This window comes from Enterococcus sp. DIV1639a, assembly GCF_050530445.1.
In the GTDB taxonomy this organism is placed as follows: domain Bacteria; phylum Bacillota; class Bacilli; order Lactobacillales; family Enterococcaceae; genus Enterococcus_B; species Enterococcus_B hirae.
Window position 1 is genome coordinate 1,125,515 of sequence record NZ_CP172886.1, and the last position, 57,671, is coordinate 1,183,185.

A 57,671-nucleotide genomic window follows, 5' to 3' on the forward strand; every position below is an offset into this window, starting at 1 on the left:
AAAAATTCTACTAAATAGTGTGGAAGCAAGAAAACGAATTGAACAGTTGTTGGGTAAAGGATTCAGCGAAGTACCAACTGTTGATTGGCAAGAACTACAAGCATTTAAGCGCAGTTTTACAGATCCAGTTTCAAAGAATCGTCAAAAAGAATTAGCAGCAGCTGACATTGATTATCTAGCTGGAACAGCACGCTTTATCAATGAAAATACGATCATGGTAGGAGAAGAAAAAATTTCAGCTGAACATTTCATTCTTGCTACTGGTCAACGACCATCGATTTTACCTATTTATGGGAATGAATTTTTACAAACAAGTACTGACTTTTTATCATTAAGTGAATTGCCTCAGGACATTATTTTTATTGGTGCAGGCTATATTGCATTTGAATTAGCGATGATCGCTCATGCTTCAGGAAGCAATGTCACGATCGTTCACCATAATCAACGACCATTAAAAGCATTTGACGAACAATTGGTCAAACAATTAGTTAAACAAATGGAAGCAGCCGGGATTCGATTTGTTTTTGATTTTGAGTCACAGCGAATCATTCAAGAAGGAACGCACTATTCCTTGCAGTCAAACGATCAAGAACTACAAGCAGATGCGATTTTTTGTGCCACTGGAAGACAGCCAAATGTTGAGCGACTAGACCTGGAAAAGGCGAAGGTAGAAACAACGAAACATGGTGTTGTTGTAAATGACTATCTTCAAACGAGTAATCCAATGATTTTTGCTTGCGGGGATATCATCTCACGGACAGAGCCAAAATTAACGCCAGTTGCTACCTTTGAAGGAAATTATGTTGCAAACTATGTATTAGGAAATACTAAAGAAAAAATTAGTTACCCTTCCATCCCTACGATCGTTTTTACTAGTCCGAAATTGGCTCAGTTCGGGGTAACAAAAAAACAACTCACTGGACAAGAAGAAGTAGTAGAAATTGATATGACCAATTGGTTTACCTATCATCGTGTGAATGAACCACTTGCTAAATCCCAAATGATCTATGACAAAGCTGGGTATTTGATTGGTGCCAGTGTCCTTAGTGAACAGGCAGATGATTTAATCAATGATTTGAATTTATTAATCAGTCAACATACAAAAAAAGAAGAATTAGAGCAATGGATCATGGGTTATCCAACGGTAGCGAGTGATTTATCCTATTTATTGAAATAAAAAATACAGTGTATTGATTATGTAAAAAAACGATTAAATATAAAAAAATAAACGCTTAAATCTGTGGCTGAAAATGTCCTCGAATTTAGGCGTTTTTTCTATTGTAGTGAAAATGATAAAAAGATTATTTTAGTGAAAGGCTCTTTATGGAGTTCTCTAAAAGATCCGGTAGTAAATATTTTAATAATAGATATCTTGAGTGTTATTTTTATTAAAATATTACCTCGCAGAAAAGCACGAATCTTATAGGTTGATCACTACTTTTTTAATATTATTATACTTATATTTTAATGAAATGGTAGACATACTTATTTTCGTACATTAAAATTAATAATAGAGGAGAATAGAGAAAACAAAGCGTTTGTAAATTTTGAGGGATTAGGAGGGGAAAATGAAGCAATTACTAACGAAACAAAGTTTAAGACAGCTAGCACTCTTAGAGTTACTCTGGAGCAACGAATGGCTGACGATTGCAGAGATCGTCAAAAAAATAGGTGGGGTTGAAAAAACGATACGAACAGACATCAAACAACTGAATGAAATAATTGAACCTTTAAAAATAGAGACTTCGGTAAAATATGGCGTTTTTTTAAGTAAAGACTTAGGTGTTTCAAAATCATATGTTTATTCGCTTTTTTTACAAAAAAGTGTCGAATGTCAAATGTTGGAAATGATATTCATCAATCCCATGATGAAAAGAGGGGAACTATGCGATCAACTCTTTATTTCAGAAACACAACTCAATCGATTACATAATAAAATGAATATTTTAATGAAAAAATACGAAATAAAAATCACAAATGATTTGAAATTGATCGGTCACGAAAAAAATATCCGTAAACTTTTCTCTAGTTTGTTCTATGAAAAATACCTTTCACCCGATTTACTTTTTAAAACAGAAGAATTTCAACTGATTGATACAGTACTTGATATTTTTTATAAACAAAATAAAGAGAAGATGGTTATGGATGATCAACATCATTTTTTATTGAATAAAATGCGAATGAGATTATGGGTGGCTGCCTATCGTTGTAAATCTAGCTCATTCTTTAAACAAGAGGAAGATTATTTTAATTATTCTATGATTACTGGAGATCGAGAATTAAACAAAAGGTGGCAAGCTGTGTTTGGTATCGAACTATCAGAAGAAGTTTTGTTTAACCTGTTTGAGTATTTTCATGCTCCATTCAAATTAAATGAAAGATGCTTACAACTAGGGACTAGTCAATCGATCTTACAAACAAGACTGGAAAATCTGATTTTGGAAGTTAGCTATGAATTTAAGATTAATTGCCAGAACAAAACAGCTCTACTTCAGGCCGTTATGTGGCGGATATTTCGTACGATCGGTCCAACGCATATTTTAAATAACGTTGAAGAAGATTTTGTCTGCGAATTAATGAATGATCGACAAGATATCGTTTTAAATTTGAAAGCTAAATTCAGTGAAATATATGACGATCTAACCGTTCATTCTCTAGATAAAAAAAATATGATTTATCAATCCATTTATACTTTAGTTTCACAATGGTCTGAATTTCGTTCGGAAATACGTAAGCCAACGATTAAAATCCACGCTGCATTGCTATTAGATGCACCAGCCGGGCATTTAAAAATGCTAAAAGAAGAAATCGAATATCATTTTAGAAATACATATGAAGTTGATATTTTATTGCCAATAGCACAAAATTCTGTGAATCAGCTAAAACACTATGATTGTGTCCTAACCAATGGCTTTAATACTGGCGATCTAGGAGATGTGAAAATTATTGGCGTCCCTAATTATTTTGGAGAAGAATTTGTCAAAAAACTACATCATTTTTTGATCAACAAAAAGGAAGAATTACACGTTTTTAGAAAGAATATACTCATCTAAAAGCAAAACAAGTTGAATATACATATTGAGAAAGAGGCTGAACGATACAGTAACAATCATAGTAGTATTTCCGAATGAACATCCAAAGAGCAGTTATCGTTACATTAACTATAAAAAAAGTGAGCGTGCTATTTAGTGAAAACGATTCTGTTTGTTGCATAGATCTACCTAGTAAAGGGACCCGAGATGAATGATTGTCTTTGGTCTCCTATTTTTTTACTTTGCATCACGAACAACTCAATGGATCGTTGGAAAAAATAAAAGATTATGAAAGATATTTTACCAAGGGCTCGGTATATTAAGGTTATTTTTAAAGATTGGGATATGCTAAAAATAAAACAAGGAGTATTTATCTGTTAGGAGAGGAGAGATGTAATAGAAATGAGAGAAATATTAGACGGGCGTTTGAGACGCCAATTGAATATTTTAGAAATCCTTTGGAATACGGAATGGATTACGACTGCGGAATTAGCTGAAAAAATTGATAGTTCAGAAAAAACCATTCGAAATGATCTATCTCAAGTCAACGAAATGATTGAGCCTCTATCAATTGAAACTTCTTTTAGAGCAGGAATCATTTTAAAGAAAGATATCACAACGCCTAAGTCATTTATCTATTCAAAAATTCTTGAAAAGAGTCTAGAATACACATTACTGGAAACGATTTTCCTAGGAAAAGTTACTTCTAAAGAAGAGCTTAGTGATTTGCTTTATATTTCAGAAACTCAGGTATCAAGGGTAATTAATCGAATCAATCAAGAAATCCGGTTTTTCGATTTTCAAATTACCAATCAAATCAAAATTATCGGAAACGAAGGGAATATCAGAGACTTCTTTTCAGTATATTTTTCTGAGAAATATCATTTGCCCGAAAAATTGATACAAAAAGAAGAAAGAAATTTGATTTCAGAGATCATTGATATATTCATCAAAGAAAATACGATATGGGCAATTGTGAACAATGACCATCATTTATTTTTGGGAAATTTAAAATTTCAATTGTATGTCTGTTTTACACGATTGAAGCAAGGCTATCAATTAGAAGTTAACGAGATACCTTTTCATTTTACACATCTAATGAACGAAAAAAAACTAGTAGAAAAAATACATAATGTCTTTGGCATCAAAAGTGTAAAAGAAAATCTTCAGCAATTATTTTATGAATTCCATCAGCCAATTAATCCAATCGCTCGCTTTCATTCAGAAGGAGTTGAAATCGATTCGGTCTCAATAAAGAAACAGATCGGCTATGTGATTACTTTGCTGGAAGAACGTTTTGGATTACTTTGCGAGAATCGAGATAAGTTGATTCATGATATTTATTGGACGACCATGAGTTCGGTGCGACCTACTTATATTTTATACAATAAAAAAACGGATTTTTTTGAAAATACGTTGAAGGTAAGTCCTGAGTTAGTTACCGCATTAAGAGATGAATTTTTTGATATTTACTTTTCTCTTGGTAATCCATTTTTATCTTACTTAGATGAAATGATCCAGCAATCCATCTTCAAATTATTAACTTCTTGGTCTGAACTATGGGTACGCGTGAGAGAAAGTAAAGCAAGTATCAATGTAGCACTTTTATTGGATAGCTCTTACGATCATATGCGGATGCTCAAAGAGGAAATTCAATTTTATTTTAGACATAATATCAAAATTGAGATACTCGATCCTACTACTCAAATACAAAAGGGCTATTTACAAAAGTTCGATTGCCTTTTAACAGATGTATATTCGCCTGACCATTTCGGTATTCCAACGATTGGGATGTCTAGTTATTTTGATGAAGATATCATTAATAAATTAGTTGATTATTACCATATAAAAGTTAATTCCAGTATGGATAGTTAGTTTGCACTATGACTATAAATTTCGGAAAAGTTACCGCTTATCAACTGATATGGCTAAAAATTAAGTATTATTTTTTAGATGTTCTAAGCTAATCATCTTTTTGTTACATAACAATTACTAATGGAAAAGGTATTTACCAATCTATCGGTAAAACTTGGTTTTCATTCTATTTTATTTTTACGGATAATATTATTGTGGAGGTTGCGTCGTTAAAGTATTGGAGGTGAAGAGCGAAATAAAAAGAGTGATGTATTATTTGATAGGTGTTTTAATGGTTAGTCTTTTCATTACAACAAACTGTCATGCACAAACCACAAATGAACAAACGATTCAAGTTGAAGCAATAATAGGAGTATGGGATGCGGACGCAGATGCCAGTACAATTGATAACGTAAGTGACGCAGGAACCAAAGAAAAAGCAACTATAACGATCACACCATCTGATTCAGGTTCTTCAAAAAAAGTGAGACTTCCACAAACTGGTGAACAATTGAGCGTTTATATGATGTTACTTGGAACAATTGTATCCCTTTTCTCAACGGTTATGTTGATTGAGCTCAATCGAGAAAAAAACTATATCATGTAATTTTATTTTTATGGAAATGTTGTGAGACGTTTTCAGCGAGGAGAGAGACAGAATAATGAAGAAGTTGACAAATGTGTTACTAGTATCATCTATTTTATTAGGTGGATTTGGAATTGGAACAATGAATGCAAGTGCAGAAACAGTTAAAGATAATGAATTAGGCTGGATTCCTGGATTAAGTGACCCTGAGGATGACAGCGCAACTATTCAAGGAAAAGATAATGCACAAATTGGAGTGGATGGCTGGATTGGTCCATGGGATCCGGTCGGACCGGAAGATGTATCTTATGTTGACATCACTGTACCTACAAAAGTACGTTATGCAAATGCGGTAACAGATGATGGCCAGCCACTTCCTAATATCTTATCACCTATTTATACCGTAACAAATAATTCTAGTGCACGTAGAGTCAAGATTGAAATATCAAAATTTGAAGAAAAAAGTCAATCGGGTGTAAGACAAGATTTATACTTTACGCCAACAAATGAAGCGGGCGTCCGTTTACAAAGTGTTGCGGGTCAATTTCTTAATAGCCCTACTTATTTAACAGAATTAGATAAATCTTCATCTAAAACGTTAAAATTCGAAGGAAAAATCGCTGAAGGATTTAAAGAAAATCAAGTGGTTAGACCAAGTTACGAAATAACGTTTAATTTCACTGCTTTAAAAGATACTGAATCATAAAAAAGCATGATTTGTTTCATTTATATCATATATTATTGGAATTCCCAGCAGAATAAACAGGGAATTTCGCACATAGTAACAATGACATGATTGTCTTAGAATACCATTTAGCAGGATTCCAAATAGTTGGAGTTCTGCTAATCATTGAAAGTATAAACTGTTGGAACGAAAGAAACTAGTTGATCAACAAAAAAACTTGTGGATTGTTTGAAAAAAATAAAAGTAAATGCTTAACGAATGATTTTTTTATCCATCTGGTTGAGACGATTTGTTTTTGATTTTATCAGAAAGGGAGATTTTTAAATGGCACATAAAGCAAAACAAAGAAAAAAAAGCACATATATCCTGATAACCTTCTCTGTAGTACTTTTGATATTGGGGATCAGTGGATACTTCTATTTTAATCAATCTCCCCCTCAAGTCGTTACAGGATTGCCAGATTTTGATGAGAACATCACTCAGTTGAATAATGGCGAATTATTAAAAAAGATGCAGGAAGAAGTCGATAAAGACAATGTTCGGATTGTATTGAAGCATGAAATCGAATTAAATAAAGAGGGAAAAGCCCACGTGGATGTACGTAATGTGGGTGTCAACTCCTATAATATACAAGTAGAATACTATTTAGCATCTAATCAAAAAAAATTATATGTTTCAGGATTGATTCCACCCAACAATGGGATTGAATCGGTTGCTTTCAAGAATATGCCTTCCTCGGGTACGCATGGCATAAAGATATATTATAAAGTATATGATGAAAAAGAACTAATCAATACAACAACCATTGATGGAACACTCCGTATTGATTAACGAATCATAGCTAGCATAATAAAAAATAGTTATTTAGAGGCGGGCCAAAGCTTGCTTTATTATCTTAGTTCACTCGAAAATTCACGAAGTAGGTTTTGTTTTAACTGGTTTACTTGGGATCCTTTAAAGAGGGTCCTTTTTTATTTCACTAAAAGTACATAATTACCAAGAAATAGGAATTTTTCGGTTTGTTTTTTCGGATAGAATTAACTAAACTTTAGATGAAAACGTTGTTTATTTACTTGTTTGAAAGATTCACATAGTAAGAAGAAAGTAAGGAGGCAGAACTATTAAATCAATCAAATTAGAAAAAACGGATTATCGATTTTATGAATTAGAACAAGTCCAAAGACATAATCAAAGAGAAATAGTTGAATCAAGTATTGTACAACCAGATAAAACATCTTTAAATTATGATGTTTTAAATAAGAAATTTATTGACTATAAAAAGATCATTAGAAAATATTTGACCCATTTATCTTCAACAAAATCGATTCATTCTAATTGGACAATATTAATTGAATGGCGAATCATCTTTAAAGAATCGGCATTAAAAAAATTATCAGTAAGAGAAACAAAACTATTTTTTTTACAAATTGTTCAAACCTTTCAAAAACTATACGGTCTATCGAATATCATTTATGCACATGTTCATTTTGATGAAGAGAAACCACACTTACATATTGGCCTAATACCCATGAAAGAAGGACGTCTCAATTCTGCTTATATTATGTCCAAATATAAAAACTGTGAAATAGAAACAGAATTACTCAAAAAGTTAGAAGCAGTTCTTCAACAAAATAAGACATCCATCTATCGAAAAAAATCGACAAATGATCATAGGAAAGAACAATTGAATGCTGAGTATCAGGAATACAAAGAACTGTATACTAAATTACTTCACCACTCGTTGTTGCCTTCTGAGGTGGGGATGAAGAAACCAGGAAGAGAAACAGACAACTACTCAAATCATATGACAGACGAAAAGAGTAAAACAATAGACGAATTACATAAAGAAAACAATTATTTGAATTCATTAGTGAAACGATTGAAAGCAGAGAACAACTATTTATTGAACGTCATGAAAGAAACAAAAAATAATTTTGAGCAGTTAGATAAACACAACTGTTCAAGAAAAACGATGAACGAACCACCATTTGCCAAACTGGAATTAGAAAATCGAAATTACCAAAAAAATTGACAGAAAGGATACCATTTCTGCCAATTTTTTTCATTTACGCTTTGCTTAGTAAAAAAAACGAAGATCCTAAAGAGGGACCTTCGCTTTTTAAACAAGCTATTTTATATTAGTACCAACCGTTTGCTTCCCAGAAAGATTTAGCTGCTTCCCATGAGCCGTAACGAGAAGATACGTATTGTTCAGCAACTCGTTCTTGGTTTGCTGCTGAATAGTCACCATTTAAGTAAGAAGAATCTAATTGGTAACGTCCGATGTAACGACCGTTTGTTGCTGTATAAGAACCGCTAGATTCTTTTTGAGCGATCCATTCTTTCGCTGAGCTTGTGTTTGTTGTTGTTGGTGTTGCTTGTGCCGCTGTTTGCGTTGCTTGAGCAACTGGTTGGGCAGGTGCTGCTTGTTGAACTGGTTCTTGCTTCACTGGTTGTTCAGCCACTGTTTTTGTTTGAGCAGGCGCTTGGTAAGCTGTTTGTGTTGTTGCTGCTTGTTCGCCTGTTGGGATTGTTAATTGTTGACCTGAATAAATCAAGTTGATGTTTGAGATTGAATTTTTTTCTGCAATAGTTTGGATCAAGGAGTTATCACCAACGTATTTTTGAGAAATCGTTGATAGCGTATCACCTGATTGAACGGTATAAGCTTCGTCCGCATGTGCAGATGTTCCCATAAAGAATAGTGCGCCGGCAGTCAAAGTTGTTCCTAATAGTAATGTTTTAAGTGATTTCATGTAAAAGCTCCTTCGTAAATTTAAAAATAGTTTTGTTGTGACCAACGAGGAATACTTTACCACGGGGATATATTTCATAGGTAATAGCTTTATGACAAATCTACCTTTTTTGTAATATTTGAAGTAACATATGTAATCGAAAGCGATTTCTTTGTCGTAAAATCAAGCATAATGTCTCTGAAAAGAGTAGCTCTCTAGTTATTAAGAAAAGGTTAATCTCACGTTTTTCTGTAGAAAAAATCTCTCTTTTGTCTTGAATAACGCTTACATGAATATAAATAAAAACAGTCATGAGCATACAAACTAACGCTCATGACTGCTTTATTTATATTAGGAACAGAGGATAATTAAAAAATTATCGTTCTACTCTATTTGTAATAAGTGGAAAGAATTTCAAACAATAAATAGCACAAATTCCTACGATAATATAGATCGCTTTAGCTAGAATTGTCGTAGATCCACCTGCAATAGTAGCAACTAAATCAAATTCTAATAAACCAACCAATAACCAATTTAATCCACCAACGATCAATAATGTTAAAGCAATAATGTCTAAAGTTTTCATTTGTTATTTCTCCTCTCCATATTTGACATACTCTAATTATAAACTAATTTTTATATTAGTACTAAAATACTGCTTAAGCTTATAAAATAAGGTTATAAGCTGGTAATGTCATCTTTATTTATAAGAATACGAGTTTGATGATGAGAAAAAAATGAAATATATAGGTCAAGAAAGAGAAATGTCCAATGAAAAGCAAAAGGATTCAAGAACTGTAAACAAGCGTTACACTATTTAAAAGAATCGATTGAATAAGCGTTCAATTATGGTTCCTAATATTCATCGTTCTCATAATTCTTTTACAGTATAGGTCATAGGTTGTAAGTATAAAAAATGATCAAGATGGGCAAAATAGAAGGCATGCAGATAAAACAATACTGATTTCATTGCTTAATCGTAATAAGGAGAAATAATCAAAAAAGCTATCTTATGAAACATAAGAAGGAACTGTCCATGGTAATCATTAGCAGTAAATTAACAGGAAGAGTAAAATAGAAAGAAGAATTAATGCGTAAAATTATCAGAAGTCAGGTCGTTTAGTATAACGAACAGTAAGTTTATTAATAAGACGTGAATAAGAAAACAAAAAAACGTAGAGCACGGAATGCTCTACGACTAGTCATTGATGCAGACGATGGGATTTGAACCCACACGAGCGTACGCTCACAAGACCCTCAATCTTGCATGTCTGCCGTTCCATCACGTCTGCGTATAATAACAATAAATTAATGATAGCGAGTATTTCCGCAGATGTCAAGATGAAAAGGGAGAGAAAAAGTGGAAAAATATGATGGGGAGTTTTCTATCTTAGGAATGAGTGTGGGGCTAATTCTTGGTATTGTATTGAAAGATTTGTCTGCCGGAATTTTTTTGGGTGTTATTTGCGGAATTGCTATGGACTGGGGCGCGAATTTATTCAATGAATATCGACGGAAATGAGTTTGAAAACTAACTAAAATTTCTTATGGTTTTACTTAAAATTGTGGTAAATTTTAGAGGGATAGAGTATGATATTGAAAATAAGTAAAAAATAAAAAATCAGAAATTTCTGTTTATTTTGAAATGAGGGATTGGATAGCGTTATGAGAGAATTTGAAAAATCCAATAAACTAGAAGGCGTAAGCTACGACGTACGTGGACCTGTGTTAGAAGAAGCCGAACGTATGCAAGAAGAAGGGATCAGTATTTTAAAGTTAAATACTGGAAATCCTGCCCCCTTTGGATTTGAAGCGCCAAATGAAGTGATACGTGATTTGATTATGAATGCACGAGATTCAGAAGGCTATTCTGATTCTAAAGGCATTTTTTCAGCAAGAAAAGCGATTGAACAATATTGTCAAATCAAAAAGTTCCCCAATGTGACGATCAACGACATTTATACAGGGAATGGAGTCAGCGAACTGATCACAATGTGTATGCAAGGTCTACTTGATAATGGGGATGAGGTTTTAGTTCCGATGCCTGATTATCCATTATGGACGGCTTCAGTATCACTGGCTGGTGGAAAACCTGTTCATTATATATGTGACGAACAAGCAGAATGGTATCCTGATATTGATGACATTAAATCAAAAATAACGAGTAGAACAAAAGCAATCGTGATCATCAACCCAAATAATCCAACTGGAGCATTGTATCCAAAAGAGATTTTAGAGCAAATCGTGGAGATTGCTCGTCAAAATCAATTGATTATTTATTCTGATGAAATTTATGATCGTTTAGTCATGGATGGTTTAGAACATATTCCAATCGCTACCTTGGCACCAGATTTATTTGTCGTGACGTTGAATGGTTTATCTAAATCCCATCGTGTTGCAGGATTTCGTGTTGGTTGGATGGTGTTGAGTGGAGATAAATCACATGTTAAAGGCTATATTGAAGGATTGAACATGCTTTCTTCGATGCGTCTTTGTTCCAATGTATTGTCTCAGCAAATCATTCAGACGGCATTAGGTGGTTATCAAAGTGTGGATGAATTATTATTACCTGGTGGGCGTATTTATGAGCAACGAGAATTTATTTACAATGCCATTAATGACATTCCCGGCCTTTCTGCAGTAAAACCTAAAGCAGCGTTTTACATTTTTCCTAAGATTGATACGAAGCGTTTCAATATTTTAGATGACGAAAAGTTTGTTTTAGATTTCCTACATGAACATCATATCTTGCTGGTTCATGGTGGGGGATTTAATTGGCATCAACCGGATCATTTTAGAATCGTTTATTTACCAAAGATGGATGATCTGAAAACGACTGCTGTCAAAATGCGTGAATTTTTATCGACTTACCGACAAGAATAGCCTGTCATGGATGTTTTTACTCAAAAGAGCCGAACTCAAGTTTTGGCTCTTTTTGGTGTGAGAGATGAAATAATCACTAGCTAAATCAAAAATAAGGAAGGAAAAAAGTCGGACAAGTTTTTGATAGGACTTTTCTTGATGTTTCTTCTTCCGTAAAGTAAAATATTGGTATAATGCGAATACGCATATTTTGAAGGAGGATGCTTATGGAAACGTTGGTCGCTTCCTTTGGTACAATCATAAAAGAAATTCGAAAAGAACAGAAGATGACACAAAAAATGCTTTCGCAAGATATTTGTTCACAGAGTGTTTTAAGCAGAATTGAAAATAATGAAGAGCTACCAAATGTTGTTGTAATGGCACAAATTTGCCAACGTTTAGGCGTAACGATCGATCATGTCATGCGTTTATCTCATGGGAAAATTCGAGCGGTCTTAAAGAATTTTGAGTTAACAGACTTGTATTTTCAGCAACGAGATTATCGCAAGCTGGAACAAGTGTTAAAATCGCCAGAAGTTACAGAAAATTTGTACGAAGCTGCGGATTTTCAAAAATATTATTATTATTTAGGCGTCTGTGAATTTACATTACGAAAAAATATTGCTCAAGCACTTAGTTATTTAAAAGAAGCGCTCTCCTATTCGACATTAAAAGATCGAACACAAGTGACAGATGTTGAGATCCAGCTAGTCAGTTGTATTGGCAAAATCTATGGCGTAGCTGGCAAAACTGCGGAAGCGAGGTACTATTTAAGTCGTAGTATCCAACTCTTCCAAGAGACGATCCAAGATCGAACCAAAAGTGAGTTTACTCAAATTTTTTATAACTATGGAAGCTTTTTGTTGCACCAAGGAGAAATTGAACTATCTTTAGAACAAGTAAATCAAGGAATACGGTGGGCGCAAGATAAAAATAGTTATTATTACCTTAACGATTTATTTATTTTAAAGAGTTTGATTTATAAAAAGAAAGGTGAAATCAATAAAGCTCTCTTTTATGAAGAATTGGCACAATCAGTTAAAAAAATAGCAAAAAGTCTCTAAATGGTGTAGACCATTCTTGACTTATCTCCAAAATAAGAGTACCTTTAGGATAGAAAATCAAAGGAGAGAGAAGAATGAGAACTTTTATCTACGCAGACAAATTCTTTTTGTCATCCGGTGTCAAAAATGCAGGTTATCTTGAAATCACTGATGGTCTTTTTGGGGAGTATACCCAAAACACACCTGAAGGAGAAGTCAATATCATTGATCAAAGCGGAAAATGGATCGCTCCTGGTCTAGTTGATACGCATATTCATGGCTATATGAACCATGATGTGATGGATAATGATGCAGAAGGTGTGAAAGCAATGTCAGAAGGATTGCTTTCTTGTGGAGTAACATCGTTTTTACCAACTACTTTAACATCAAGTAAAGAACGTTTAAAAGATGTAGCTGAAACAATTGGAAAAATGTACCAAGAAGCTCCTGGAGCAAAAATTAAAGGAATCTATTTTGAAGGACCATTCTTTACGGAAGAACATAAAGGGGCGCAAAATCCAAGTTATTTTGGAGACCCTGATCTTGATACTTTCCATGAATGGCAAGAAGCTTCTGGCGGACTGATCAAAAAAATTGCCCTAGCCCCAGAACGAAAAGGCGTTGAAGAGTTTGTCAAACAAGTGACAGATGAAGGCGTGGTTGTTTCATTGGGTCATAGTAATGCGACGATCGATGAAGCACAAAAGGCAGTAGAAGCAGGTGCCAGTGTCTTTGTCCATGCGTATAATGGCATGCGTGGATTAAATCATCGTGAACCTGGAATGGTTGGTGCGCTACTATCGCTAGAACATGTTTTTTCAGAATTGATTTGTGATGGGCATCATGTTCATCCAAATGCTGCTCAAATTTTAATGGAAAAAGCAGGTCATGACCATGTGGCATTGATCACTGATTGCATGATGGCTGGTGGAATGCCTGATGGCAATTATAATTTAGGAGAATTTCCAGTGGTCGTGAAAGATGGAACTGCTCGCTTAGAATCAGGTAATTTAGCAGGAAGTATCTTGAAATTAAAAGAAGCAATCAAAAATGTAGTAGACTGGGGATTAGCTACACCTGAACAAGCTGTGATGATGGGAAGCTTAGTACCAGCAATCAGCTGCAAGATCGATGATACTTGTGGCAAGATCGTAAAAGGACGGGACGCTGATTTTATCGTATTGAATCCAGATATGACTTTAGAAGCAACATACCTAGATGGTGTAGAACGTTATCACGCTTAATAAAAAGACTGTTATTAAGTAAGCAAGAGCGAACCATCGCTGAAAGGCTGGTTTGAAGAGCTTTGACTTAATGGATCAGGTCATTTTGTTTGAACATCATTTGTAAATAAGCAAAAGCCGATGTGGCTGGGACAGAATCTTGTTCCATTCACACCGGCTTTTTTTTTAACTGATTTGGATGACTTTCACCCCAACATTGTTGATTTCAGCGATTACTTTTTCAGAACAAAACTGGTCAGTAATCAAATAATCAAAAACAGAAATATCTGCAATTTTAAATTTTGATGTTAAACCAATTTTGCGATGATCAGCAACTAGAATTTTACATTTAAACGTTTGACGAATCATCATTTCATTGATCGTTGATTCATTGAGAATTTTAGTTGTTACGCCATTATCGATCGACACACCACTGCAACCAATGATACAGACATCAGCATTCATTGAAGAAATGGTATTTAATGCGATATCACCCACTAATGCTTCTTTTGGAAAACGCATCTCACCTCCAGTCAAGATATAATTGCAGTTTTCTTTATGAGGGGAGTAAGTGATTTTTACGTTATTTGTGACAATTGTCAGGTGATTGGCACGTACATATTCAACCACTTTAAGTGCAGTAGAACTAGAATTAATGAATACGGTATCATAATCATTGATGTATTTACAAGCTTCACGAGCGATTGATTGTTTTAGTCGTTCTGGTCCAGATTGATCAAAGTCTGTACGATTATCATAATTATAAGAACAGAACCCGTAATGACGAATGATCTCATTTTTTTCTTCTAATAAATTTAAGTCTCTGCGTATTGTACTAATAGAGACTTTTAAAGATTCAGCTAACTCATATGTTGTCATTTGCTCTTTTTGTTGTAATCGCTCCAAAATATCCTTTTGACGCTTCTCAATATTGACAATGGAATTTTTCATTATTTACCCTCCTATTTGTTGCCTATGTATATGATTTTTATTGCTTCAAAGATTCATATAAAGTTTATTAACTATATATATCATACTAAAAAAATCAATTAACTTACAAAAACGATCATATAAATAACAAACAGTCATATAAAAGGGTTTTCATGTTTGTCATTGCATATTATGATTTAGATGTCAACAAAAGAAAGTTCTTGAGAGGAGAATTACAATGAGCAAACATGTCAATGATGTCACAAAAGAAAATTGGGTTTTAGAAACATTTCCTGAATGGGGTATCTACTTGAATGAAGAGATCGAAACAGAAGAAGTAAAAGAAGGAACGGTTGCGATGTGGTGGTTAGGTTGTACCGGGATTTGGTTAAAGACGCATAAAGGGACAAATATTTTGTGTGATTTATGGTGTGGAACAGGTAAACGTAGTCATGGAAATGGGATGATGAAAAAAGGGCATCAGATGATGCGAATGAGTGGGGTTCAAAAAATGCAACCGAACTTGCGGACGCAACCTTTTGTGATTGACCCTTTTGAAATGAAAAGTGTAAACGCTTTAGTTGTCACGCATATCCATTCGGATCATTTGGATATCAATACAGCAGCTGCTGTTCATCAAAATTGTCCGAATGCAAAATTCATTGGTCCTCAAGAAGTAGTAAATACTTGGTTGAACTGGGGAATTCCAAAAGAGAAAACGATAATCGTCAAACCAGGAGATGAAGTCAAAATTGAGGATGTAACTATCGTTGCTTTAGAAGCATTTGACCGTACAGCATTAGTCACTTGTGAAGATCCAGAGGAAACTTTAAAAGGGAAAATACCTCAAGAAATGGATGAGATCGCTGTGAATTATCTATTTGAAACATCGGGTGGAAATATTTATCATGCTGGAGACTCTCATTATTCTAATATGTTTGCGAAACATGGGAACGAACATACTATTGATGTTTGCCTAGGTGCATATGGTGAAAATCCACGAGGTATCACGGATAAAGTGACTTCTGTCGATATGTTGCGAATGGCTGAGTCATTAAAGGCTAAAGTAGTCATCCCTGTTCATTATGATATCTGGGCAAATTTTATGGCTGATCCAAAAGAAATTACCGAAATATGGAAGTTTAAAAAGGATCGCTTGAAGTACGATTTTAAACCATATATCTGGCAGGTAGGAGGCAAGTTTACCTATCCAACGAACAAAGACGACCTGGAATTTAATTTCTACCGTGGTTTTGAGGATGTATTTTCTGTAGAAAACGATACACCATTCCCGTCATTCTTATAGAAAAGAGGCTAACAACATGTTGAAATATTTTTTGGATCAAGGCTTGGTGAAATATTCCGATAAAGAAATTACTGATTGGAAGGAAGCTGTTGCTGAAAGCTGTCAACTATTATTAGATAAAAAGTTGATTGATCAAAGTTACGTAGATGAAATCATCCAATGTGTAGAAGAACATGGTCCTTATATCGTGATTGTTCCCAAAGTGGCAATGCCACATTCTTCAGCAGATAGTGAAGGAGTTTATGGAACAGCTATATCATTCACTAAAATGAAAAGACCCATTCAATTCGACCAAGAAGAAAAATCAGCAAGTTTATTCTTTACTTTAGCAGCCAAAAATGTAGATCAGCATATGGAAAATATTCAAAAATTGTCTGAGTTGTTGATGATAGATGGGCTAATTGATCGTTTGGCAGATACCGATTCGATTGAAGACTATCGAGTGGTGATGCAAGAGTATAACTTATAGGAGGAAAAAAGAATGGCTGATTTTTTATTGAGCATTTGGACTTATTTCGCTACAAACATCTTAACTCAACCAGCTTATCTGATTGGTTTTATTGTACTGCTAGGGTACATTCTCTTGAAACGTCCATTTTATGAGTGTATTGCTGGTTTCTTGAAAGCAACAGTCGGTTACTTCATTTTGACGGTTGGTTCAGGAGGATTAGTAAACAACTTCCGCCCCATTTTAGTAGGTTTAAAAGAACGGTTTAATCTGGATGCGATGGTCACCGATCCATATTTTGGACAAAATGCCGTTGACTCTGGATTAGAGGAAACATTTGGTCGTACATTTGGGGATGTCATGATTTTACTTTTGATTGCTTTTGTTATGAATATCTTACTCGTTCGTTTTCAAAAATATACAAAATTACGTTCGGTTTTTACAACTGGAAATGTTCAGATTCAACAATCTGCAACTGCTTTTTGGATATTATTATTTTGTTTTCCCTCTTTAGGAAGAATTCAAGTTCTGATTTTTATGGGACTGATTTTAGGCTGTTATTGGGCAGTAGCTTCTAATTTAACAGTTGGTATCACCCAGGAGTTAACCGAGGGCGCGGGTTTTTCTGTGGCACATCAGCAAATGTTTGGTATCTATATATTTGCGAAGTTAGCCGAGTTTTTAAAGAAACGTGATCAAAAAAAAGAACACTCTAAAAAAGTGGATAAAAAATTGGAAGATATTGAATTACCAGGTTTTTTATCTATATTTAATGAAAATATGGTAGCAACTTCTTTATTAATGCTTTTATTTTTTGGAATTATTTTGTTAGTGCTAGGAAAAGATTATTTGATTCAAGCACAGTTTATGCAAGAAGGACAAAGTTTCTTGTTCTATATTATGACAACATCATTGAATTTTGCTGTCTACCTAGCCATTTTACAATTAGGAGTCCGTACTTTCGTGGATGAGCTAACACAATCTTTTCAAGGGATCTCAAATACAATCCTACCAGGTGCGGTTCCTGGGATTGACGTAGCTGCTACTTTTGGTTTTGGTTCACCTAACGCCGTAACCATTGGCTTCTTGTTTGGTGCCTTAGGTCAATTTTTGATGATTGCCTTACTCATTTTGTTCAAATCACCAACCATCGTGATTGCTGGTTTTATTCCACTGTTCTTTGACAATGCAGTTATCGCAGTTTTTGCCAACAATCGAGGTGGTTTCAAAGCCGCCTGTCTGTTCCCATTTCTTTCTGGAATCATTCAAGTTGGTGGATCGGCCGTTTTTGCAACTTGGATCGGCATGTCAAAATATGGTGGCTATCTCGGTATGTTTGACTGGGCCACTGCTTGGCCATTATTTACTGTAATGATGAAGTTTTTGGGGTATGTTGGTATCGCATTAGTCGTGGTTGGGCTATTGATTATTCCACAATTACAATACCGTAAAAATCCAGACGGGTACTTTTTGATCGTCGATGATTATGAGCAATATGCAGAAAAATATCACAACGAGAATTAAATACAACAATAAAATTAAAATGAACACATAGGAGGAAAACATAATGAGAATTTTAGTATCTTGCGCAAACGGGTCGGGAACAAGTTTGATGATGATGAGAAGCGTCGAAAAGGCAATGAAAGAACTAGGTGTGTCAATTACCAAAATCCATCATTGTGCAATTTCTGAAGGAAAAAGTTCTGCGACTCAGTATGATGTCGTTTTTACACCAGTCAATTTTTTGAATATGTTTATCCAAGCAGAGAAAAAAGGAATTACAGTGATTGGCATTAAAAATGTCATGTCAGCCAAAGAAATTGGTGAATCAGCGTTGTATCAAAAATCTAAATAAAAGAGGAAGACAAAATGAGCAGACCAAAATTACAGATTGCTTTGGATCATAATGATTTAGAACAAGCATTAGCAGATGTATTTCAAGTAGGGGATATTGTCGATATTATTGAAATTGGAACCATTTTATGTCTGCAAGAGGGGCGCAAAGCCATCAGCTGTATTCGTAGCATGTTTCCAAGGAAAACAATTGTTGCTGATACAAAATGTGCGGATGCCGGGGGAACGGTAGCCAAAAATGTAACTGATGCCGGTGCGGATTTTATGACTGTTATCTGCTGTGCTACTCTGCCAACCATGGAAGCAGCTCAAAAAGAAGTGAAGGCATTGCAAGTCGAACTGTATGGGGATTGGACCTATGAACAAGCAGCTGAATGGAGGAGGATCGGTATCCAACAGGTGATCTATCATCAAAGTCGAGATGCATTACTTTCTGGTGAAACTTGGGGAGAACGGGATCTGACAAAAGTAAAGAAATTGATAGAAATGGGCTTTGCAGTTTCTGTGACAGGTGGATTAAACGTGGAAACATTGAAATTATTCGCAGGGATTGAAGTGGAAACTTTTATAGCTGGAAGAGGGATTTCTAGTGCGGACGATCCTGCAAAAGCAGCCAATGATTTTAAACAAGAAATGATTCGCATTTGGGGGGAATAGACTTGGCTCAAATCGGAATTTATGAGAAGGCACTACCAAAAGATATCTCTTGGAAAGAGCGCTTTTTATTAGCAAAGGAACTTGGTTTTTCCTTTATTGAGATGTCGATTGACGAGACAGATGAACGCCTAGCTCGACTCAATTGGTCTGACGAGATGATCAATCAAATACGCAAAGACATGAAAGAGACGGGCATACAGATCAATTCCATTTGTCTGAGTGGTCATCGCAGGTTTCCTTTTGGCTCTTCAAATGAAGCGTATCGGATAAAAGCCAAAGAATTGATGGTCAAAGCGATCCGACTTGCTCAGCGCTTAAGTATCAAAATTATCCAAGTAGCCGGATACGATGTCTATTATGAAAAAAAAACAAGGCTATCACGAAAATTATTTATTGAAGGACTTGAAGAAAGCGTCAAAATAGCTTCTGAATATGGAATAATCTTGTCAATTGAAATTATGGATGATCCATTTATGAATTCAATCACTAAATTTTTAGAAATCAAACGCCAGATTGATTCACCATATCTTCAAGTTTATCCAGATCTTGGTAACCTTTCGGCTTGGCAAGAAAACGATCCAGAACGTGAACTAGAAAAAGGGATCAATTGGATTTCTTCAATCCACTTAAAGGATACCTATCCAGTAACAACTGAATCATCAGGTCAATTTCGTGATGTTCCTTTTGGCGCAGGCTGTGTTGACTTTGAGGGTTTGTTAAAGAAACTCAAACAGATGAATTATAATGGGTCATTTTTAATTGAAATGTGGAGTGAAAAAAATCCGGATTTTAAAAAAGAAATCGCAGCAGCAAAAAGCTATCTTTATCCGAAGCTAAAGGAGGCAGGTTATGAGTTTGCGTAATCCGATCATTAAAGAAATGAAACAACGTGTTTATGAAGCAAATTTGGCACTACCTCAATATGGACTAGTTAAGTTGACTTGGGGCAATGTCAGTGAGATTGATCGAGTGCTTGGGGTGATCGTGATCAAGCCTAGTGGTGTAAAGTATGAACAGATGGCTCCCGAACAAATGGTAGTGACTGATCTAGCTGGAAATCCGCTAGAAGAAGATGGGATGAAGCCCTCTTCTGATTTATCGACTCATGTGATTTTGTATCAAGCTTTTGAAAAAATCAATGCTATCGTCCACACGCACTCCACACATTCAGTCATGTGGGCGCAAGCTGGTCGAGACTTGCCTGCCTATGGAACAACTCATGCGGATGCTTTTTATGGAACGATTCCTTGCACACGGCAATTAACTGAAGAAGAAGTTAAAAGTGCTTATGAAAGAAACACTGGTCATGTGATTGTTGAAACGTTTCAAGAGAGACAATTAGCTCCCACTGAAGTTCCTGGTGTATTCGTTTATGGACATGGCCCATTTACTTGGGGTGAAACCCCTGCAAAGGCGGTAGAGAATAGCTTGATCTTAGACGAAATATGCTTAATGGCTAAAGAAAATGAAAAAATTAATCCTGCTATGCAATCTATTCCACAATATCTTTTAGATAAGCACTACTATCGAAAACATGGGATGCATGCATATTACGGTCAAAAATGACGAAGCTTGCGGGGGCTTACTTGAAGTCTTCACATTTATTGATTCGTAGCACTTAGTAGCAAATTTTTATTCTTGATTTATAAAAGAGTTACTACGTCTGAGTTTGATATTTGATGTCAAATGAGACGTAGTTTTTTTGTATAAATATTTAGTTATCCCAAGCTACGATTCAACTAAAATTTCTAAACGCGTCACATATTCTTCTGGCTTATTCGTTTCGTGAAAATCAATCAGATAAGATTCATAAAATGGACTGGCTCTATGAAGCGAATGGGTAGTCAGGTAGTTCATGATGGTAGCAATTCCTTTCTTCCTTTGTTCATAGTCACCTTTAAAACTATAACTAAGATAATTTCCAGCAGGGAGTATCTCAGCATCTTCATTTTTAATCGTAAGGTCAGGACAAAAATAAAATACTTGATAGGTAAAAGGATCTTCTTCTAAATGGATGATACTACCAAAAAGATTTTGATTATTAGTGCTTAATAAAGGTTCGTATTTTTTATGAAGTTCTTTTAACGAAAAGTCGATTTGTTCATCCGTTGCAACCGTAGAAGCTTTAAGAATCAGTCTTTTCGGTTGCTGCACTAATAGCACTTCTTGATAGTCTATGCTTTCTGCTTCTTCAATTAACTGAACACGTTCGATTAATAGTTCGATTTTTTTTTGTGAGTCACTGATGAGTTGATGAAGTGCCTCGATTTCAAAAGCTAATAATTCTTTTGTCTTGCTGATTTCTTTTTGCTTCAAATAATCGGCGATCTCAGTAATGGAGACGTCAAAATAACGTAGGTCACGGATGGTATTCAGTTGTTCAATGTGTTCGTAAGAATAATTTCGATAGCCATTTTCATCATAATCCGGTGTAATCAAACCTAATTTTTCATAATAGCGTAAAGTATGGGCTGTAATATCATAGAGCTTTGCTAATTCATTGATTTTCAAATCATCACTTCCATTGATCAGTCATTTTAAGTAAGGTTATTTTACTACGAAACGTGGGGGAAATGTGAATGGAATTGATTTTTTTATTCTACATAGATAGATTTGCTTAAATTTTTCTTGACCTTAGAGTCACTCTAACCTTTATGATTTGATCAGTAAGAATTATTGGAGGAAAAAAATGAAAGAATGGTACACCTTATCAATCATAGAAATCAAAGAAAAATTAATGGTAAAAAAAGCAATGAACGAACAAGAAAGGAACGAACGACAACTTAAGTATGGAAGAAACGTCTTAGAAAATGGTATTAAAGTTCCAGAATGGAAAAAATTTCTTTCTTACTTTCATGATGCACTGATGTACATTTTACTAGGAGCTGCGATCGTTAAGCTTTTTACAGGCGCATATATTGAAGGCAGTATGATTTTTTTAGTTGTTTTCTTAAATGCGCTGATCGGCTATTTACAAGAACGAAAGGCAGCTTCATCTTTAGACAGCATTGCGGAATTACTTAGTGAAAAAGCAGTCATCATCGAAAAGGGACAGCAAAAAGAGATTGCACCAGCTGATTTAGTGGTGGGGGATCAAATCGTATTAGCTGCTGGAGATATCGTTTCTGCAGATGTTCGTTTGAGTGAAACGTTCAACTTACAAATTGATGAAGCAATTCTTACTGGAGAAACCCATGCGATCCAAAAGACGACCGAACCGTTACCGCTAGAGACTCCTTTAGCGGAACAAACGAATATGGCTTTTTCTGGGACTAAAGTGGAATCAGGCAGAGGAGTAGGTATCGTAGTCGCGGTCGGAACTGCTACAGAAATCGGGAAAATCAGCACTTCATTAGGGTCGATCACAGAACAAGAAACACCGTTATTGAAGAAAATCAAAGAAATGAATACTAGTATATTTAAAGGAATCGCTGCGTTGATTTTATTGTTAGCTACCGTATCCTACTTTTATTATGGCATGACTTGGGGCTATATAGCGACAGCTGTCATTGCCTTGATCGTGTCTTCTATCCCAGAAGGACTTCCTTCGATCTTAACGATTATTTTATCTTCGGGTGTCAATCGAATGGCAAAGAAACAAGCAATCGTCAAAAATCTACCCACAGTTGAAACGTTAGGGGCAATGACAGTAATTTGTTCAGATAAAACAGGAACACTGACTAAAAATGAAATGACATTGGTTAGCTTAGCGACTAGAGAAGCGAACCATGGGGTGGAAATGCTTGAAGAAAAAAACTGGACCAAAAATGAGACTTGGCTTGTTGAAGCGATGCATAATTGTCAAGAAACCCAACTAACTCAAGGAGTATGTCCAACTTCAGGTAATGCCACGGAATTAGCTTTATTAAAATGGACCAATCAACAACCGATCGAACTTTATCCAGTCGTTGATAAAATTCCTTTCGACTCAGCTTACAAGTATATGGCCACCGTCCATGAGATTGCAGGAAAAAGGATCTTATTTGTGAAAGGTGCGCCAGATGTTTTACTGAATAAAGTGCAATATGAACTGGGATCAGATGGAAGACAACAACAGATAGATCATGCTATGTGGTTACAAAAAAACGAACAATTAGCGCAAACAGGCCAACGTGTCTTAGCGTTTGCAATGAAAGAGTTAAAGGATCGTGAATTGTCACATGAAGAATTAACGAATGAGCTGGTGATGATTGGGCTTAGTGGCATCATTGATCCGCCAAAGGAATCAGCTATTGCTTCAGTCAAGGAAATGCAACAAGCAGGGATCAGAGTAAAAATGATCACTGGCGATCATCAAGCAACAGCAAAAGCGATTGCTGAGGAATTAGGTTTAAAAAATGCTAAAACGGCGATTACGGGAACGGAACTAGATCAATTGACAGAAGAAGAATGGAAGATCGCTGTCCGTGAGAATGATGTTTTTGCCAGGACGACACCTGAACATAAATTGGCTATTGTGACCTATCTCCAAGAACAAGATGAAATTGTTGGAATGACTGGGGACGGCGTTAATGATGCGCCAGCTTTGAAAAAAGCCGATGTCGGGATCGCTATGGGAATCAAAGGGAGCGATGTTAGCAAACAGGCAGCAGACATGGTGTTGGTAGATGATAATTTTGAGACCATTGCAAAAGCCGTGAAAGAAGGACGAAGAATTTTTGATAATTTGAAAAAGACGATTCTCTTTTATTTGCCAACTTGTTTAGCCCAAGGATTACTATTGCTCTTTTCATTGGTAGGAAATTTCCCATTACCTTTAACTACTGTACAAATCTTGTGGTTAAATCTAGTCGCTTCGATCACCCTTTCATACGCGTTGGGTTTTGAAAAAGCAGATCAAGATGTTATGAATCGTCCACCGAGACCAATTGACGAAAAAATCCTATCAAAATATGCACTTTTGCGTATTTTATATGTTGGGATCATCATGACTATTTTAGGGTTCGTTGCAATGGATTTTGTTCCTGCTGAAGCGAAACAAACCGTTCTGATCAATGCGATGGTTTTTGGACAAGCCTTCTACATGGTTAATTGTCGAAGAGTGACTGAATTTAGTCTGACAAAAGATCTTTTTGAAAATCGGGCATTACTCTATTCGATTGGAGCGATGATCCTCTTACAAGGATTGATGTTAGTGTTCCCACCATTAAAAATTGCGATTGGGACAGTTTCGTTGACTGTCCAAGAAGTAAGCATCAGTTTACTACCTGGATTGGTTTTATTCCTTCTTGTTGAATTAGAGAAAGCTTTTGTAGGGATGACGGTAAAATCAACTCACAAACTAGATGCATAAGCCATTTTCTTTTTAAAGAAAAGAAGCGAACAAAAATAATAAACGATCGCATCAAAGTTCTTTTGTTACCGGTGGGGTGTCCGCCCCACTGGCTAAATCGTCATTGGGAAATTGGTAAAACAAAATTATCGATCAAACTATACAGAAAGTTATTCTATTGGTATGATAGAACAAAACAGAGGAGGAGGCGATTACATGATTGGAGGGGTGGCATTAGAGACGATTTATTGGTATACACTTTTAACTTGTGCGGGGATTGCAGTTTTTCTGCTAGTCTTTGGAGATATTTTTGATTTCGATGGTCCAATTGACCCGATACTCATTGTCCCTTGGCTAACTTTTACCAGCCTGTTTGGGTATTTAGGAGAGCGCTTAACAGAATTAGATTCGCTGTTTCTATTGATTTCAAGTGGGGCGATTGCAACTGTTTTAGTGTTTTTGCTCAATTTTTATGTCCGAATGCCGATGAAAAATGCTGAAAGTACGTTGTCTGCATCAGAAAAAACTCTTGAAGGACAGATGGCGATCGTAGTTACACCCATACCATTAAAAGGGATGGGAGAGATCCAATTAAAAAGTGTGACTGGTTCGATTACGCGACCTGCATGCTTTTATGCCCCACAAAGTTCACCAGCTAAGCAAGGGGAACAGGTCTTGATCATTGAAGTAAAAGAAAGAGTTTGTTATGTAACGCCTTATGAAGGCATGCTAAAAATATGAAGGAGTGTATAAGAAATGGAAATATCAGGGGTTTATATCGCAATTGCTATTGCAGTCTTGATCATTTTAATGTTACTGATCGTCTTTGTAGCAAAATATCAAACTGCCAAACCAGATGAAGCATTAATTATTAGCGGGAGTTATTTAGGCAGTAAAAATGTCCACGCAGATGAAAGTAATAATAAAATCAAAATCGTTCGTGGTGGCGGAGCATTTGTTTTACCAGTTTTTCAACGCTCGAATCGAATCAGTCTCTTGTCAAGCAAGTTAGATGTTTCGACGCCAGAAGTCTATACCGAACAAGGGGTACCAGTGATGTGTGATGGCACCTCGATCATCAAGATTGGTTCTTCAGTGGAAGAGATTGCGACTGCTGCAGAACAGTTTCTAGGTAAAACACGTGAGGAACTTGAAAATGAAGCAAGAGAAGTTTTGGAAGGGCATCTTCGTTCCATTTTGGGTTCGATGACTGTAGAAGAAATTTATCAAAACCGCGACAAATTTAGTCAAAGCGTTCAAGAAGTAGCATCTGTTGATTTAGCGAAAATGGGATTGATCATTGTTTCGTTTACGATCAAAGAAGTCCGTGATAAAAACGGTTACTTAGATTCTTTAGGGAAACCACGGATCGCCCAAGTGAAACGTGACGCAGATATTGCGGAAGCAGAAGCGTTAAAAGAAACACGTATTAAAAAAGCAGAAGCTGAAAAAGATTCTCAAGCAGCGGAACTACAAAGACAGACGGAAATTGCAGAATCAATCAAAGAAAAAGAATTAAAACTAGCTTCTTACAAGCAAGAACAAGATATTGCAAAAGCCAAAGCAGACCAAGCCTATAACTTGGAAAGCGCTCGGGCGCAGCAACATGTTGTTGAACAAGAAATGGAAGTAAAAGTCATTGAACGACAAAAACAAATTGAATTAGAAGAAAAAGAAATCATTCGTCGTGAGAAACAATACGATTCAGAAGTGAAGAAAAAAGCTGATGCGGATCGTTATGCCAAAGAACAAGAAGCACAAGCTCAAAAGGTAAAAGAAGTAACTGAAGCCGAAGCTGAACAATTCCGCGTTGAAGCACTGGCACAAGCCGAAGCCAATAAAACCCGGTTAGCTGGTCAAGCGGAAGCGGAAGCGACTTTAGCCAAAGGAGCGGCCGAAGCTGAAGCCAAAGCCAAAATCGCAGATGCGTTCAAAGAATATGGTGAAGCAGCGGTCTTGAGTATGGTAATCGAGATGTTACCACAATTAATGAAAGAAGCAGCACAACCATTAGGAAACATTGAGAAAATCTCAGTGGTTGATACCAGTAACGGGTCAAGCGAAAATGGCGGAGCAAACCGGGTGACTAACTATGCTACCAATCTCTTAGCTTCCACTCAAGAAACGTTGAAAGAAACAACAGGATTAGATATCAAAGACATTATCGAAAATCTCTCTAATCGTGGAACGATGAAACAAGTTAATCTCTATGAAAACGGGGAACAACCCGATCAAGCAGAATAACTATTGTTTAAATTAGTTAGAAAAATAAACAAACCAGTTTCTTTCATGTTGAAGAGACTGGTTTGTTTATTTATGTATTAGCTATTTTTGTGTTTTTTGATCTGTTCTTCGACTTCTGCCAAATTTTCTCTAAGCAACGCTTCTTTTTTTTGCAGCTCAACTAAGTCTTCTACAAGCTCTTCTTTCTTTTCTGTCTCAGGTGGACGGAGAAAGAAATTGATTCCGATGGCGATAAAGGTTCCAATGAATGTGTCTAAGACTCGTTGGATCGCATATAAAGAGGATTCGCCTTGAGGAACGCTCAGGGCAATCAACAACAAAGTGGCGATTGCTGAGATGATCCCAGAATTATTATTGATTCCGTCAGATACCACGATGACGATGACCACTAGAACCGGCAGCAGAAATAATTCCACTAAAAAATCATTGTGAAAATAGTTCTTTACTAAAAAATAGATGATTCCGAGAAAGCCGCCGATTGAATTGCCAATGATTCTTGAACGACCAAAGGAAACAGTAGTGGTTAAATCTTGGCGCAAGGAAAAAACAGCTGACAATGCAGCAATCATCGGTAGTCCTCGATCAGTGACGTGGAAAAATAAAATACATAAAAAAACTGCTAATGCGCTTTTTATTGTTCGCATTCCTAAACGAAAACGGCCAAATTCCATCGCTTATTCTCCTTTTAGTCCTTTTTAATAGGATAACGAACTTTTAAAGAGATTGCTAGTTTTTAGCTAAGTCTTTTAGTATAATTCTAAGAAAAGAGAGGGGTTGCTTATGCGTATCGGAATGAGGACCGTGAAAACAGTGGTTAGTAGTATGTTGTCCATGGTTACCGCCCAAATGTTTTCATTATTGTTTTGGCCTTCAGCAGGAATCATTGCTTTGTTAAGTGTGGGCAACACGAAACGTTCAACTTTAAGAACTGGGATGTTAAGGATTGCGGCATTTATTTTAGCGACTGTGATTGCTTTTATTAGTTTTTTTATTTTTGATTATACGATCTTGGGGTTTGGCTTATTCCTACTACTGTTTATTCCTCTGACTGTTGGGTTAAAATTGACGGATGGAATTGTCGTAAATTCTGTGCTAGTCACACACTATTTAAGTGAAAAAAATATGAGTTGGTCGTTGATCGGTAATGCAGCAAGTTTAATGGCTATCGGTGTTTTTTTTGCACTAGTAGCGAATATCTATATGCCGGATATCAAAAAACAGCTACAAAAAAATCAACAATTGATCGAAGAAGAGTTTCGTATCATTTTAAACAACATGGCTGATTTCCTACTGACTGGAAGAAATACCAACAATCAACTGCTTTGTGATAAATTGTTGGCTTTCGTAAGAGAAAGTCAGAGCGATGCTAGGAAGTACCAAGAGAATTACTGGGTGAAACAAACGCAATACTATGAAACGTATTTTTCAATGCGTCGAACCCAAATCAACGTGATCAAAGATATGCAGGGGAATCTGGATCGAATCCAAGACCCGGTTCCTTATGGCAAGCATATTTACGGCTTGTTGGTTTATACTGCAGAAACTTTTTCTGAAAAGAATGATGGGAAAGAATTATTGAAGCGGATTGAAGAAGTCTACGAACTATATCGGGACATGGCTATGCCCAAAGAACGTTTAGAATTTGAAGATCGAGCAGAATTGTTTCAATTTTTGCAATCCTTTAAGAGCTTTATTGAAATCAAAGCGGAATTTTCGCAACAATCGATTGGTTAAATTATTCAGTTCAATGAATGAAATAAAGAGAAGCTGTTTAAGCATTGGGGATGTCTCCGTTGCTTAAACAGCTTTTCATGTTTAGAAAAATTCCAGCTTATTTCAAGGAGCTTATTTTTGCCAAAGTTTTTGCATCCCATCAAGGATCTCGATGACATCGTGGGTCAGAAACAACGAACGGTTAGGGAGTTCGCCTTTAATAGTTTTGACCATATTTTCGATTTCATAATTCATGGCTTGCGCGGTGCTGCCGCTTTCGATCCATTCTTTTGTCCCGTCATTGAAGATGATCTCCGCACGATCCGCACGAGGGTAATCGGTGATGGTGATATAGCCCTCTTCAAAGGCAACGATTCCCACTTTAGGCATTTTGGCTTGGAAAGTCAGACTGATCGTTGCTAACTCATTTTCTTTATTCCTTAAAATAGTCACTGACTGTTCATCCACACCTGTTTCAAATGGTACCATTGTTGATGCAATAACTTCTGGTTGAGAGCTCAAAAAGAAACGAGCAAACGAGACGGCATATGTCCCAATATCTAATAAAGCACCACCAGCTAATTCAGGATTGAAAAAGCGATTGGTTGGGTCGGGATCTTTATAGCTGCCAAATGGTGCTTGAATCATTTTTAATGCCCCAAGCTTGTTTGTATCGATCAAAGAACGTAACTGTTGATACAATGGCATATTGAAAATCGTCATCGCTTCTGCTAACACTAGATTCTTTTCTTCTGCTAATCTCATTGCTTCGGTCAGTTCTTTTTTATTCATGGTGATCGCTTTTTCACATAAAACATGCTTATTCGCTGCTAATGCTTCCATGATATGTTGACTATGTTGACGATTGGGAACGGCAATATAAATAATATCGATTTCTTGGTCATTAAGCATTTCTTGATAACTACCATATGCTTTAGGAATATGATAGCGTTGTGCAAATGCTTCTGCTTTATCTATTGTTCGTGAAGCAACTGCTACCAACTCGCTTGTTTTTTGGTCAAAATGTTCCGCAAACTCATGTGCAATATTTCCTAAGCCAATGATTCCCCATTGATACTTTTTCATACTTCAAAACTCCTTCTCGTGTTATATTTAATATAGTGAATGAAATGAAAAAATGCCATTGTCCTTGTTTAATTATACCAAATGAATCGTTAAAATTTGTGTTAGAGTACTTTAATAAGAAAAAGTAAAGCCGTAGTGAATTTTTTTTGAAATTTAAGTAAAATGAGTAGAGGGGGAAACTTTTATGCATCAAGTTTATGTTGATTTAATTCTTAGTGTATTACTGGAACAGTACGCAACAGAAAAGAATTTTTTAGAGGACTATTTAGTAATTGACGAAGCGCAGTGGGAAGGCTGGAAACGAGGAGAGAAGAACCTTCCATCTGAAACCATGCAGAAAATCAAAAACCTGTTTACTGATTATGAATGGATGCTTACGCAAAAGATTTTACGACAAACGATCATTTTCCCTGAAAAAAGGACGACTGCAGTGGCAGAGTATAAACAAATCAAAACGAGAATCGCTCAAAAATGGTTAACGGATGGTCCTGCCAAAGTCGAATTGATTCCATTAAAAAACGATCAATATCTTACAGGGTTCCTTGACTTGAAGGTAAGTATTAATTATGATGAATGGGGTTATGACGACATCTTGAACTTTCGATTACCTGCAGACGTTCAAAGACAGATCGAAGGCGAGAAATTGGAACTGTTGGATTGGGTAAACGAGAATTTAGAAGAAACCTATGTTCATGAAAAAAATGAACATAAAAAGGAATGAGAGGATTTTTAAGAGTGAATAAAGTTTTAGGGTTTGGAGCAGTTGTGATCATGGTTGTCGCAATGGGGTACATCTTTGTAAGCGAGCAACACATGAAATCTGACGTCCAAGCAGAAAATCAAACAACTGAACAAGTAACCAAACAGACAACAAAGAGTTCCAAAGAAACTAAAGTGAAGGATTCTACCAAAAAAAGTGAAGATTTACCAAAGGTTCAACCGACCGATTGGGATCTTGTCTTGGTAGGACCTGATCATAAAATCGAAAAAGAAATCAATGAAGACACGCAGCTGGCATCACTGCCCAATGGTTATTTGATCGATAAACGTATCGTATCCCATTATGAAGATTTTGCCAAAGCAGCACAATCTGCAGGGTTTCCTTTAGTGATGGTCTCCGCATATCGTTCGGTTGCAGCACAGCAACAGGTGTTTACACAAAATGTCCAAGAAGTGATGAGTAGTCAACACGTTTCAGAGGAAGAGGCGACAGCAATCACGAAACAAACAATCACCGTCCCTGGACATAGCGAACATCATACAGGCTTAGCGGTCGATGTAGTGGATGAAAATTGGTATAATAATTATCCTTCACAGCTTTTAGAGGCAAGTTATGGAGATCAACCAGGGGCAAAATGGATTGCTGAAAATGCGCCTAAATATGGATTTATCATACGTTATCCTAAAGATCGTCAAGATATCACAAAAATCACGTATGAACCATGGCACCTACGTTATGTTGGAGAAGAAAGTGCGGCCTATATTTCGAAACATGATATCACATTAGAAGAATACTTAGAACAATTACAAAAGAAATAGGAGTAGTGAATGGCCAAAAAAAAATGGAAGAAACAAAAACGTAATTCATTACGCTTGATTGCTGTGATTTTTGGTGGAATATTGTTGATGATAGCTTTTGTTCTCTCTTTACGAGGGTTGTCAGCGCCTCTTGTTGGGCAAGAACAGAATAACAATGAGGCACAAACACATCAACAATTTATTGATCGATTAGCTCCTCATGCGAAAGAATTACAAACCGGCTATGGCGTTCTCCCAAGTATCATTTTAGGTCAGGCAATTCTTGAATCAAACTGGGGCGAGAGTACGTTAGCCAGTCAATACAATAATCTTTTTGGAATTAAAGCATATGGTGATCAAAAAAAGGTCAATTTAGAAACAAAGGAATTTGTGAATGAAGAATGGGTCACGATCCAAGGAGATTTTCGTGTGTATGATTCATGGGAACAATCGATGGACTCTCACACACAACTTTTTGTGAATGGGGTAGATTGGAATCCAGCATTATATGAAAAAGTGATCACGGCTACGAACTATCGTGAAGCTGCCCAAGCACTGCAAGACGCAGGCTACGCAACTGACCCTTCCTACGCACAAAAAATTATCCAAGTCATTGAAACCTATCACTTGGATCAATATGATCAATAACTATGAAAAAGGGAGTGGCAAGATGGCAGAGCAATTTACCCCTGAAATTATGACCGAGCTACGAAAAGATATCGTTAGAGTACCTGAGGTCATTATGGAGGCAAGTGGTATTAAGATTTTTGGAAAACTGATCCGATCGATTATTTTTACTACTGATATAGCAATTGTCCGTAATACAAATGCAAATGCCGTGATTGCTGTGTACCCATTTACTCCGCATCCTGCAATCACTAAAAGTATTATCGAAGCAGCAGACATTCCAGTATTTTCAGGTGTTGGCGGAGGTCTAACGCAAGGTACGCGCTCTTCTTACATGAGCTTATTCGCTGAAGCGCAAGGATCGTTAGGAGTCGTTTTAAATGCACCCACACCACTTGAAACAGTTCAAGAAGTTTGTCGTGCAGTGGATATCCCAGTGATTAGTACAGTGACATCGAAATATACAGAAATCGATGAAAAATTGGCAGCAGGTATTACGATCATCAATATCAGTGCAGGGAAAGAAACAACTGAAACGGTAAAATTTTTCCGAGAAAAGTATCCGGAACTACCGATTATTGCTACTGGTGGTCCAACAGATCAAAGCATCTTGGATACGATCAAAGCTGGAGCGAACGCTATTACCTATACTCCTCCAAGTAACGGGGAATTATTTAGTCGTAAAATGGAAAAGTATCGACAACTTGAAAAGCAAGAGGAATCATAAAAATCAAAAACAAGTCAAAAAAGAGAAAAAATCGTGGCACTCACGTAAATTCTCTTTTTTCTCTTTATTTCTGTCAGAAATACCGAACAACCTTGCAGAATGAGATCAAAAATATTAGATTTTAGAAAAAAATAGTGAAAGTTGGTTGTCACTTTCTGAAACAGATGTTAAACTGTTTTCATCGTTTGGAACAAAAGCTAACATTAAAAGTGCCAAACAACGATTATGAATGCTTGAATCAATCAAACATATTTTATTAAAGCTACTTCTAGACTACTTGAGCAAAATAGATCACTATTTTGTTTCTTAAGAGGATCGAAGGAACGTAGTGATATAGCCCACTTATATATCGTCATGATAAGGATGACAGTTTCTAGCCAGCACCGTAAATGCTGGACTATAAGTGAAAGAGTGTCTTGCACCCTTTTTACTTATTTAGTAAAAGGGTTTTTTTGTTTAAAAAGCAGGCATTTTTGCGTATTTCGCACGAGCTTGAAACCTTGAAAGGGTGATCCATGAGGTCGAATAGTGGTTAGCTTTGATATCAATAAATGAAAAAGGGGAAAATAAAGTGAAAGAATTAGTGGAACGTATTCAAAAAGATGGCCGTGTGCTAGGTGAAGGCGTCTTAAAAGTAGATAGCTTTGTGACGCATCAAGTGGATCCGGTATTAATGGAACAAATAGGCCAACGATTTGCGGAAGTTTTCAAAGATCAAGGAATCACTAAAGTGGTAACGATTGAAGCTTCTGGAATTGCACCAGCTTTATTTGTGGCACAGACATTAAATGTACCAATGATTTTTGCCAGAAAAGCCAAAAGCTTGACGATGGATGAAGAATTGTTGACTACTTCTGTTTATTCCTTTACAAAACAAGTGACTAGTACGATTTCTATCTCTCGTAAATTTTTATCTGCAGAGGACAAGGTTTTAATCATTGATGATTTCTTAGCGAACGGTCAAGCGGCGAAAGGGTTGGTTGAATTGTGCCGCCAAGCAGGTGCAGGAGTCGAAGGAATCGGCATCCTGATTGAAAAATCGTTCCAAGATGGCCGTCAGCTATTAGAAGAAATGGGCTTGAAAGTTGTTTCATTGGCACGAATTGCGGCATTATCCAACGGACAAGTTGAATTTCTTGAGGAGGATGCATAAAGGTGGAGAAAGAAACAAAAAATGGCCAAGCCGCAGTATTAGGTTTACAACATCTCTTAGCAATGTATGCTGGGGCAGTTGCTGTTCCTTTGCTGATCGGTACGGGACTAGGGTTTAATCAAGAGCAAATGACGTACTTGATCTCGATTGATATTTTTATGTGTGGCTTAGCAACATTATTACAATTGACGGTTAATCGTTTTTTTGGTATTGGGTTGCCAGTTGTTTTAGGTTGTGCTATTCAAGCAGTTGCACCACTGATCCTTATTGGGAGCGACCAAGGTGTTGGGGCAATTTATGGTTCGATTATCGCTTCTGGTATTTTTGTTGTTTTAGTGTCTGGATTTTTCTCAAAGATCAAACGATTATTTCCGCCGATCGTGACTGGGACGGTCATTACCGTGATTGGGTTGACGTTGATTCCAGTTGCAATCGAAAAAATGGGCGGTGGCGATTCATCTGCGACTAATTTTGGAAATCAAACCAATTTATTGCTAGCTTTCGTTACAATTGCACTGATCGTCGGAGTACAAATGTTAGCTAAAGGGTTTGTTCGCTCGATTGCTGTACTGATCGGTTTAGTTGGCGGGAGTATTTTAGCTGCTGTACTGGGAATGGTGGATTTAAGTGCGATTGGTCAAGCACCTGTTTTTCACGTGCCTCAACCTTTTTATTTTGGAAAACCAACTTTTGATGTCTGGTCGATATTGTTGATGATCATTATTTCTATTGTGAGTATGGTAGAGTCAACAGGTGTTTACTTTGCGCTAGGGGATATCACTGGACAAAAAGTGGGAGAAGAAGAATTGAAAAAAGGCTATCGTGCCGAAGGTCTGGCGGTTATTTTAGGTGGGATTTTCAATACATTCCCTTACACTGGTTTTTCTCAAAATGTTGGGCTAGTCCAACTTTCAGGTATCAAGACAAGAAAGCCAATTTATTTCTCTGCAATTTTTTTGATTATTCTTGGATTATTTCCTAAAATAGGTGCTTTGGCACAAATCATTCCAGAGCCAGTTCTAGGTGGCGGCATGTTAGTCATGTTTGGGATGGTTGCTGTTCAAGGTATTCGGATGTTGATGGAAGTTGATTTTACGAATGACAAAAATCTCTTGATTACTGCTGTTTCGATTGGTTTTGGCTTAGGATTCAATATTATGCCGACTTTATTTAGCCAATTACCCCCAACAGTTCAAATGTTTACGGGGAATGGGATTGTCATGAGTAGCGTGACAGCGATCGTTTTGAATCTTATTTTTAACGGGTTGAAAAAAGATGAAGAGATTATTGAAGAAGCATTAGCAAAAAAATAACTTGAATCGTCCTAAAAATGAGACTGAGACAAAAGTAACATCTTCGAAAAATAAGCAGGGATTGACCAAAAAGTTGAAAAGCAAATTTTGGAAATTCCTGCTTATTTCTTGACGCTAAATACCTTTGTCTCAACCTCGTTCTAGTTTATTTCTTTATGTATACGCTAAAATCAATATTCTATACTTATTATATGCTATTTATGCTATGCAAAAGAGGAACCTCGCTCTGATTTATCTGGTTGTTTACTTTTTTCAGTTTGTTTCCCTTGACTTACAATTTCACTTTGTTTTTCCTTCGCACTATCTTTTAGATCAATAAATGTACTTTGCCCCCTCATTGTTGCAAATTCCTTTTTTTGGTCAGCTAAATTTTGAACTATTTTTATTGAATTATTAATTTTTTCCGAAAGTATTTTATTCGAATTTTCTAAGTTTGTCAAATCATCCTTGAATTTGGGATCAATTTGTTGGGTTACTTGTGTATTTTTAGATAAATGATTCACCTCATTCATCAAAGTTTTGAGATTCGTTTTTAAAGCATTAAGCTCAGCATGTTTTTCTTGACTTATGGGTAACATTTTATCTATTGCTGCTTCACTCTCCATTATATATGCTGCTTTATCTACAGATATCGTACTCAATTGTTTAGTATACATTGCTATATTTTGATCTTTTGTGTTTAACTTTTTCGTTAAATCTCTCTTCTCGCCTGTAAAATACACTATAATTTTATTGAAAAATGACGAATTATCTATTTCATTTATTTGATTTTTTATGTTCTCTCGTTTCTCTTTTTCATTACTTAATTTATCTTGGATGCTAGTCACTTTTTTATCTAACTGGGACATTTTATGTTTATTATCTTTAACATACTGCACAGTGTTTGTGATTTCCTCAAATTGGTTTTCTTTGAGTTTTTCATTTTTATCAGGGCTGTTAGTCGTTAAGTTATTGTATTCTACTTCTAACTGGTTGTTTGACTCTTTAAAATTGTCCATATACACCTTAATTTTTTTATCATCAGGTTCTCCTCTTTGTTCTCTCTTTGCTTGTAACATGCCCAAATTAGCCGTTGCTTGTTCTGCCTCTTTCGCTTGTTGCTGTCGTTGTACTTTGGGTTTATTTATGTTTTCCATATGATTGTATCTGTTTTTGGCATATTTAAGTTTTTCTGATATTTTTAATGCTTCATTGCCAAAAGGATCGGATATTCGAGCATGCTGCATTTCCAATTTATACACTTGTACTTTTGCTTCATCTATTTCTTTTGCGCTAAATGCTGGTTGATCCTTTTCTTCTTGATGATGACTTTTCATATATTCCAAGCATTTATTTTCTTTTTCGTAGTTTTCTTTCGCCACTTTGCTCGCTGATGAATATTCATGTTTCACATTAAGGGCGTGTTTTGCTTTTTCAGTTATTTTTCTTTGACTGTTAATCTCATCTTTTGTAAAGTAAAACCCTTCATACCATTCTTTCATCTCTTCACTCCTCTATTTTTATTCATAGTTCAATCTTAACACGTTAAGGTTATTGTTATATTCTAATAATTTCTTTTGTTAGGAAAAGATGAAAAACTACTCTTTTCTTCTACTTGTATAATGGATAATTACATAAATCTATACAAAGGATATGATAGTTCCCACGAAATTTATTGTTTCCATTTACAAAAACATACTAAGATTAGAGAGTGGGACAATAGTCAGAAAAAATCTGATTATTGTCCCATTTTATTTTGATTTTAAGGCACACAAAAAGCACACAACCTTGTATGATTCAAGTGCTTAAACAAAAATCAAAGGAGTGTGCTTTATGTTTAAAAATAATACCATCAATTAAACAACTTTACCACTAGATGTAGAACATTTACTGATGCCGCCTTTATGCGGATGAAAGACGATTATATGCGAAATGGACAGCTCAAACCAGGTTATCATTTACAAATCACCACCGAAAATCAGTATGTTTTGAGCTATGAATTATTTTCGAATCCCACAGACACCAAAACATTGAAGCCATTTTTAGATAGTTTTTTAGACCAACATAAGGAGTTGCCGGAGTACATTGTGGCAGATGCAGGGTATGGTAGCGAAGAAATTTACATGTATATCAACGATGTTTTACATAAAACCCCCTTGATTACCTATGGAAGTTACCACAAAGAAAATAAAAAGAAGGACAAGGAGAATCCGTTTAACGTGGAGAATTGGCGTTATTTTGAAGAACAAGACACCTATATTTGCCCAGCGAATCGTCCGGTACCGTTCAAAAATTATAGTCGCAGAATAGATAAAGGTGGCTTTATTCAAGATTTCAAAATCTATGAATGTGAGGATTGTCGGAACTGTCCAGTCCGTCGTTAATGTACGCGTGCGAAAAGTGAACAAAAGCGAAAAATTCAAGTAAATAATAATTGGCGCTATTTCAAAGCAGAATGCAGAAAAAAGCTTCTAGAGGAGAAAGCTGGTTCGATTTATCGGAAACGAAAAATGGATGTCGAACCCGCGTTCGGATATCTGAAGGCTCACTTGGCGTTCCATCGTTTCCATTTACGTGGAAAACATGGAGCAACGATTGGTATTGGTTTGGCACTGATGGCATTAAATTTAAGAAAATTAGGAAAATATATGGAGAGGAAAGTGCGCATAACAAAAAATAAGTTCGATTTTGACAATAAACATCAAAATCGAACTTATTTTCTTTTTGAGAAAGAACGATTGTCTCACTCTCGTTTTTTCGCTGATATAAATAACGAACATTAAAGATGAAAATCTTTATAATATTCGAAAATTCTTTGACATCAAAAAAACCGATTGCTAAAATATGAATGTGAAAGTAGAGAAAGGAGAAATGTATGACAATCAAGGTTGCAGTAATTATGGGGAGTACATCTGATTGGGAAACGATGAAAAATACTTGCGAGATTCTAGAAGAGTTTGAGGTGGCTTATGAAAAGAAAGTCGTCTCTGCGCATCGTACACCTGATTTGATGTTTCAGTATGCCAAAGAAGCACGAGCAAGGGGAATCAAAGTGATCATTGCCGGAGCAGGTGGAGCCGCTCATCTGCCAGGAATGGTGGCTTCTCAAACAACCTTACCAGTAATTGGCGTTCCGGTACAAACACGAACATTGAACGGATTAGATTCGCTGTTATCTATTGTCCAGATGCCTGGTGGTGTTCCTGTGGCAACGACGGCGATTGGAAAAGCGGGGGCAATTAACGCTGGACTACTTGCGGTTGAGATGCTTTCAATGTATGATTTAAAGTTGGAGGCTAAGTTAGCGAAAAGACGGTTAATGTTAGCTGAAACTGTGATAGAAAGTAGTGATCAACTTGGTTAAACCTTTGTTGCCTGGATCAACGATCGGAATTGTCGGTGGCGGACAATTAGGACGGATGATGGCGATCAGTGCAAAAGAAATGGGCTTTAAAGTCGGGGTTCTTGATCCTGTAACGAATTGTCCAGCAGCTCAAGTAGCTGATTGGTATATTCAAGGAACATACGATGATACTTTTGCATTGGAAGAACTTGCTAGACGAACAGATGTTATCACGTATGAATTTGAAAACGTCAGTGTGGAAGCATTAAATGCCATTTCTTCTATGTCGTTTATTCCTCAAGGAACTGATTTATTAGCGATCACCCAAGATCGTCTTTTAGAAAAATCTTTTTTAGAAACGAATAATATCGTTATTGCTCCTTATGCGACAATTGTAAGTCCAACCGATATTCAAGATGCCATTGATGGTATTGGTTATCCTTGTGTGTTGAAAACGACACGAGGTGGATATGACGGCAAGGGACAATACGTCTTGAAAAGTCGGGCAGACCTTGCGCCAGCAATGGATTTACTAAGGGAAGGGACCTGTGTATTGGAAGCATGGATTCCCTTTGAAAAAGAAATCTCGATCTTAGTTGCTGGAAACGGACAAGGGGATTATAGTACATTTCCAGTGGTCGAAAATATCCACCGTAACAACATTTTACATGAAACGATTGCACCAGCAGCAATCGCTGATGAGGTTGTTGAAGAAGCAGAGCGGATCGCTCGAGTCATCGCTGAAGGAATGAGCTTATCTGGCGTACTTTGCATTGAAATGTTTTTAACAAAAACTGGTGGTTTATATGTGAATGAATTAGCACCACGACCTCACAACTCGGGACATTACTCCATTGAAGCATGCTCGATGAGTCAATTTGATGCCCATATTCGGGGAATATGTGGTTGGCCATTAAGTAAAAAAGTCCGTTTATTGAGTGAGGCAGTGATGGTCAATGTATTGGGCGAGCAGTTATTAGAAAGCTATCATTTGATCGATAAAAAACCAGATTGGCAATTTCATTTTTATGGGAAAGCACAAGCGAAAAAGGGTCGTAAAATGGGGCATATTACTATCGTAACTGAAGACATTCAACAAACTTTGGATGAAATAAAGAAAACCAATATTTGGGATTAAAGGAGAAAAATTGATGTTAGAACGTTATACACGACCTGAAATGGGCAATATCTGGACAGAACAAAACAAATACCAAGCTTGGCTGGAGGTAGAAATTTTAGCTGACGAAGCATGGTCAGAATTAGGAGAAATTCCTAAAGAAGATGTCAAAAAAATTCGTGAACATGCATCTTTTGATATTGAACGTATTTTGGAAATTGAAAAGGAAACACGTCACGACGTTGTTGCCTTTACTCGAGCAGTTTCTGAAACATTAGGCGAAGAACGTAAGTGGGTCCACTACGGCTTAACGAGTACTGATGTCGTGGATACAGCTTATGGCTATCAAATCAAACAAGCAAATGATCTTTTACGAGATGATTTGAAACGTTTTACGGCAATTATTGGTGAAAAAGCTAAAGAACATAAGTACACAGTGATGATGGGAAGAACGCATGGCGTTCATGCTGAACCAACGACATTTGGCTTGAAATTAGCTACTTGGTATTCAGAAATGAAACGAAATATTGAACGTTTTGAGCATGCAGCCAAAGGTGTTGAAGCAGGTAAGATATCAGGAGCGGTAGGAACATTTGCGAACATTCCGCCATTTATTGAAGAATATGTGTGTGAAAAATTAGGGATTCGTCCGCAAGAGATCTCTACGCAAGTGCTCCCACGTGATCTCCACTCAGAGTACTTTGCGACTATGGCATTGATTGCTACCAGCATCGAACGTTTTGCAACAGAAATCCGTGGTTTGCAAAAATCAGAAACGAGAGAAGTAGAAGAGTTCTTCGCTAAAGGACAAAAAGGGTCTTCAGCAATGCCTCATAAAAGAAACCCAATCGGTTCAGAAAACATGGCTGGACTTGCTCGAGTGATTCGTGGTCATATGGTCACAGCCTATGAAAATGTTTCGTTGTGGCATGAAAGAGATATCTCTCATTCGTCAGCAGAACGAATCATTTTACCTGATACAACAATTTTATTGGACTATATGTTGAATCGTTTTGGAAATATCGTAAAAAATCTGACGGTCTTTCCTGAGAATATGAAACGTAACATGGAAGCTACTTTTGGCTTGATCTATAGTCAACGTGTGATGTTGAAACTGATTGACAAAGGTATGACAAGAGAAGAAGCTTACGACTTGGTTCAACCTAAAACAGCTTATGCATGGGATCATCAAGTTCAATTTAGACCTTTACTTGAAGAGGATCCAACGGTTACTTCTGTTTTAACAAAAGAAGAGATCGATGACGCATTTGACTACCATCATCACTTGAAAAATGTGGATGTGATCTTTGACCGTGTTGGTTTAGGAGAAAAAGACAAATAATCAAAATGAGTGGCTTGCTTCGGAATGCTAGAAGCAGCCACTCTTTTACTGAAATGTAATAAAAAAGAACCTTGACACAGATAACTCAACTGGTCGGGGTTCTTTTTAGCTATTTTGATTCATTTCATGATGTTGCTTGATAATAGCATGAGAAAACTATCCGTAAAGGGCTTGAGCGGAATAGTTAAAATGTTTAGTATGAAGCAAACTCAATAATTCTTCGATAAAAGTATAATCAAATTCTTGCTGATCATAAGTGACTTGGATACGATAATGATTTTTGAATAATTTTTGTTCGTGTATCTGACTGATCACGAGTTGATGTTCAGAAAATGTTTGATATTCAAATGTGCGCTTTCGACACTCAGTATGGCGCTTTGCCGCACGACGGATTTTTCTGAAGGTATAAAAACTCGTATCTTTATTACATAAGTAGACATCTTTGATAGACAACAGGTCATTATATAAACGTGACGTTTCCTCGGGCGATAAATCCATTAAAAAACATTGGGCACAAACTGCGGCCTCTTCCATTTCGCTACCTCCTTGAATTCCTTGAATAAATATCCAGAATCATTCTAATCCTACTATAGCATCAATTATTATAGGTGTAAACGCTTATTATTTTTCCAGGGAAGAATTTTTGTATTAAACACGAACATTAGACAATTTTAATGCTATAAATGTACATGTTTTTATTGAACAGGATAAAAACACTTGTTAAAATTTAAAGTGAAAAGACGAACAAAAAAATAATGTTTGTTGTGATCGTCAAGAATTTAAGGAGATGTCGAAATGGAACAGAAAGATTTGCTGTATGAAGGAAAAGCTAAAAAAATGTACCATACTTCAGATGAACAGGTGATTTGGGTGGAATACTTGGACCAAGCTACGGCTTTGAATGGCTTGATGAAAGACCAAGTAAATGGAAAAGGGGAACTGAACAATCAAATCACAAGTAAAGTCTTCCATTATTTATCCGAACAAGGGATTGCCAATCACTTTATCCAACAAATCGGAAAAGACGAACAATTAGTGAAAAAATTAAATATTCTTCCTTTAGAAGTGGTAGTCAGAAATAGTGCAGCTGGTAGTTTTTCAAAACGGTTGGCAATTCCTGAAGGACAAAAATTACCCACACCAATTGTCGAATTTTATTACAAAGACGATCAATTAGATGATCCATTTATCAATGATGAACATGTGCTGTTTTTACAAATTGCAGATGAAGATGAAATTACTGAATTAAAGACACAGGCTAGAAAAATCAATCATTTGTTAATCCAACTATTTGAGAAAATCGATTTACAGTTAATTGATTTCAAACTGGAATTTGGGAAAACAGCTACGGGCGAAATCGTATTAGGAGATGAAATTTCGCCTGACACTTGTCGGTTATGGGATTTGAAAACAAACGAACACATGGACAAAGATGTTTATCGACGAAAAATTGGGGAAATTGTCCCAGTATATCAAGAAGTTTTGACACGTTTAACACAAGTTGGTTTATGAGAGGAGAAAATGAAATGTATTTTGTAAAAGTTTATGTCACCTATAAAGATTCTGTATTAGATCCTCAAGGAGAAGCAGTGAAAAATGCGGTCCATCGTTTGGGATATGAAACTGTTGAAGATATCCGAATCGGTAAATATTTTGAGATCCAAGTTTCAGCAGAAGCAAGCGCAGTAGAGGAAACGATTGAAGGGATTTGTGACAAACTATTAGCTAACGTCAACATGGAAACGTATCGTTATGAAATTGAACAATTGGAGGAAATCTAGCATGAAATTTGCAGTGATTGTCTTTCCTGGTTCGAACTGTGATGCAGATATGTTGTGGGCAATTCGTGACATTATGGAAGTAGAAGCTGAGTATGTTCGTTACGATGAAACCTCTCTACAAGGCTATGACGGCGTATTGCTTCCTGGCGGTTTTTCTTATGGCGATTACTTACGCTGTGGAGCCATTGCGCGTTTTTCAGCTATCATGAAAGAAGTTGTTCGTTTTGCGGAGGAAGGAAAACCAGTCTTTGGTACATGTAATGGGTTTCAGATCCTTACAGAAGCAGGTCTCCTTCCAGGCGTGCTAAGAAAAAATGAGTCTTTGCGCTTCATTTGCAAAACTGTTCCTTTGAAAGTTAACAACCAGACAGCCTTTACTTCGGAGTATGAAACCGATGAAATCATTCAGCTGCCTGTCGCTCATGGCGAAGGAAATTATTTTTGCGATGAGCAAACATTGCAAGAGTTAAAAGCCAATAATCAAATCGTTTTTACTTATGCCGAGAATATCAATGGTAGTGTCGCAAATATTGCAGGGATCACCAATAAAGCAGGAAATGTGCTTGGGATGATGCCTCATCCGGAACGGGCGATGGAGGCGTTACTAGGATCAGAAGACGGAAAACGATTTTTTGCCTCGATGTTAAAAAATTTTGGAAAGGTGACTGCCTAAGATGAAAACACGGAACGAACCAAGTCCCTTAGAGATCAAAGAAAAGAAAATTTATGCTGAATGGGGATTGACAGACGAAGAATATCGAATGATCGAAGAAGATATTTTGGGGAGAATGCCCAATTACACCGAAACAGGTTTGTTTTCAGTCATGTGGAGCGAGCATTGTTCTTACAAAAATTCTAAACCGATTTTACGAAAGTTCCCAACAAGTGGACCGCATGTTCTTCAAGGTCCAGGAGAAGGCGCTGGTATCGTGGATATCGGTGATGGTCAAGCAGTTGTGTTTAAAGCGGAAAGTCATAATCACCCTTCAGCAGTAGAACCTTATGAAGGAGCGGCAACCGGTGTTGGTGGGATCATCCGTGATATTTTCAGTATGGGTGCACGTCCGATTGCTTTACTTGACTCCTTACGTTTTGGCGAGTTAGACCAACCACGAACCAAGTACTTATTGGAAGAAGTAGTCGCAGGGATTTCTGGGTATGGTAATTGTATCGGAATACCGACGGTTGGAGGAGAAGTAGCGTTTGATCCTTGTTATGAAGGGAATCCGTTAGTTAATGCCATGTGCGTAGGGTTGATCGATCACAAAGACATTCAAAAAGGGCAAGCTTCTGGCGTGGGTAATTCGATCATGTATGTCGGTGCGAAAACAGGACGCGACGGCATTCACGGTGCGACTTTTGCTTCAGAAGAGTTCAGTCAAGAAGAAGAACAGCAACGTTCCGCAGTCCAAGTAGGCGATCCTTTTATGGAAAAACTATTACTTGAAGCTTGCTTAGAATTGATCCTGGAATATGCGGACATTTTAGTAGGAATCCAAGACATGGGCGCTGCTGGATTGGTTTCTTCAAGTTCAGAAATGGCATCAAAAGCTGGATCTGGTTTGATTTTGACATTAGACGATGTGCCACAACGAGAAACAAATATGACTCCTTACGAAATGATGCTTTCAGAATCACAGGAACGAATGTTGATTTGTGTAAAAGCTGGGGCAGAGGAAAGAGTCAAAGAATTGTTTAAAAAATATGATTTGGATGCTGTTACGATTGGAGAAGTCACCGATGATGGCTTGTATCGCTTGTACCATCATGGGGAAGAAGTGGCTAACTTACCAGTTGATGCCTTAGCCGAAGATGCACCTGTTTATGAAAAGGCAGTGCAAGAACCCGCTCGAATCGAAAAATTTAAACAGTTAGGGCAATATCAACCAATCATTGAAGATGCAAATCAATTATTGCTAGATTTATTGAAACAACCGACAATAGCTTCAAAACATGCGATTTATGAAACCTATGATTCTCAAGTACAAACCAATACAGTAGTTTCCCCTGGAAGTGATGCTGCCGTATTGCGTATTCGTGGAACTGAAAAAGCAATTGCTATGACGACTGACTGTAATGCCCGCTACCTTTACTTGAATCCTGAGATAGGTGGGCAAATCGCTGTTGCAGAGGCTGCCAGAAACATTGTTGCTAGTGGCGGACGTCCATTGGCGATCACAGACTGCTTGAATTATGGTTCTCCTGATAAACCAGAAGTATTTTGGGAACTGGTCAAATCAGCAGACGGGATTGCCAAAGCATGTGAAGTCTTTGCGACACCTGTGATCTCCGGGAATGTTTCTTTATACAATGAAACGGATGGCAAAGCGATTTATCCTACCCCGATGATCGGCATGGTCGGATTGATCGAAGACCACCAACACATCACCACTCAATCTTTCAAAATGGCGGATGATTTGATTTATCTTGTTGGTGAAACTTATGACGATTTCAATGGTAGTGAATTGCAAAAAATGCAATTAGGAAAAATTGAAGGGGACATCGAGCATTTTGATCTATTGACGGAACAACAAAACCAAGAAAGTCTACTGGCGGCTATTCAAGCAGGAGTGGTAACCAGTGCGCATGATTGTTCGGAAGGCGGTTTGGCTGTGGCGTTGGCTGAAGCAACTTTTGGTACCCAATTGGGATTAGATGTCACAGTAAATCTGACGACAGCACAACTTTTTTCAGAGACACAATCAAGATTTGTGGTCACCATCCTTCCAGAAGATCGTGAGGAATTTGAACGTTTGATGGGCGAAAAAGCAAGTTGTATCGGTAAAGTGACTGAGTCAAGTAATATCCTGATCCAAGCAAGTGATGGGGAAATCCATCTAGCTGTTACAACAGCTAAAAAATGCTGGGAGGACGCAATCGAATGTCTTATGAAGTAAAAAGTTTAAATGAAGAATGTGGGGTGTTTGGTGTCTGGGGACATCAAGAAGCATCTAGCGTAACATATTTTGGGCTTCATAGTCTTCAGCACCGTGGTCAAGAAGGTGCTGGGATCGTTTCAAATGATCAAGGGAAACTATTAGGACACCGGGATCTAGGTTTACTCTCAGAAGTTTTCAAAGATCAAAGAAAGCTAGCTGCACTCTCTGGACAAGCAGCGATTGGACATGTGCGTTATGCTACAGCAGGTAATGGTAGTGTGGACAATATCCAACCCTTTTTATTTAAATTTTATGACCAGTCAATCGGTCTAGCTCACAATGGTAATCTTACGAATGCCCGATCGTTGAGAACGTCATTAGAAAAAGACGGTGCGATTTTCCATTCCAATTCAGATACAGAGATTTTGATGCATTTGATTCGTCGAAGTAAAAAAACAACATTGCTCGATCGTTTAAAAGAAGCATTAAATGAAGTGAAAGGCGGTTTTGCCTATTTGCTTTTAACAGAAGATGCCATGATCGCCGCTCTTGATCCGAATGGTTTTCGACCTTTGGCAATCGGACAAATGAAAAATGGTGCATATGTGATTGCTTCTGAAACTTGTGCACTGGAAGTCATCGGTGCGCGGTTTATTCGAGATGTTCGTCCAGGGGAAGTAGTGATCATTGATGACTCGGGCTATACGATCGATACTTATACGACCGAAACCCAGTTAGCGATTTGTTCCATGGAATATATCTACTTTGCACGACCAGATTCAAATATCGCTGGTGTCAATGTACACACTGCTCGTAAAAATATGGGGAGAAATTTAGCACAGGAAGCGCCAATTGATGCTGACATGGTTGTAGGTGTTCCAAATTCTTCGCTATCAGCAGCCAGTGGCTATGCCGAAGCTAGTGGCATCCCTTATGAGATTGGACTAGTAAAAAATCAATACATTGCCAGAACCTTTATTCAACCTACACCAGCATTAAGGGAACAGGGTGTCAGGATGAAACTTTCGGCTGTCAGAGGAGTTGTTGAAGGCAAACGAATCGTGATGGTGGATGATTCGATCGTTAGAGGAACAACGAGCCGGCGAATCGTACGTCTATTAAAAGAAGCAGGAGCAAAAGAGGTTCATGTACGAATTGCTTCACCACCGTTAAAATATCCTTGTTTTTACGGCATTGATATTCAAACGAGAAAAGAACTAATTGCAGCGAATCATAGTATCGAAGAAATCAGACAATGTATTGAAGCAGATTCATTGGAATTTTTAAGTGAGGATGGGTTGATCCAAGCAATCGGATTAAAAGAAGCAGCTCCTTATTCTGGGTTATGTATGGCTTATTTTAATGGTGATTATCCGACACCTCTATACGACTATGAAGAAAAATACCGTGAATCATTGAAAGAAAAAGTATCTTTTTTTCAATAAAGGAGGAAGTAACATGAGCAATGCCTATGCGAATGCTGGTGTGGATGTAGAAGCTGGCTATGAAGTAGTAGAACGAATCAAAAAACACGTGAAAAAAACAGAGCGACTAGGGGTAATGGGTGCTTTAGGCGGTTTTGGTGGCTGTTTTGATTTAAGTTCTTACCAATTAAAAGAACCAGTTTTGGTATCGGGGACAGATGGGGTAGGAACAAAATTGTTAGTAGCCATCGAAGCGGATCAACATGAAACAATCGGAATCGATTGTGTGGCGATGTGTGTCAATGATATTTTAGCTCAAGGTGCGGAACCTTTATATTTCTTAGACTATTTAGCTACTGGAAAAAATGATCCACAAAAATTAGAAAAAGTCGTCGCTGGCGTGGCGGATGGTTGTGTAGCAGGTAATCTTGCGTTGATCGGTGGCGAAACCGCAGAGATGCCAGGAATGTACGCGGAAAATGAGTATGATCTTGCTGGTTTTGCAGTTGGGGTTGCAGAAAAGTCGCAATTGATCACAGGAAGTGAAATCGAAGTTGGTGATGTTCTGTTAGGCTTACCTTCTAGCGGGATTCATTCAAACGGCTATTCATTGGTTCGGAAAGTGTTTTTTGAACAAAATAGTTACACATTAACCGATCAGATAGAGGGTCTGTCTGAAACACTGGACCGAGAATTGTTAAAGCCGACAAAAATCTATGTATCAGCTTTGCTGCCAATCATAAAAGAACAAAAGATCAAAGGTGCGGCACATATCACTGGTGGTGGATTCGTAGAAAATATTCCTCGGATGTTGCCGGAAGGAACGGCCGCGCAAATTCAATTAGGTTCATGGCCTAGCTTGCCGATTTTTGATTGTCTCCAACGTTTAGGTGAAATCCCTGAACAAGAGATGTTTGAGATTTTTAATATGGGTATTGGAATGGTTGTAGCAGTAGCAGCTTCTCAAGTCGATGAAGTCATTGAAGAAATCAATGAGCAAGGAGAAGCGGTTTATCGAATCGGTGAAGTAGTTCCCTTAAAAAATAAAACAGTGTTGTTTGATGAGGAAGAAAAATGAAGATTGCCGTATTTGCTTCAGGAAATGGCAGCAACTTTCAAGCTTTAGTTGACTATTTTCGGGAAAATAAGTTGCCAGATACCTTTGAATGGCTTTTTTGTGACCAGCCGAATGCTTTTGTCTTAGAACGGGCAGAAAAGTTACATGTACCATTTCATTTTTTTTCACCAAAAGAATTTTCATCTAAAAGAGAATATGAAGAAAAAATTTTAGAGATCCTAGTGGAAAAAGAAATTGAACTCATTGTATTAGCAGGATACATGCGGATTATTGGTCCGACTTTATTGAATGCTTATGAGTCAAGGATCATTAATATCCACCCCTCTCTTTTACCTGATTTTCCTGGCTTACATGGGATTCGTGATGCGTTTGCTGCAAAAGTCAAAGAAACAGGTATAACGATTCATTACATTGATAAAGGGATAGATACAGGACCAATCATTCACCAAGAAACCATAGAGATCACGAAAGAAGACACATTGGATAGCTTAGAAGCAAAGATTCATCAAATCGAACATCAGACCTATCCTAAAATAATCGAAGCAGTCATCAAAGAAATGCAAAAAGTGGAGGAAGAAAAAAATGACTAGAGCATTGTTAAGTGTATCGGATAAAAAAGGAATTGTTGAATTTGCCAAGGGATTACAAGCTTTGGAAATTGAGATTATTTCAACTGGGGGAACCAAAAAAGCACTTGATGAAGCGGGAATCTTAACCATCGCAATCGAAGATGTCACTGGCTTTCCTGAGATGATGGACGGACGTGTCAAAACTTTGCATCCTAAGATTCATGGGGGATTATTAGCACGTCGTGATCTTGCTAGTCACAGAGATGCAATGGCAGCTTCTGAGATTTTGCCGATTGATTTTGTTTGCGTCAATTTGTATCCTTTCAAAGAAACAATCATGAAACCGGATGTTAGTGAAAAAGAAGCCATTGAAAATATTGATATTGGTGGACCGAGTATGTTGCGTAGTGCTGCCAAAAACCATGAATTTGTCACGGCGATCGTTGATCCGAACGATTATCCAATTGTTTTAGATGAACTGAGAAATCAAGGGACTACTTCTTTAGCGACACGTCAGAAACTGGCAGCGAAAGTATTTCGTCACACAGCAGCCTATGATGCATTGATTGCTCAATATTTAACGGAGCAAGTGAAGGAAGAAAAGACGGAAAAATTGACTCTTACTTTTGAACGCAAGCAAGACCTCCGCTATGGCGAGAATAGTCATCAGCAAGCTGTCTTTTATCAATCTGCTCTACCAGAACGTTATTCGATTGCTCAAGCAAAACAGCTTCATGGAAAAGAACTATCTTTTAATAATATTCGTGATGCAGATGCTGCTTTGCGGATCATGAGTGAATACCAAGAACCAACAGTTGTAGCACTCAAACACATGAATCCTTGTGGTATTGGCTCAGCTCACACGATTTTCGATGCTTGGCTAGCAGCTTATGAAGCAGATCCTGTTTCGATTTTTGGTGGGATTGTGGTATTGAATCGGGAAGTCGATTTAGCAACAGCTCAAGAAATGCATAAACTCTTTTTAGAAATTATCATTGCACCGTCTTATACACCAGAAAGTCTAGAAGTTTTAAAAGCCAAGAAGAATTTACGATTATTAACGGTTGACTTTAACTCGCAATTAACAAAAGCATCTAATGAAATTGTTTCAGTTCTTGGAGGGTTACTCGTCCAAGAAAAAGATACAGCAATGGAAGAACCAACTACATGGCAAGTAGTAACCGATCGTCAGCCAACATCTGATGAAATGGCTGCATTAGCATTTGCTTGGAAAGCTGTTAAGCACGTCAAATCAAATGCGATCGTTGTAAGTAATCGGTATCAGACACTAGGGATTGGTGCAGGACAAATGAATCGTGTCGGTTCTGTCAAACTTGCGATTGAACAAGCTGGAGAAAAAGCACAAGCAGCTGTTTTGGCAAGCGATGCTTATTTCCCAATGGATGATTCGGTGGAATATGCAGCTAAACACGGAATCAAGGCGATCATTCAGCCTGGTGGGAGTATCAAGGATCAAGCGTCGATTGACATGGCTAATAAATATGGAATTGCCATGGTCTTTACGAACGTCCGTCATTTTAGACATTAAGATAGAAGGAGTAAGAAATGAATATATTGATCATAGGATCTGGTGGGCGTGAACATGCGATTGCGAGTAAAATCTTACAAAGTCCGCTAGTCGAAAACGTTTATTGTGCACCGGGGAATCCTGGCATGACACGTGATGGGGTCAAAATCGTTGATATTAAAGAAACTGATCATGAAGGATTGATCGAGTTTGCTAAGAAAGCGTCGATTACTTGGAGTTTTGTTGGCCCAGAAATTCCTTTGTTAAACGGGATCGTGGATGATTTCAAGCAAGCGGAATTAAAAATATTTGGTCCGACGAAAGCTGCTGCATTGATTGAAGGATCTAAGAGTTTCGCCAAAGAATTGATGGAGCGTTGTCAGATTCCAACTGCTGAATCTAAAACTTTTACCAGCTATCTTGAAGCCAAACGATATATCGAAGAGAAGGGCACCCCAATTGTGATCAAAGCGGACGGTTTAGCTGCTGGCAAAGGCGTGGTCGTAGCGATGACAAAAGCCGAAGCGTTACAGGCAGCCAGCGATATGCTGGAAAAACATCGTTTTGGACAAAGTGGACATCAAATCGTTGTGGAAGAATTTTTAGAAGGAGAAGAGTTCTCTTTGTTAGCGTTTTTGGATGGCGAAGCAGTTTATCCAATGGAAATCTCACAAGATCATAAACGAGCGTATGATGGAGATCAAGGGCCGAATACTGGGGGGATGGGTGCCTATTCTCCAGTACCTCACATTTCTGAAGCAATCATTGAAGCGGGAATCGAAAAAGTAATAAAACCTGCAGCTAAAGGGATGAGCGAAATTGGTCGTCCGTTTATCGGTGTATTGTATGCAGGATTGATCGCCACTTCAGATGGACCGAAAGTGATTGAATTTAATGCGAGATTTGGCGATCCTGAGACACAAGTCATTTTACCTCGATTGAAGAGTGACTTGGCGCAAGTGATCACTGATTTGTTAGACCATAAGCCGGTTCATTTAATTTGGGAGGAAACTGGATATCGTTTAGGGGTTGTAGTTGCAGCAGAAGGTTATCCTAATCAGTATTTAACTGCTATGGATTTGCCCGATTTTCCTGAAGAGGAGGCAACTGTCTATTATGCGGGTGTTCAAGAGGAAAAAGGAATTTTAAAAGGTTCAGGTGGTCGAATCTACTTGGTGGAGTCCTATGGGGAAACAATTGAAGAAGCGAGGGAAAAAATATACAGTGCGTTGGAATCAAAAGATACGAAGGGGACATTTTATCGGAAAGATATTGGAATGAAAGCAATCAACGTTTTTTCTAAGAATCACTAACGCAACAAAAAGGGGGATAACATTTTTTTCTTTTTTGAGAAAAAAGTGGCATGCCTCTTTTTGCCCCCTTTTTGAAGTAAATGTGTTAAAATCTAATGGGAAAGAAAGGAATGATTTTAATGAAACAGATTCAATTGGGAACTTCAAATCAAAAGGTGTCATCGGTTATTCTCGGATGTATGAGGATTAATGGCGCTGAACATCCAGAACGTATTATTGAAACTGCTTTTGATAACGGTATCAATTTTTTTGACCATGCGGATATCTATGGTGGTGGAGAATGTGAAACCATCTTTGCTAGTGCATTAGCAAAAACTTCAATAAAGAGAGAAGAGCTATTTGTTCAAACAAAATGTGGGATTGTTCCTGGTGTGATGTTTGACTTTTCCAAAAAGCACATCATTGAATCAGTAGAAGGTAGCCTCAAACGGTTAAAAATGGATTATGTTGATGCGTTGCTATTACATCGTCCCGATACCTTAGTTGAACCTGAGGAAGTGGCAGAGGCATTCGATGAATTAGAAAAGTCAGGTAAAGTACGTTATTTCGGTGTAAGTAATCAGAAACCAATGCAAGTCGAATTGCTAAAGAAATACGTCAAACAACCTTTGTTGATCAACCAATTGCAATTTGGATTGAAACATTCTGGAATGATTGATCAAGGGATCCATGTGAATATGACAGATGAAGCTAGCGTTGACCACGATGGTAGTGTCTTGGATTATTCACGTTTGAATGAAATGACGATCCAAGCATGGTCGCCTTATCAATATGGTTTTTTTGAAGGGGTATTTATCGGTAACGAAAAGTTTCCTAAATTGAATCAAAAATTAGCAGAACTTGCTGAAAAATATCATACAACGCCAACAGGTTTAGCTTCAGCTTGGATTTTACGCCATCCTGCGAATATCCAAGTGATTGCAGGAACGATGAATGTAGGGCGAATCAAGGAAATTGCACAAGCATCAGACGTTGAACTGAGTCGTGAAGACTGGTATGCGCTGTATCGCGAAGCTGGCAATATCCTACCATAGACATGAAAAAACATTTAATGAAACAGTCATTAGTTGCTTGTTCGCTAATGACTTCTACATATATTGATGCGAGAAACGTCACTAAGAATCTACGAAAAGGGGAGTAAAATGGGATATCTAAATAAATGGGACAATAATTCGTCAATGCCAGAAAGTGAGCTAAACGCTCATAGAGCAGCGTATGAAAATGTCAGTGATGGTAAAGAAGCGAAAGGCAATCTAAAACTAGACCCCCAACGCTATAGTCTTGGAGTAATGACACACGCAATAAATAAAACGAAATCTGCAAAATCAAATAAACCTAATAGAGCTCTACCTGGAATGATCCAAGAAATAGCGCAAAGCTATTTTAGCCCTAAAGTACTTGCTGGTATGGAGAAATTCAAAAAGGATAGAGAAAAAGAGCTAGAACAAAGTTCGAACATTTCGCAAACAAAGTTATCTAAAGATAAAGAAAACCCTGATAATGAAAATCAAGTTTATAAAAGGTTGAATGCCATTATCTCTGGCGCTAAACAGACACTCGTTCAAACCGGAACTCTGAATAAAAACGATCAAGAGAAAACCAACCAATCAAAAGAAGCTGGAAATCAACAAAAGAATGAACCACCTGGTAGAGATTGAATAGCTATAAGCGACAAACAGCTGATTGTTTATTTGTCGAAAAGTTTGATGGCTAGACAGTGTTATTTCAGATTAAGGAGTTTTTATTTTTTTGTTTATATTCCCCTTGATTTTTTAGTTTAAATACGGTAAATTACATAAGGTGCTAAAAATAAACACCCAAAAAGCAAATAATGTTCGTGTTTTACTGAATTCGAACATCAGGAGGATCATGTCCATGAAAGTGTTTGATTACGAAGATATCCAACTCATTCCTAATAAATGTATTGTAAGTAGCCGTTCAGAATGTAACACGACAGTGACACTAGGAAAGCATACTTTTAAAATGCCTGTTGTCCCTGCGAATATGCAAACGATCATCGATGAGTCAATTGCACAATTTTTAGCAGAAAATGGTTACTTCTATATTATGCATCGATTTGATGAAGCAGCAAGAATCCCCTTTGTGCAAAAAATGAAGGAGCAACAATTGATTACTTCAATCAGTGTTGGCGTAAAACAAGAAGAATATTCATTTGTTGAAGAATTAGCACAGTTAAATTTAGTTCCTGATTATATCACAATTGATATTGCGCACGGTCATTCAAATGCGGTGATTGAAATGATCCAACATATCAAAAAACATTTACCAGAAACGTTCGTTATTGCAGGAAACGTTGGTACACCAGAAGCTGTTCGGGAATTAGAAAATGCCGGAGCTGATGCAACAAAGGTTGGAATTGGACCTGGTAAAGTTTGTATCACAAAAATCAAAACCGGTTTTGGTACCGGTGGTTGGCAACTTGCTGCCTTAAGATGGTGTGCGAAAGCTGCCAGAAAACCGATTATTGCTGATGGGGGTATTCGTACCCATGGTGATATTGCAAAATCCGTTCGTTTTGGCGCAACAATGGTTATGATCGGTTCGCTATTTGCCGGACATGAAGAATCGCCTGGTGAGACAATGGTGGAAAATGGCGTAGTGTACAAAGAATACTTCGGCTCTGCCTCCGAGTTTCAAAAAGGTGAAAAGAAAAATGTAGAAGGTAAGAAAATTTGGATCCAACATAAAGGGTCTTTGAAAGACACGTTGGTTGAAATGCAACAAGATTTACAATCTTCTATTTCTTATGCGGGTGGGAAAGATATTGAAGCTATTCGCAAAGTAGATTATGTGATTGTTAAAAACTCCATTTTTAACGGAGATACCATTTAATAGCTATTAAAAAGCAAAGTAGATGCTCTCGCATCATGCTTTGCTTTTTCTTTGCTTTTCGATCCCTTTTTTATAAGATAAAATAGGCAGTAGAAGAAAGAGGAATGGAGAAGAACATGTGGGAAGTCATAGATAAGAAACAAAGACCAATTTATCGACAAATTATGGATCAGGTGATGAAAAATATTGAAAATGGGAATTTAGATCCCAACGTACCATTGCCCTCTGAAAGAAAATTGGCAGTTATTTTTCAAACAAATCGCACCACTGTGGTTCGAGCGTTGGATGAATTACGAGATATTGGCGTTCTTATCAGTCGCCGAGGCAGTGGACGCTTTGTGAATCAAACCGAATGGGGGCGGTATTCTGTCCCGAGAGTGAATTGGCGCGAATTATTTTCCCAACGCTATGAACAAATCGATGATAGTTATGAAAAAATGATCGAAGTAGGAAAACTGAACCCTTATTTTCTCGATTTATTTTCGAGCGAGATGCCTACAGACTTATTACCAAACGTTCAATTTCCAGCATACTCAATGAATGAGATTATTGAAAAAGAGCAACAAATCACCTGTCTAGGTTATCTTCCATTAGTAGCAAAAATAAAAAATTACTTGATCGAAAAATTTTATTTTGATTTTACTAAAACGCAATTATTAGTTACGAGTGGGGGTCAACAGGCTATTTTTCTAATTTTACAGACGATTTTATCTAGTGGTGATGCTATTGCGGTAGAAGCGCCTTCGTTTTTTTATCGTTTGTCCTTATTTAAAGCGACAGGGATTCGTCTATTTGGTGTACCCATGGATAGCGAAGGTATTGAGCTGGATAAGCTAGAAGTGTTGATCAAGAAAAATAAATTGAAAGCTGTCTTAGTCAATCCAAACTTTCAAAATCCAACAGGGAAAGTGATGTCCCAAAAACGTCGCGAAGCATTAGTGACCCTTTGTCGCAACTATCAATTACCGATCATTGAAGACGACGTTTTTAGTGACTTATCCTTTCATGATAGTGAAAAGCATAAACCAACTGCGATTCATTCGATTGATCCGGAAAACGTCTTATATGTCGGATCATTATCTAGGGTATTAGGACAAACGACCAAGATAGGTTGGATCGTTGGGCTGCGTTCCTTTATCGACCGCTTAGCGAAAGCGCAGGAAATGATGGAATTTTCGATGAGCATCTTTCCCCAAAATGTGGCGATGACTGTATTTGAAGAAAGTTATAGCACAAAGATCGCCATTGTGAGGGAAGAATTATACAAAAGAAGTTTGACACTGGTTGAATGGGAAAAAACGCAAAACTTTTTTGAAGTCTGGCCCATTTATGGTGGGTACTATGCGTGGATTACGTGGAAAGGACAGCAATTGACAAGAGATATTGCGGAAGAATTGATCCGCTCAGGGTTAGGCATTGCACCAAGTTTTTTGTTTGGAGAAGAGACCAACGGGTTGCGTATCAATTTTAGTCGTTTAACTGAAGAAAGGCTGCCATTTTTTCAAGCGGAAATGGCAAAATTAGCAAAACGTTTATCCGTTTAATTCATGATCAAAAGAGCAGGTTCATGTGCAACAGTTAAGGAGATTCCTTGCTGTTGCTTTTTAATTGAAAAAAATACACATATAGTAGAAAATTAAAAGAGGGATGATTGTAAAGAAAATCACTAATTAATAAAAAAATTTTTCTGTTTGTTGGAATAAGGTATAACAATGTGCGGATTCAATGATAACAGTAGAGAGGAGTAGATAGAAAATCAGGACTAATTTTGTACAAAAGATGTAAACCGCTTTCTTGATTGTGATGTTGTTCACTATTTGCGTGGTTAAGCGGATTATTACAAATTTTTAAAAACGTGAATTTTTTTGCTTTTAGCTTGTATTTCTTAATGATCCATGATAATTTATAAAAGAAGACGGTTGGATATTGATACAGTTTATATATCTGTTTCAATCGCAGAAAGATGAGATTTTCTTATATGATGAGAGAGGAATGTGTACAAATGGCAAAAAAGAAATTACCACTAGACTTTAATGCGTTATTAGATGAAGTCAATTCAGATTTTCCAGTATACCAAGCGCTTGACCAAAATGGTAAAGTAGTAAACCCTGATCTTGTTCCTGATTTATCAGATGAACAATTAGTAGAATTAATGACTAGCATGGTTTGGTCTCGTGTATTAGACCAACGCTCAACAGCTTTAAACCGTCAAGGACGTCTAGGATTCTTTGCACCGACAGCTGGTCAAGAAGCTAGCCAACTTGCAAGTGCATTTGCTTTTGAAAAAGAAGACGTATTACTTCCTGGTTACCGTGATGTCCCCCAATTAGTAAAACATGGATTGCCTTTAGCACAAGCTTTCTTATGGTCACGAGGACATGCGGCAGGGAATTTTTATCCAGAAGAATTGAAAGCTCTACCACCACAAATCATTATTGGTGCGCAGTACATCCAAGCAGCTGGTGTGGCTTTAGGATTGAAAAAACGAAACAAAAAAAATGTGGTCTTCACTTATACAGGTGACGGCGGCTCTTCTCAAGGTGATTTCTATGAAGCAATCAACTTTGCTGGAGCTTATCATGCAAATGCTGTATTTTATATCCAAAACAATGGCTTTGCGATCTCAACACCTCGTGAAAAACAAACAGCTGCTAAAACATTAGCGCAAAAAGCTGTGGCAGCCGGGATTCCAGGGATCCAAGTAGATGGTATGGATCCATTAGCAGTTTATACAGTATCTAAAATGGCACGTGATTGGGCAATCAACGGGAATGGTCCAGTCTTGATTGAGACATTGACTTACCGTTATGGTCCGCATACTTTATCAGGAGATGACCCAACTCGTTACCGTTCAAAAGAAACAGATGACGAATGGCAGAAAAAAGATCCATTGATCCGTTTCCGTAACTACCTAACAGAAAAAGGTCTATGGTCAGAAGAAAAAGAAGAACAAGTAATTGAACAAACAAAAGAGGAAATCAAAGCAGCGATTGCTGAAGCAGATAAGATTCCAAAACAAAAAGTTTCTGATTTCTTAAAAAATATGTTTGAAGTGGCACCACAATCAATTAAAGAGCAAATTGCAATCTATGAAGCGAAGGAGTCGAAATAATCATGGCACAAAAAACAATGATTCAAGCAATCACAGATGCCCTAGCACTTGAACTTGAAAATGATGAGAACGTAATCGTTTTTGGTGAAGATGTTGGGAAAAACGGTGGAGTTTTCCGTGCAACGGAAGGATTGCAAGAAAAATTTGGCGAAGAACGCGTTTTCGATACCCCATTAGCTGAATCAGGGATTGCTGGTATGAGTTTTGGGTTAGCTTTAGAAGGTTTTCGTCCAGTACCTGAAATTCAGTTCTTTGGATTTATTTTTGAAGCCATGGATGAAGTAGTCGCACAAATGGCACGTACAAGATATCGAATGGGTGGGACTAGAAATCTACCGATTACGATTCGTTCACCATTTGGTGGTGGGGTTCACACACCAGAACTTCATTCAGATAACTTAGAAGGATTGATTGCTCAATCTCCAGGAATTCGCGTAGTCATTCCATCAAATCCTTATGATGCAAAAGGATTATTGATCTCTTCT

The 57,671-nt window shown here is 37.2% G+C and carries 54 protein-coding genes, 1 tRNA gene, 1 pseudogene and 1 riboswitch (2 of these 57 running past the window's edge); of the genes and pseudogenes, 47 read left to right on the forward strand and 9 right to left on the reverse strand.

Annotation, left to right across the window (positions count from 1 at the left end):
* From IGJ32_RS05115 to IGJ32_RS05145, 7 genes are all read left to right on the forward strand, one after another.
* Positions 1–1,177: the 3' portion of a dihydrolipoyl dehydrogenase family protein gene (locus IGJ32_RS05115; protein WP_342081952.1), read on the forward strand. Its footprint begins 146 nt before the window's first position; 1,177 of the gene's 1,323 nt are visible here — the last part of the coding sequence; the start codon falls outside the window, past its left edge; the stop codon is at positions 1,175–1,177.
* A gap of 391 nt (positions 1,178–1,568) precedes the next feature.
* Positions 1,569–3,053: a helix-turn-helix domain-containing protein gene (locus IGJ32_RS05120; protein WP_034700342.1), complete on the forward strand. Its 1,485-nt coding sequence runs from the start codon at positions 1,569–1,571 to the stop codon at positions 3,051–3,053.
* Positions 3,054–3,434: 381 nt separating this feature from the next.
* Positions 3,435–4,907 (forward strand): helix-turn-helix domain-containing protein, encoded by a 1,473-nt coding sequence (locus tag IGJ32_RS05125; RefSeq protein ID WP_010719424.1) that lies wholly within the window; start codon positions 3,435–3,437, stop codon positions 4,905–4,907.
* 223 nt (positions 4,908–5,130) lie between these two features.
* A complete protein-coding gene (locus tag IGJ32_RS05130) occupies positions 5,131–5,493 on the forward strand; it encodes an LPXTG cell wall anchor domain-containing protein (protein ID WP_229445205.1) in 363 nt (120 codons plus the stop codon).
* A 55-nt stretch (positions 5,494–5,548) separates the two neighbouring features.
* Positions 5,549–6,178, forward strand: a complete 630-nt coding sequence (locus tag IGJ32_RS05135) for a hypothetical protein (protein ID WP_010737408.1) — start codon at positions 5,549–5,551, stop codon at positions 6,176–6,178.
* 303 nt (positions 6,179–6,481) lie between these two features.
* Positions 6,482–6,988: a hypothetical protein gene (locus tag IGJ32_RS05140; RefSeq protein ID WP_010737409.1), complete on the forward strand. Its 507-nt coding sequence runs from the start codon at positions 6,482–6,484 to the stop codon at positions 6,986–6,988.
* A 382-nt stretch (positions 6,989–7,370) separates the two neighbouring features.
* The gene (locus IGJ32_RS05145; protein ID WP_430610969.1) at positions 7,371–8,189 is read left to right on the forward strand and encodes a plasmid recombination protein; all 819 of its coding nucleotides are present in this window, start codon (positions 7,371–7,373) and stop codon (positions 8,187–8,189) included.
* A 106-nt stretch (positions 8,190–8,295) separates the two neighbouring features.
* On the opposite strand, the gene IGJ32_RS05150 is transcribed toward IGJ32_RS05145, so the two are convergent.
* From IGJ32_RS05150 to IGJ32_RS05160, 3 genes are all read right to left on the reverse strand, one after another.
* Complete coding sequence (locus IGJ32_RS05150) at positions 8,296–8,913, reverse strand: LysM peptidoglycan-binding domain-containing protein (protein ID WP_178306004.1); 618 nt, start codon at positions 8,911–8,913, stop codon at positions 8,296–8,298.
* Positions 8,914–9,268: 355 nt separating this feature from the next.
* Complete coding sequence (locus IGJ32_RS05155) at positions 9,269–9,478, reverse strand: DUF378 domain-containing protein (protein WP_010719419.1); 210 nt, start codon at positions 9,476–9,478, stop codon at positions 9,269–9,271.
* A 623-nt stretch (positions 9,479–10,101) separates the two neighbouring features.
* Positions 10,102–10,184, reverse strand: a tRNA-Leu gene (locus IGJ32_RS05160).
* A gap of 68 nt (positions 10,185–10,252) precedes the next feature.
* On the opposite strand from IGJ32_RS05160, the gene IGJ32_RS05165 reads away from it, so the two are divergent.
* From IGJ32_RS05165 to nagA, 4 genes are all read left to right on the forward strand, one after another.
* Positions 10,253–10,414, forward strand: coding sequence for a hypothetical protein (locus IGJ32_RS05165; protein ID WP_010719418.1), 162 nt, complete (start codon positions 10,253–10,255; stop codon positions 10,412–10,414).
* Positions 10,415–10,557: 143 nt separating this feature from the next.
* The gene (locus tag IGJ32_RS05170; protein ID WP_373169158.1) at positions 10,558–11,775 is read left to right on the forward strand and encodes a pyridoxal phosphate-dependent aminotransferase; all 1,218 of its coding nucleotides are present in this window, start codon (positions 10,558–10,560) and stop codon (positions 11,773–11,775) included.
* A gap of 206 nt (positions 11,776–11,981) precedes the next feature.
* A complete protein-coding gene (locus IGJ32_RS05175) occupies positions 11,982–12,818 on the forward strand; it encodes a helix-turn-helix domain-containing protein (RefSeq protein WP_160231657.1) in 837 nt (278 codons plus the stop codon).
* Between the two features lie 74 nt (positions 12,819–12,892).
* A complete protein-coding gene (gene nagA / locus IGJ32_RS05180; RefSeq protein WP_010737413.1) occupies positions 12,893–14,041 on the forward strand; it encodes an N-acetylglucosamine-6-phosphate deacetylase in 1,149 nt (382 codons plus the stop codon).
* Positions 14,042–14,206: 165 nt separating this feature from the next.
* On the opposite strand, the gene IGJ32_RS05185 is transcribed toward nagA, so the two are convergent.
* Complete coding sequence (locus IGJ32_RS05185) at positions 14,207–14,971, reverse strand: DeoR/GlpR family DNA-binding transcription regulator (RefSeq protein ID WP_088775693.1); 765 nt, start codon at positions 14,969–14,971, stop codon at positions 14,207–14,209.
* Positions 14,972–15,188: 217 nt separating this feature from the next.
* Between IGJ32_RS05185 and ulaG the strand changes: the two genes are divergently transcribed.
* From ulaG to araD, 7 genes are read left to right on the forward strand one after another with little or no spacing between them, the layout of a single operon-like run.
* Positions 15,189–16,256, forward strand: coding sequence for an L-ascorbate 6-phosphate lactonase (gene ulaG, locus IGJ32_RS05190; protein ID WP_342082090.1), 1,068 nt, complete (start codon positions 15,189–15,191; stop codon positions 16,254–16,256).
* A 16-nt stretch (positions 16,257–16,272) separates the two neighbouring features.
* Positions 16,273–16,725: a PTS sugar transporter subunit IIA gene (locus tag IGJ32_RS05195; protein ID WP_034866766.1), complete on the forward strand. Its 453-nt coding sequence runs from the start codon at positions 16,273–16,275 to the stop codon at positions 16,723–16,725.
* A 12-nt stretch (positions 16,726–16,737) separates the two neighbouring features.
* Positions 16,738–18,228: a PTS ascorbate transporter subunit IIC gene (locus IGJ32_RS05200; protein WP_010737417.1), complete on the forward strand. Its 1,491-nt coding sequence runs from the start codon at positions 16,738–16,740 to the stop codon at positions 18,226–18,228.
* 43 nt (positions 18,229–18,271) lie between these two features.
* On the forward strand, positions 18,272–18,559 hold the full coding sequence (locus tag IGJ32_RS05205) for a PTS sugar transporter subunit IIB (RefSeq protein WP_430610880.1): 288 nt from the start codon (positions 18,272–18,274) through the stop codon (positions 18,557–18,559).
* A gap of 14 nt (positions 18,560–18,573) precedes the next feature.
* Positions 18,574–19,215 carry a 3-keto-L-gulonate-6-phosphate decarboxylase UlaD gene (locus tag IGJ32_RS05210; RefSeq protein ID WP_010719407.1) on the forward strand — a complete coding sequence of 214 codons (642 nt, stop codon included), beginning with the start codon at positions 18,574–18,576 and terminating at the stop codon, positions 19,213–19,215.
* 2 nt (positions 19,216–19,217) lie between these two features.
* Complete coding sequence (locus IGJ32_RS05215) at positions 19,218–20,078, forward strand: L-ribulose-5-phosphate 3-epimerase (protein WP_342082092.1); 861 nt, start codon at positions 19,218–19,220, stop codon at positions 20,076–20,078.
* Positions 20,065–20,781 (forward strand): L-ribulose-5-phosphate 4-epimerase AraD, encoded by a 717-nt coding sequence (gene araD / locus IGJ32_RS05220; RefSeq protein WP_240210696.1) that lies wholly within the window; start codon positions 20,065–20,067, stop codon positions 20,779–20,781. Before IGJ32_RS05215 ends, araD begins: the two co-directional genes overlap by 14 nt.
* A 162-nt stretch (positions 20,782–20,943) precedes the next feature.
* Here the strand turns inward: araD and IGJ32_RS05225 are convergent, their stop codons facing one another.
* Complete coding sequence (locus IGJ32_RS05225; RefSeq protein ID WP_010719404.1) at positions 20,944–21,726, reverse strand: MerR family transcriptional regulator; 783 nt, start codon at positions 21,724–21,726, stop codon at positions 20,944–20,946.
* A gap of 178 nt (positions 21,727–21,904) precedes the next feature.
* Here IGJ32_RS05225 and IGJ32_RS05230 point away from each other — a divergent pair, with 178 nt between their 5' ends.
* From IGJ32_RS05230 to IGJ32_RS05240, 3 genes are all read left to right on the forward strand, one after another.
* Positions 21,905–24,508 (forward strand): HAD-IC family P-type ATPase, encoded by a 2,604-nt coding sequence (locus tag IGJ32_RS05230; RefSeq protein ID WP_081129127.1) that lies wholly within the window; start codon positions 21,905–21,907, stop codon positions 24,506–24,508.
* 195 nt (positions 24,509–24,703) lie between these two features.
* Positions 24,704–25,228: an NfeD family protein gene (locus tag IGJ32_RS05235; RefSeq protein ID WP_010719402.1), complete on the forward strand. Its 525-nt coding sequence runs from the start codon at positions 24,704–24,706 to the stop codon at positions 25,226–25,228.
* A gap of 15 nt (positions 25,229–25,243) precedes the next feature.
* Entirely contained in the window at positions 25,244–26,731 is a 1,488-nt protein-coding gene (locus IGJ32_RS05240; RefSeq protein WP_010719401.1) for a flotillin family protein, read from the forward strand.
* A 77-nt stretch (positions 26,732–26,808) separates the two neighbouring features.
* On the opposite strand, the gene IGJ32_RS05245 is transcribed toward IGJ32_RS05240, so the two are convergent.
* Positions 26,809–27,402: an FUSC family protein gene (locus tag IGJ32_RS05245; protein WP_010719400.1), complete on the reverse strand. Its 594-nt coding sequence runs from the start codon at positions 27,400–27,402 to the stop codon at positions 26,809–26,811.
* A 109-nt stretch (positions 27,403–27,511) separates the two neighbouring features.
* Between IGJ32_RS05245 and IGJ32_RS05250 the strand changes: the two genes are divergently transcribed.
* Positions 27,512–28,465 carry an aromatic acid exporter family protein gene (locus IGJ32_RS05250; RefSeq protein ID WP_034700359.1) on the forward strand — a complete coding sequence of 318 codons (954 nt, stop codon included), beginning with the start codon at positions 27,512–27,514 and terminating at the stop codon, positions 28,463–28,465.
* Positions 28,466–28,576: 111 nt separating this feature from the next.
* Here the strand turns inward: IGJ32_RS05250 and IGJ32_RS05255 are convergent, their stop codons facing one another.
* Positions 28,577–29,530: a Gfo/Idh/MocA family protein gene (locus tag IGJ32_RS05255; RefSeq protein WP_342082093.1), complete on the reverse strand. Its 954-nt coding sequence runs from the start codon at positions 29,528–29,530 to the stop codon at positions 28,577–28,579.
* 184 nt (positions 29,531–29,714) lie between these two features.
* Here IGJ32_RS05255 and IGJ32_RS05260 point away from each other — a divergent pair, with 184 nt between their 5' ends.
* The 6 genes from IGJ32_RS05260 to IGJ32_RS05285 all read left to right on the forward strand — a co-directional run bounded on the left by IGJ32_RS05260 (position 29,715) and on the right by IGJ32_RS05285 (position 34,868).
* Entirely contained in the window at positions 29,715–30,251 is a 537-nt protein-coding gene (locus tag IGJ32_RS05260; protein WP_014834723.1) for a hypothetical protein, read from the forward strand.
* A gap of 14 nt (positions 30,252–30,265) precedes the next feature.
* Positions 30,266–31,069, forward strand: a complete 804-nt coding sequence (locus IGJ32_RS05265) for a M15 family metallopeptidase (RefSeq protein ID WP_342082094.1) — start codon at positions 30,266–30,268, stop codon at positions 31,067–31,069.
* A 9-nt stretch (positions 31,070–31,078) separates the two neighbouring features.
* The gene (locus tag IGJ32_RS05270) at positions 31,079–31,696 is read left to right on the forward strand and encodes a glycoside hydrolase family 73 protein (RefSeq protein WP_010737427.1); all 618 of its coding nucleotides are present in this window, start codon (positions 31,079–31,081) and stop codon (positions 31,694–31,696) included.
* Between the two features lie 22 nt (positions 31,697–31,718).
* Positions 31,719–32,402: a hypothetical protein gene (locus IGJ32_RS05275; RefSeq protein WP_010737428.1), complete on the forward strand. Its 684-nt coding sequence runs from the start codon at positions 31,719–31,721 to the stop codon at positions 32,400–32,402.
* Between the two features lie 322 nt (positions 32,403–32,724).
* Positions 32,725–32,822, forward strand: a riboswitch (purine riboswitch).
* Between the two features lie 151 nt (positions 32,823–32,973).
* Complete coding sequence (locus IGJ32_RS05280) at positions 32,974–33,555, forward strand: xanthine phosphoribosyltransferase (protein ID WP_010719393.1); 582 nt, start codon at positions 32,974–32,976, stop codon at positions 33,553–33,555.
* A 2-nt stretch (positions 33,556–33,557) separates the two neighbouring features.
* Entirely contained in the window at positions 33,558–34,868 is a 1,311-nt protein-coding gene (locus IGJ32_RS05285) for a nucleobase:cation symporter-2 family protein (RefSeq protein ID WP_010719392.1), read from the forward strand.
* Positions 34,869–35,071: 203 nt separating this feature from the next.
* Here IGJ32_RS05285 and IGJ32_RS05290 read toward each other — a convergent pair whose 3' ends face one another.
* A complete protein-coding gene (locus IGJ32_RS05290; RefSeq protein WP_207427898.1) occupies positions 35,072–36,349 on the reverse strand; it encodes a hypothetical protein in 1,278 nt (425 codons plus the stop codon).
* Between the two features lie 381 nt (positions 36,350–36,730).
* Here IGJ32_RS05290 and IGJ32_RS05295 point away from each other — a divergent pair.
* The 4 genes and pseudogenes from IGJ32_RS05295 to purB all read left to right on the forward strand — a co-directional run.
* Positions 36,731–37,616, forward strand: a pseudogene (locus tag IGJ32_RS05295) (transposase); the annotation flags it as partial.
* A 106-nt stretch (positions 37,617–37,722) separates the two neighbouring features.
* Complete coding sequence (gene purE, locus IGJ32_RS05300) at positions 37,723–38,211, forward strand: 5-(carboxyamino)imidazole ribonucleotide mutase (protein WP_010719389.1); 489 nt, start codon at positions 37,723–37,725, stop codon at positions 38,209–38,211.
* Positions 38,204–39,328 carry a 5-(carboxyamino)imidazole ribonucleotide synthase gene (gene purK, locus IGJ32_RS05305; RefSeq protein WP_172595681.1) on the forward strand — a complete coding sequence of 375 codons (1,125 nt, stop codon included), beginning with the start codon at positions 38,204–38,206 and terminating at the stop codon, positions 39,326–39,328. The genes purE and purK overlap by 8 nt, the downstream gene beginning before the upstream one ends.
* A gap of 13 nt (positions 39,329–39,341) precedes the next feature.
* The gene (gene purB, locus IGJ32_RS05310) at positions 39,342–40,649 is read left to right on the forward strand and encodes an adenylosuccinate lyase (RefSeq protein WP_342082095.1); all 1,308 of its coding nucleotides are present in this window, start codon (positions 39,342–39,344) and stop codon (positions 40,647–40,649) included.
* 156 nt (positions 40,650–40,805) lie between these two features.
* Here purB and IGJ32_RS05315 read toward each other — a convergent pair whose 3' ends face one another.
* Positions 40,806–41,183: a hypothetical protein gene (locus IGJ32_RS05315; RefSeq protein WP_010737435.1), complete on the reverse strand. Its 378-nt coding sequence runs from the start codon at positions 41,181–41,183 to the stop codon at positions 40,806–40,808.
* Positions 41,184–41,444: 261 nt separating this feature from the next.
* Between IGJ32_RS05315 and purC the strand changes: the two genes are divergently transcribed.
* The 15 genes from purC to IGJ32_RS05390 all read left to right on the forward strand — a co-directional run.
* On the forward strand, positions 41,445–42,161 hold the full coding sequence (purC, locus tag IGJ32_RS05320) for a phosphoribosylaminoimidazolesuccinocarboxamide synthase (protein WP_053766392.1): 717 nt from the start codon (positions 41,445–41,447) through the stop codon (positions 42,159–42,161).
* Positions 42,162–42,175: 14 nt separating this feature from the next.
* Positions 42,176–42,430 (forward strand): phosphoribosylformylglycinamidine synthase subunit PurS, encoded by a 255-nt coding sequence (purS, locus tag IGJ32_RS05325; RefSeq protein WP_010719384.1) that lies wholly within the window; start codon positions 42,176–42,178, stop codon positions 42,428–42,430.
* Position 42,431: 1 nt separating this feature from the next.
* Positions 42,432–43,103 (forward strand): phosphoribosylformylglycinamidine synthase subunit PurQ, encoded by a 672-nt coding sequence (gene purQ / locus IGJ32_RS05330; RefSeq protein WP_240273955.1) that lies wholly within the window; start codon positions 42,432–42,434, stop codon positions 43,101–43,103.
* Position 43,104: 1 nt separating this feature from the next.
* Complete coding sequence (purL, locus tag IGJ32_RS05335; RefSeq protein WP_373169165.1) at positions 43,105–45,327, forward strand: phosphoribosylformylglycinamidine synthase subunit PurL; 2,223 nt, start codon at positions 43,105–43,107, stop codon at positions 45,325–45,327.
* Positions 45,312–46,754, forward strand: coding sequence for an amidophosphoribosyltransferase (gene purF / locus IGJ32_RS05340; protein ID WP_034700370.1), 1,443 nt, complete (start codon positions 45,312–45,314; stop codon positions 46,752–46,754). The genes purL and purF overlap by 16 nt, the downstream gene beginning before the upstream one ends.
* A gap of 13 nt (positions 46,755–46,767) precedes the next feature.
* Positions 46,768–47,811 carry a phosphoribosylformylglycinamidine cyclo-ligase gene (gene purM / locus IGJ32_RS05345; RefSeq protein ID WP_342082097.1) on the forward strand — a complete coding sequence of 348 codons (1,044 nt, stop codon included), beginning with the start codon at positions 46,768–46,770 and terminating at the stop codon, positions 47,809–47,811.
* Positions 47,808–48,401: a phosphoribosylglycinamide formyltransferase gene (gene purN, locus IGJ32_RS05350; protein ID WP_010719379.1), complete on the forward strand. Its 594-nt coding sequence runs from the start codon at positions 47,808–47,810 to the stop codon at positions 48,399–48,401. Before purM ends, purN begins: the two co-directional genes overlap by 4 nt.
* Complete coding sequence (gene purH, locus IGJ32_RS05355; protein ID WP_342082099.1) at positions 48,394–49,929, forward strand: bifunctional phosphoribosylaminoimidazolecarboxamide formyltransferase/IMP cyclohydrolase; 1,536 nt, start codon at positions 48,394–48,396, stop codon at positions 49,927–49,929. Before purN ends, purH begins: the two co-directional genes overlap by 8 nt.
* 17 nt (positions 49,930–49,946) lie before the next feature.
* Positions 49,947–51,221, forward strand: a complete 1,275-nt coding sequence (gene purD, locus IGJ32_RS05360; RefSeq protein WP_342082100.1) for a phosphoribosylamine--glycine ligase — start codon at positions 49,947–49,949, stop codon at positions 51,219–51,221.
* Between the two features lie 119 nt (positions 51,222–51,340).
* Positions 51,341–52,255, forward strand: coding sequence for an aldo/keto reductase (locus IGJ32_RS05365; RefSeq protein ID WP_010719376.1), 915 nt, complete (start codon positions 51,341–51,343; stop codon positions 52,253–52,255).
* A 108-nt stretch (positions 52,256–52,363) separates the two neighbouring features.
* On the forward strand, positions 52,364–52,879 hold the full coding sequence (locus IGJ32_RS05370) for a hypothetical protein (protein WP_342082101.1): 516 nt from the start codon (positions 52,364–52,366) through the stop codon (positions 52,877–52,879).
* Positions 52,880–53,096: 217 nt separating this feature from the next.
* Positions 53,097–54,074 (forward strand): GMP reductase, encoded by a 978-nt coding sequence (guaC, locus tag IGJ32_RS05375; protein ID WP_010719374.1) that lies wholly within the window; start codon positions 53,097–53,099, stop codon positions 54,072–54,074.
* Between the two features lie 116 nt (positions 54,075–54,190).
* Positions 54,191–55,618, forward strand: a complete 1,428-nt coding sequence (locus IGJ32_RS05380) for a PLP-dependent aminotransferase family protein (RefSeq protein WP_342082117.1) — start codon at positions 54,191–54,193, stop codon at positions 55,616–55,618.
* Positions 55,619–56,076: 458 nt separating this feature from the next.
* On the forward strand, positions 56,077–57,186 hold the full coding sequence (pdhA, locus tag IGJ32_RS05385) for a pyruvate dehydrogenase (acetyl-transferring) E1 component subunit alpha (RefSeq protein ID WP_010719372.1): 1,110 nt from the start codon (positions 56,077–56,079) through the stop codon (positions 57,184–57,186).
* 2 nt (positions 57,187–57,188) lie between these two features.
* Positions 57,189–57,671, forward strand: partial view of an alpha-ketoacid dehydrogenase subunit beta gene (locus IGJ32_RS05390; RefSeq protein ID WP_010737448.1) — the 5' portion only. It continues 495 nt past the right edge of the window; 483 of the gene's 978 nt are visible here — the first part of the coding sequence; it begins with the start codon at positions 57,189–57,191; the stop codon falls past the right edge of the window.

Coding starts and splice junctions, on each gene's coding strand:
- IGJ32_RS05120 (WP_034700342.1), top strand. CDS start 1,569: ATGAAGCAATTACTAACGAAACAAAGTTTAAGACAGCTAGCACTCTTA.
- IGJ32_RS05125 (WP_010719424.1), top strand. CDS start 3,435: ATGAGAGAAATATTAGACGGGCGTTTGAGACGCCAATTGAATATTTTA.
- IGJ32_RS05135 (WP_010737408.1), top strand. CDS start 5,549: ATGAAGAAGTTGACAAATGTGTTACTAGTATCATCTATTTTATTAGGT.
- IGJ32_RS05140 (WP_010737409.1), top strand. CDS start 6,482: ATGGCACATAAAGCAAAACAAAGAAAAAAAAGCACATATATCCTGATA.
- IGJ32_RS05150 (WP_178306004.1), bottom strand. CDS start 8,913: ATGAAATCACTTAAAACATTACTATTAGGAACAACTTTGACTGCCGGC.
- IGJ32_RS05155 (WP_010719419.1), bottom strand. CDS start 9,478: ATGAAAACTTTAGACATTATTGCTTTAACATTATTGATCGTTGGTGGA.
- IGJ32_RS05170 (WP_373169158.1), top strand. CDS start 10,558: ATGAGAGAATTTGAAAAATCCAATAAACTAGAAGGCGTAAGCTACGAC.
- IGJ32_RS05175 (WP_160231657.1), top strand. CDS start 11,982: ATGGAAACGTTGGTCGCTTCCTTTGGTACAATCATAAAAGAAATTCGA.
- nagA (WP_010737413.1), top strand. CDS start 12,893: ATGAGAACTTTTATCTACGCAGACAAATTCTTTTTGTCATCCGGTGTC.
- IGJ32_RS05185 (WP_088775693.1), bottom strand. CDS start 14,971: ATGAAAAATTCCATTGTCAATATTGAGAAGCGTCAAAAGGATATTTTG.
- ulaG (WP_342082090.1), top strand. CDS start 15,189: ATGAGCAAACATGTCAATGATGTCACAAAAGAAAATTGGGTTTTAGAA.
- IGJ32_RS05195 (WP_034866766.1), top strand. CDS start 16,273: ATGTTGAAATATTTTTTGGATCAAGGCTTGGTGAAATATTCCGATAAA.
- IGJ32_RS05200 (WP_010737417.1), top strand. CDS start 16,738: ATGGCTGATTTTTTATTGAGCATTTGGACTTATTTCGCTACAAACATC.
- IGJ32_RS05205 (WP_430610880.1), top strand. CDS start 18,272: ATGAGAATTTTAGTATCTTGCGCAAACGGGTCGGGAACAAGTTTGATG.
- IGJ32_RS05210 (WP_010719407.1), top strand. CDS start 18,574: ATGAGCAGACCAAAATTACAGATTGCTTTGGATCATAATGATTTAGAA.
- araD (WP_240210696.1), top strand. CDS start 20,065: ATGAGTTTGCGTAATCCGATCATTAAAGAAATGAAACAACGTGTTTAT.
- IGJ32_RS05230 (WP_081129127.1), top strand. CDS start 21,905: ATGAAAGAATGGTACACCTTATCAATCATAGAAATCAAAGAAAAATTA.
- IGJ32_RS05235 (WP_010719402.1), top strand. CDS start 24,704: ATGATTGGAGGGGTGGCATTAGAGACGATTTATTGGTATACACTTTTA.
- IGJ32_RS05240 (WP_010719401.1), top strand. CDS start 25,244: ATGGAAATATCAGGGGTTTATATCGCAATTGCTATTGCAGTCTTGATC.
- IGJ32_RS05245 (WP_010719400.1), bottom strand. CDS start 27,402: ATGGAATTTGGCCGTTTTCGTTTAGGAATGCGAACAATAAAAAGCGCA.
- IGJ32_RS05250 (WP_034700359.1), top strand. CDS start 27,512: ATGCGTATCGGAATGAGGACCGTGAAAACAGTGGTTAGTAGTATGTTG.
- IGJ32_RS05255 (WP_342082093.1), bottom strand. CDS start 29,530: ATGAAAAAGTATCAATGGGGAATCATTGGCTTAGGAAATATTGCACAT.
- IGJ32_RS05260 (WP_014834723.1), top strand. CDS start 29,715: ATGCATCAAGTTTATGTTGATTTAATTCTTAGTGTATTACTGGAACAG.
- IGJ32_RS05270 (WP_010737427.1), top strand. CDS start 31,079: ATGGCCAAAAAAAAATGGAAGAAACAAAAACGTAATTCATTACGCTTG.
- IGJ32_RS05275 (WP_010737428.1), top strand. CDS start 31,719: ATGGCAGAGCAATTTACCCCTGAAATTATGACCGAGCTACGAAAAGAT.
- IGJ32_RS05290 (WP_207427898.1), bottom strand. CDS start 36,349: ATGAAAGAATGGTATGAAGGGTTTTACTTTACAAAAGATGAGATTAAC.
- purE (WP_010719389.1), top strand. CDS start 37,723: ATGACAATCAAGGTTGCAGTAATTATGGGGAGTACATCTGATTGGGAA.
- purB (WP_342082095.1), top strand. CDS start 39,342: ATGTTAGAACGTTATACACGACCTGAAATGGGCAATATCTGGACAGAA.
- IGJ32_RS05315 (WP_010737435.1), bottom strand. CDS start 41,183: ATGGAAGAGGCCGCAGTTTGTGCCCAATGTTTTTTAATGGATTTATCG.
- purC (WP_053766392.1), top strand. CDS start 41,445: ATGGAACAGAAAGATTTGCTGTATGAAGGAAAAGCTAAAAAAATGTAC.
- purS (WP_010719384.1), top strand. CDS start 42,176: ATGTATTTTGTAAAAGTTTATGTCACCTATAAAGATTCTGTATTAGAT.
- purQ (WP_240273955.1), top strand. CDS start 42,432: ATGAAATTTGCAGTGATTGTCTTTCCTGGTTCGAACTGTGATGCAGAT.
- purL (WP_373169165.1), top strand. CDS start 43,105: ATGAAAACACGGAACGAACCAAGTCCCTTAGAGATCAAAGAAAAGAAA.
- purF (WP_034700370.1), top strand. CDS start 45,312: ATGTCTTATGAAGTAAAAAGTTTAAATGAAGAATGTGGGGTGTTTGGT.
- purM (WP_342082097.1), top strand. CDS start 46,768: ATGAGCAATGCCTATGCGAATGCTGGTGTGGATGTAGAAGCTGGCTAT.
- purN (WP_010719379.1), top strand. CDS start 47,808: ATGAAGATTGCCGTATTTGCTTCAGGAAATGGCAGCAACTTTCAAGCT.
- purH (WP_342082099.1), top strand. CDS start 48,394: ATGACTAGAGCATTGTTAAGTGTATCGGATAAAAAAGGAATTGTTGAA.
- purD (WP_342082100.1), top strand. CDS start 49,947: ATGAATATATTGATCATAGGATCTGGTGGGCGTGAACATGCGATTGCG.
- IGJ32_RS05365 (WP_010719376.1), top strand. CDS start 51,341: ATGAAACAGATTCAATTGGGAACTTCAAATCAAAAGGTGTCATCGGTT.
- IGJ32_RS05370 (WP_342082101.1), top strand. CDS start 52,364: ATGGGATATCTAAATAAATGGGACAATAATTCGTCAATGCCAGAAAGT.
- guaC (WP_010719374.1), top strand. CDS start 53,097: ATGAAAGTGTTTGATTACGAAGATATCCAACTCATTCCTAATAAATGT.
- IGJ32_RS05380 (WP_342082117.1), top strand. CDS start 54,191: ATGTGGGAAGTCATAGATAAGAAACAAAGACCAATTTATCGACAAATT.
- pdhA (WP_010719372.1), top strand. CDS start 56,077: ATGGCAAAAAAGAAATTACCACTAGACTTTAATGCGTTATTAGATGAA.